Source organism: Streptomyces sp. x-80 (assembly GCF_046549095.1).
Classification (GTDB): Bacteria; Actinomycetota; Actinomycetes; order Streptomycetales; family Streptomycetaceae; genus Streptomyces; species Streptomyces celluloflavus.
This window is the reverse complement of record NZ_JAJPWM010000009.1, coordinates 1-54,930: the sequence shown is the minus strand read 5'-3', so window position 1 is coordinate 54,930 and position 54,930 is coordinate 1. Positions and strand designations below refer to the sequence as shown.

The window sequence follows — 54,930 nt, the reverse complement described above, 5'->3', positions numbered from 1 at the left end:
GCCGATGGTGAAGGTCTGCCTGGACGTCGCCAAGGTCGCCGCCGAGGAGGGCAAGTCGGTCGAGGTCGTCGATCTGCGTTCGCTCTCGCCGATCGACTTCGACACCGTCCAGGAGTCGGTGGTCAAAACCGGCCGGCTGGTCGTGGTCCACGAGGCCCCGGTCTTCCTCGGTACGGGCGCGGAGCTCGCCGCCCGCATCACGGAGCGCTGCTTCTACCACCTGGAGGCCCCGGTCCTGCGCGTCGGCGGTTTCCACGCCCCGTATCCGCCGTCCCGGCTGGAGGACGAGTACCTCCCGGGGCTGGACCGGGTGCTCGACGCGGTCGACCGCGCGCTGGCGTACTGAGGGTTGAGGAGAACCATGACCATGACTGCGAGTACTGCGAACGACCAGCGCTTCCGAGAGTTCAGGATGCCCGATGTGGGCGAGGGGCTCACCGAGGCCGAGATCCTCAAGTGGTACGTCCAACCGGGCGACACCGTCACCGACGGCCAGGTCGTCTGCGAGGTCGAGACCGCCAAGGCCGCCGTCGAACTGCCCATTCCCTACGACGGGGTGGTGCACGAGCTGAACTTCGGCGAGGGCGTCACCGTCGATGTCGGGACCGTCATCATCTCGGTGGACACCGACCCCGGTGCCGGGCCCGTGGCGCCCGCCGCGGCCCCCGCGGCCGAGGCGCCGACCGCGCCCGCCGCCCCCGAAGCGGACGAGGAGCCGCAGGGCCGCCAGGCCGTCCTCGTCGGCTACGGCGCCGCGCCGTCCTCGACCAAGCGCCGCCCGCGCAAGCAGCAGCCGGGCGTACCGGCCCAGCCGGCCGCGCTCCAGGCGGAGCTGAACGGGCACGCGGCTCCGGCCGTGGCCCCCGCCCCCGCCCCCGCGGCCCCGGTGGCGGCCCCCGCGCCCGCTCCGGCCCCGGCTCCCGTGGCGTCCGCCCCGGCCGCCGGCCGGCCGCTGGCCAAGCCGCCGGTGCGCAAGCTCGCCAAGGACCTCGGCATCGACCTGGCGACGGTGACCCCGACCGGCCCCGAGGGGATCATCACCCGCGAGGACGTGTACGCGGCCGCCGCCCCGGCGCCGGCCCCGGCCGCCGCCGCCCCGGCCGCCGTCACCGAGGCGCCCGCCCCGGCCGTCGCCGCCGCCGACCGGGAGCGCCGGGTGCCGGTCAAGGGCGTACGGAAGGCCACCGCGCAGGCGATGGTGGCCAGCGCCTTCACCGCGCCGCACGTCACGGAGTTCATCACCGTCGATGTGACCCGCACGATGAAGCTCGTCCAGGAGCTGAAGCAGGACCCGGACATGGCCGGTCTGCGCGTCAATCCGCTCCTGCTGGTCGCCAAGGCGTTCCTGATCGCGATCAGGCGTCACCCGGACGTCAACGCGGCCTGGGACGAGGCGAACCAGGAGATCGTCTACAAGGACTACATCAACCTCGGGATCGCGGCGGCCACCCCGCGCGGCCTGATCGTCCCGAACATCAAGGACGCGGGCACCAAGACGCTTCCCCAGCTCGCCACGGAACTGGCCGAGCTGGTGTCCACCGCCCGCGAGGGCAAGACCTCACCGGCGGCGATGTCCGGCGGCACGGTCACCATCACCAACGTCGGCGTCTTCGGCGTCGACACCGGCACCCCCATCCTCAACCCGGGGGAGTCCGCGATCCTCGCCTTCGGCGCGGTCAAGCTCCAGCCGTGGGTGCACAAGGGCAAGGTGAAGGCGCGCCAGGTCACCACCCTCGCGCTCTCCTTCGACCACCGCCTGATCGACGGCGAACTGGGCTCCAGGCTCCTCGCGGACATCGCGGCGGTGCTGGAACAGCCCCGGCGGCTGATCACCTGGGGGTGATCCGGTACGGCTGATCACCCGAGGCTGAACAACAGCGAAGGGCCGCCCCGTCGTCGCGGTTGACGGGGCGGCCCTTGCGCGTTGCCGTGGTCAGGCGGCTGTGCTGCCGACCATGAGGATCTTGATCGCGATGGTCCCGTCGTCGATCTCATAGGTGGCCCGGTAGGCACCGATGCGAAGTCGCCGCAGGCCGGTACCGCCGAGCTTGCTGCTGGCGGTCGGTTCAGGGTCGTCGGCGAGCGCGTTGATCGCCTTGACCAGCGGTTTTACCGCTTCGCCATCGCGAGCCCTGAGCCGTTTGAGCCCCTCGGCGGCGGCCCGCTCCCAGATGATGGTGTAGTTCAAGAGACCGCCGTCCCCATGACAATGGCGTCGATCTGGCCTTGAGTGGACTTGGGGCCGCCCGCGGCGCGTGCGTACAGGGATACGGCCACGTCGGCGAAGTCGATCGCCGTCTCGCGGTCCTGCGCGTCCGCTGCCGAGTCCGCCAGCGCCTGTGTCCACCAGTGATTGAGGAAGGCTTCGAAGCTGCCGGAGTCGGCCAGTGTGCCCAGCTCCGCGTAGAACGCGGCACGGTGGTCGAGGCGGAGTGCCGCGCCGATGGCTTCGATCGCGCGCGGGATGTCCCGGCCCGCGAACCCGGTGGCTTCCCGAGCCTCTGCCACTGCGCGCTGCCACTCGGCTGTCATGGTCGTCCCCTTTCGCCGTCCTGCCACGGTAACGCTCCCGGCGCCCTCGGGTTCCGGGCACGGAGCCGGTCCCGGGCCTCGGCCACGGGTTCGCGGGTTACGCATCCGCGCTCCTCGAAGTATCCAGCTCCGCCCACACCGTCTTGCCGACGATCCGGTCCGCGACACCCCAGCGCGTCGCGAGCGCGCCGACGATGTGCAGGCCGCGGCCGGACTCGGCGTGGTGGCCGGGGTCGCTCCGGGGCAGCGGCCGGCGTTCGCCTTTCGGGTCGCTGACCGCGATCCGCAGACAGCCGCCCGCCGGGCCGCCGCGGAGGAACAGCTCCACGCGGAACAGCCGATCGCGCAGGCACCCGTGCCGCACCGCGTTGGTGATCAGCTCGCTGGCCAGCAGCGCGGTATCACCGGCCGCCTCCGGATGCCCCCACTCGGCGACGAGCCGCGCCACCCGGCGTCTGGCGCGGGTGACGTTCGCGGGGTGCGGGGTGTAGTTGACGACGTCGTAGCGGTCGCCAGGCTCTCCGGCCTCCACAGCCATGGACGCGCACCTCCTAAGTGCGGTCGTGGTGCCCGTACGGTGCGCGCTCGGTGATGACGGTGGCGATGCCGCGTCCGCGCAGGGCGGGGCGGTGCACTTCCGTCAACTGGCGCCGCTGTGCGAGCGGTTGATTGCAGAACGTAGTGAGCCATCTTGTGTGGGTGCAAGTTGTTCGGAGACAATTGGCTCCAGCGGGTGAACCGTGTCGACCGGGTGGCACCAGGGGGCGAGACTGAGCCCGTGAAAGAATCGGCTCAGCTCGGTAATCGGGCGTCAACTGTCCTGGGTCGCAGGCTCGGTGGGGAGCTACTGCGCCTGCGCGATGCGTCGGGCAAGACCCAGCATCAGGCTGGCCAGGCGATCAGCGCGACCAACTCGAAGATCGTCAAAATGGAGCGCGGCTGGGTGCCCATGCGGGACCCGGATATCCGGGTGCTGTGTGAGCTTTACGGCTTGGACGACCCGAAAGCCGTCGGTCAGCTGCTCAGCCTGGCGCGTCTCGACCGGGAGCGCCGCAAGGCGAAGGGCTGGTGGAACCAGTATCCGAAGCTCTTCTCGCTCGTCGAGTATGTGGCGCTCGAAGACGTGGCCACCAGCATCAGGACCTGGCAACTCGCCATCATTCCAGGTCTGTTGCAGACTCCGGACTACGCCCGGTCGCTGGCTGTGGGAAATGGTGTCTGGGAGGACCTGGCGGAGATTGAACCGTTCGTTGATTCACGGATGGAGCGGAAGCGTCGGCTGGCCGGCGAAACGCCGTTGCAACTGTGGGCCGTGCTCCATGAGGGCGTGCTCCGCCAGTTGGTCGGTGGACGTGCGGTCATGAGGGGCCAGCTCGAACACCTCCTGGAGGTGGCGCGGCAGCCCAATGTGCGGATTCAGGTGGTCCCATACCTGGCGGGTGCGCATCCTGGAATGACCAGCGCTTTTACCATCGTGTCGTTCGCCGAACCTGGCGCGATGGACGTGGTGCACATGGACACCACCTCGACTACCGTCTGGCTCGAAAGTGAGACTGACGCCGCACACCACAGGGGCACCTTCGACCGCATCACGCGTATGGGGCTCGCGCAGCGCAGCTCAATCAGCCTGATAGACGGTATCCGCAAGGAGTTGTAGGGCCTGTGGCCGAGTTTGTCTTCGTCAAGTCCAGTTACAGCGGCGGCAACGCGGGCCAGGAATGCGTCGAGGTCGCCGTGAACATACCCGGCGTCATCGCCGTCCGGGACTCCAAAGACCCGGGCGGTCCGGTGCTGCGGTTCGAGCCCGCGCAATGGGCCGCGTTTCGACGGGTGCTGACGGTTGCAGGTGCTGCCCTTCCACGTAGGCGCACACCCATGTCTGACCGGTCCGTTCAACATCGTCTCGTTCGCCGAGGTCGAGGCCGCTGACGTCGTGTACATGGACACGGTCGGTGGGACCGTGTGGGTGGAGAGTGCGGAGGAGAGCGCGCAGCACAGTACGCGCTTCGATCGCATAGCCAAGGTCAGCCTGGCGGCCAGCGATTCCGCCATCCTCGTGGACAGCATTCGGAAGGGCCTGTGACGTGTTCGAGTTCCGGAAGTCCAGTCACAGCGCCGAGGGGATGGACTGTGTCGAGGTCGCCGTGAACATACCCGGCGTCATCGCTGTCCGGGACTCCAAAGATTCGGACGGCCCGATACTCAGATTCGCCCCCGCGCAATGGGCCGCGTTTCGGCGGGTGTTGACGCTCAGTCGAGGATGAGGTCCACGGCGCGGCTGAAGTGGGCCAGGGGGCCGGTCGGGGTGTAGGGGTCGGGGTTCGTGGCGCCGCGGGTGAGTGCGGCGCCTGCCCAGACGGCGGCGACGATCAGTGCTGCCACGACGGTGTTCCGGGTGCGGCGTCCGGCGTTCGTCCTGGGCTGCATGGCTCTCTCCCCCTTGAGTGGCGGAGCCTCCCCGGCTCCGTATCTCCATTCAGTCATGAGGTCCGGGCCGATCCGTACGCGTCAGGTACGGTCTCTCGGCGGATTTCCGTCCGCCTTTGGTCGTACCCGGCGTACTTCTTACGGCAGAGGAGGGCCGGCAAAGGGGGGCCGACAGACGGGGGCCGGTAGGCGGGGCGGAAAGCCGTTTGCCCTTGTCGGGGGCGCTGTTTACGGTCGGTGAAATGAGCACCGACACCATCATCCGGCGTTACCGGCCGACCGACGCAGATGCCGTGACCGACCTGTGGTCCAGGGCCTCCAAGCAGGCGCACCCCTTCATAGTGGGGGAAGGGGAGGGCGAGCGGGCCCAGGTGCTGCGCGAGGTGTACCTCGTCCAGGCCGAGAACTGGGTCGCCGAGCGCAACGGCACCGTCATCGGGCTGCTCGGCCTGCTGCCGGGGGACGGAGCCGGGCCGGCGGAGATCGGCGGGCTCTTCGTGGCGCCGGAGGCCCAGGGCAACGGCGCCGGACGGGCTCTGCTGGAGCACGCCGCGGCGCTGCGCGGTGCGCTGACCTTGGAGGTCTTCGCCGGTAACGAGCGGTCCCGCCGCTTCTACGCGCGGGCGGGCTTCACCGAGTCCGGCCGGGGGACGGACGAGGAGACGGGGCACGAGGTGGTCACCATGGAGCGCGCGGCGCCGCTGAAGTCGGTGTCCTGGCTCCATCTGCGCGACGGGCTGCTGCTGAGCGTGCGGACGGCGGGGAACGACACGTTCTACCTGCCGGGCGGGAAGTACGAGCCGGGTGAGACCGCGGCCGAGGCGCTGGCCCGGGAGCTCGCCGAGGAGGTGGGCGTGGTGGTGGCCGCGGACGAGCTGACCGTCGCCTTCGACGTCCACGATGTCGCGCACGGCAGGGGCGGCCGACGGTTGCACATGACCTGTTTCACGGGCGGACCCGAGACGTTCGAGCCGGTGCCGGGCCGGGAGATCGCCGAGTTCGCGTGGCTGGGGCCGGACGATACGGACCGGTGCGCCCCGGCGTTCCGCCAGGTCGTGGCGCGGCTGGTGGCCGACGGCCGGATGGCGGGCTGAGCGAACGGCCGGGGAGCCCGGCGGGACGGTCGGCCGTCGGGCTCCCCGGCCGGGGTAAAAGGCGCCTTACCAGCACAAACACCTCCGCCGGTGTCCGTATCGCGGACACGGGATTCGTATGCATATCTGTTGTATCTATCCTGTGTGCATGGCATCCGCAGCTCCGTCCGCGACCACCGTCCCCGCCCGGCGATCCGGTTCCGCCGACTCATCCGCCGACCGGTCCACGGACCGGGCCGCCAAGCCGCCCGCCAGACCGGCCGTGAAGCAGCCGCCCGCCGCCGAGCGGGTCTACACGCACATCAAGGACGCCGTCCTGGAGCGCCGCTACGAGGGCGGGATGCTGCTCACCGAAGGGGAGCTGGCCGAGGCCGTGGGCGTCTCGCGGACGCCGGTGCGCGAGGCGCTGCTGCGGCTGGAGGTCGAGGGGCTGATCAGGCTCTACCCGAAGAAGGGCGCCCTGGTGCTGCCGGTCTCCGCGCAGGAGATCGCCGATGTCGTGGAGACCCGGCTGCTGGTCGAGAAGCATGCGGCGGCCAAGGCGGTACCCGCGCCACCGGCGCTGCTCAGCGAGCTGGGCGAGCTGCTCGCGACGATGAAGGAGCAGGTCGCGGCCGGCGATCTGGCCGCCGTCTCGGCCACCGACCGCGCCTTCCACGCCGCCATCGTGCGCAGTGCGGGCAACCAGATCCTGGACCGGCTCTACGAGCAGCTGCGGGACCGGCAGCTGCGGATGGGCGTCGCGGTGATGCACGCGCACCCCGACCGGATCGCCAAGAACATCGCCGAGCACGGCGAGATCCTGGACGCCCTGCGGGCCGGCGACCCGGAGGCGGCCACCGACGCCGTGCACCGGCACGTCAGCTGGGTCCGCAGTCTCGCGCAGGGGGACGCCCGATGAGCGGCAGTACCGGCGCCGGGGGCGGTGCCGCACGGCTGCTGCCCTCGGACCCGCCCGGCGGCGGCCGGGCGATAGCCGTCTGGGGCATCGGCGTCGCGGTCTACTTCGTCGCGATCACCTACCGTACGAGCCTGGGCGTGGCTGGTCTGGACGCCGCCGACCGCTTCCACATCAACGCCTCGGCGCTCTCCACCTTCTCCATACTCCAGCTGCTGGTCTACGCGGGCATGCAGATACCCGTCGGCCTGATGGTCGACCGGCTCGGCGCCAAGAAGGTACTGACCTTCGGCGTCGTGCTCTACACCGTCGGCCAGTTCGGCTTCGCGCTCTCCGAGTCGTACGGTCTGGCGCTCGGTTCGCGCGCGCTGCTCGGCTGCGGTGACGCGATGACCTTCATCAGCGTGCTGCGGCTGGGCTCCCGGTGGTTTCCGGCCCGCCGCGGCCCGCTGATCGCCCAGATCGCCGCGCTCGTCGGGATGGCGGGCAATCTGATCTCCACGCTCGTCCTCGCCCGGCTGCTGCACAGCTTCGGCTGGACCCAGACCTTCGCCGTCAGCGCGGTCGGCGGCGTCGTCGTCCTCATCGTGCTGCTGCTCTTCCTCACGGACCACCCCGAGGGCCACGAACCGCCGCCCGCGCCCGCCGAGCACTCCGGCGCCACGTTCATCCGCCGCCAGATCACGGACGCCTGGCGCGAGCCCGGCACCCGGCTGGGCATGTGGGTGCACTTCACCACCCAGTTCCCCGCGATGGTCTTCCTGCTGCTGTGGGGCCTGCCGTTCCTCGTCGAGGCGCAGGGGCTGTCCCGCGCCACCGCCGGTGAACTGCTCACCCTGGTCGTGCTCGCCAACATGGCCGTCGGCCTGGTCTACGGCCAGATCATCGCCCGGCACCACGCGGCCCGTACACCGCTGGCGCTGGGCACCGTCGCCGTCACCGCCGTGCTGTGGGCCCTCACCCTGGTCTGGCCGGGCGACCACGCGCCCATGGCACTGCTGATCGTGCTCTGCGTGGTGCTGGGCGCCTGCGGCCCCGCCTCGATGATCGGCTTCGACTTCGCCCGGCCGGCCAACCCGCCGGAGCGCCAGGGCACCGCCTCCGGCATCGTCAACATGGGCGGCTTCACCGCCTCGATGACGACCCTGCTCGCGGTCGGCGTCCTGCTGGACGCGACCGGCAACAACTACCGGATCGCCTTCGCCTCGGTCTTCGTCCTGGAGGCCCTCGGCGTCTCGCAGATCCTGCGGTTGCGGCGGCGCGCGGTGCGGCGGGAGCGGGAACGGCTAGTCGTGAGCCGGGTGGAGGCCGTCCACGTCCCCGCCTGAGGCGTCCGGGCGGTGGTGCCCGTCCGTGGCACGGGGTGAGGGGTTCCCGTCCGGGGCCGGGGTATTCGGGTGGCGCGCGGCGGAGCCGTTCTCCGGGGCGTCCGCGTCGCCCGGGGCGGCCTCGGCCGGTGTGCTCCCGCCTGGCGATTCCCCGTCGGACGTGGCGGTGTCCGGTGCGGGCGCGTCCGACGGGCTCTCCTCCGACGGACTCTCATCCGGCAGGGTCCCTTCCGGCAGGGTCCCTTCCGGCAGGGCCGCGCCGGTCCGGTCGCGCTCCGGCGGGGCGAGCCGCTCCCGCAGCCGGCCGTGCCGGAACTGGTAGACCGAACCGGCCTGCCGCAGTACGCCCCGCTGGTGCGCCTCCTCGCAGAACGTCATCAGCCGCCAGGGCAGCCGGCCGCGCAGGGCGAGCAGACAGCGGGTCAGCTCGTACTGCGCCCAGGCCGACCGGGCGAGAATCCACAGGACGGCCGTCACCCCGGCGAGGACGAGCAGCGCGAGCACGGGGGGTGTGACGTCGATGAAGACACGCAGCGCGGAATAGGCGAGCAGACAGCCGGCCACGGTGATCAGTGTGGCGCTGACCGCCCGTCTTCGGGCGCCGGTGAGAACGGTGCGGGGGGACGCGGCCTTGTCCTGTCGCGGCGGTGCGGACAGCAGTCCGTAGCCGAAGACGACGACGGCGAGGACGGCGGCGGTGATCAGCAGCGCGGGTGTCCGGGCGGCGACAGGGGCGGGGGAGAGCGGCCGGTACTCGGGCAGTTCCGACCGCTTGACCTCGACCATCTTGTACTGGTCGGTGGCGTTGTTGCTGCTCGGGTCGTCCAGGACCAGCTGGTAGCAGTGGCCGTCGACCACCACATGGCAGGTCGATGCGTTCAGGTTCACGAGATTGATCCCGAGGACCGCCAGGGAGACCAGGCCGAGCAGCAGCCCGACGACCGCCAGCGCCGCCAGCAGATTGCGGCCGAGCTTCGTGAGATACCGGCGGGCCTGTCTCAGCCGCCCGCGCTCCTGCTCGATCGCCTGCCACACCGGCGTCATCAGGTACTCATCGGTGACCGGGAAGACGAACAGGAAGCCGACGACGACGGCAGCCACCCCCAGCCCCACATACAGCCACGGCCCGAGGGTCTCCGGTACGGCGCGCCACGCGAAGAGGAGGGCCGCCGCGTACCAGACCGTACCCGCCACGGTGCCGAAGAACCCGGAGTGCCGGCCGAGCATGCTCTCCGGAAGGCGCCACCAGGCCAGGTCGTCGCCGTCGGCGCGGCGTGCCAGCTCCGTCAGCCACCGCCGCGCGGAATCCGCCGGCCAGCGGTGCGCCGGTCGGTCGCGGCTCTCCGGGTCCGTGGACGGTGCGGGTTCGTCCTTGAAGGCCGCGGGCACCACGCCGTCCAGCAGATGCCCCTCCACGTGCGTGGCATCCGGGAAGGCGTCGGGGTCGAGCAGGGGGTCGAGCGCGGCGCCGGTGCGGGCGTACTGGGCCCGGAGCAGGGTGACCATCAGCGGGCTGCTCACCACCGCTTCCATCCCGGGGCGTTGGGCCAGCTCCGCCAGGGCCGGGCCCCACCGGTCGGGGTGCTCCCCGTTGTCGGCCTTGCGCAGGAAGTCGGTGACGGCGGACAGCGACACCGGCTGGGCCTCCACCACCACGGCCCGCGTCACACCGGAGCCCCGGGCGGCCACGTCCCGGAACTCTCGGGTGCGGCAGGTCAGGATGACCGGGTCCCCGCTGTCGAAGGCGCTGTCGATCTCCGGGAGAGCGGTCGCGCGGTGGTCCGCGCCGATTTCGTCCAGACCGTCCAGTACGGGCAACACCCGCCCCGCGTCGACCAGTTGCCGCGCCGTCACCTCGCCGGTGAGGACGGAGCCGTAGTCCTCGCCGATCCGCCGTATCGTCCAGTCCCGGAGCTTCTCCTGCTTCGGATACCAGGAAGCGAGCGGGAGCAGCACCGGGACCGCTGCGGGCTGCGGCTCGTTCGCCATCGCCAGCACGAGCCGGATCGCCAGCGTCGTCTTGCCGGAGCCCGGTTCGCCCAGGAGCACCATCCGCCGGTGCTCCGACGCCCGGAAGGCGGCGACCAGCCGGTCGAGCGGGTCGGCGGCGGGGTCTGTTTCACGTGAAACCGCGGCGGCAGGGTCTGTTTCACGTGAAACCGGTAACGCCGCACCGGTCGTCCAGCCGACGGGCAGCGGGTCCGGCAGATGCAGTCCGCGTTTGCGGGTCTCTTCGCGCCACTGGCCGTACACCACGTCCGCCAGGGCGGTGGCCGCACGGTCGATCGGCGAGGGTTCCGAGGCCAGGGAGTACGAGACGTCGCCGACGATGGATCCGGCCTGGATGACGGGCCCCTGGTGACCGTTCGAGATGTGGTTCCCGACCGAGCCGATCGTCGGGCCGTTGCCGTCCCGGGGTGTGCCGTCCTTCGCGTTCATGGCCCCCTCCATGACCAACGTTGACCGAGTGCCCCTCGTCAGACGCCGGGCCCGCCCTGCCGGTTCCCGCCGCGGAGCCCGTTCCCGGACCGGCCTCGGGGCCTCCGCTACGGCGTGACCGCGAGCTGGTCCAGGATCGCCGCGGCCAGCTCCGGGTCGCCGTCGACCTTGACGCGTTCGGCGACGGCGGCCGGACGGACCCGGCCGCAGGCCAGCTGGACGAAGGTGTCCCAGTCCAGCGCGAACGTCACGGTCGGGCCAAGCGAGACACTGCCGTCGACCGTGGCCCTGCCCTCCGCGTTGGTCCGGACCGTGCGCAGGAACTCCATCGGCCCGCTGACATCGAAGACCACGGCCGAGTCGGCGGGCGCCTTCGCCCTCTTGGCGACGACAACGGGCAGCGCGTTCACCAGCAGATCGCGCGTCACATACGCGCCGGGGGAGTCGAGGTTGCCGGGCTTGCCGAGCACCCGGCGCAGGTCCTGCTCATGCACCCAGACGTCGAACGCCCGCTGCCGCAAGACGAACTCCAGCGTGCGGTTCTCGCCGAGCGGGCTGCGCATCTCGGCATCCGGCTTGCGGGTCTCGTTGCGCAGCTGCCGGGAGCGGCGGATGACGGTGTATTCGAGCTCGCTGACCATCTCCAGCGCGGTGTGGTGCCGGCGGACATCCACCTGCACCTCCATGCGGCGGGCGAACTCGCTGCGGACGTGGTAGAGGTCGCGCGGCAGCGTGTGGATCGGCCGCGGGTCGCCCAGCATCTCGCACTCCACGCCGATGATGTGCGAGACGACATCGCGCACGGACCACCCAGGGAGGTCCGTCGCCACGCTCCACTCGCTTTCGACGAGCGGCTTCACCAGCTCGACTATGGCCTCTATGGAATGCGTCCAGGCGTCGATGGAGGGCTGGAGGCTGGGATGGACGGTCACGTGACCCCTCGGACTGTTCGTACGCGGGCTGCTGTCTGTGCAGTCAAGTTACGCTGCGCACGGGCACCCCGGCAGTGCTTTCGGGGCACCATCGTAGGCCGATGTTCGACTGCGGACGGGTCCGGAAGCGCGGTCGGTGATATCGTGCGCGCCCCTTTACCCCGGATTTGCCGCGGCCTTGACGGAGCCGGGCGACGATCGCCGCTCCCGGCCGCCCTGCCCGCGCCCCCGGCCGCGCCCTCCTCCGCGCTCCGTCTTGCCCTCTGGGCCCTCTCGGCCCTCCCGCGTCCGGTCCGCTCAGCCCGTCCCGCCGTTCAGCCGTCCCCGCGCTCCCGCTCCGCCAGCCGGATCACACACACCGCGATGGCGATCAGCAGCGGCGGATCCGCGTCCTCCCGTACGACATTGACCGCATAGGTGTCGCGCAGGGTCAGCCAGCGCCGCGAGATGTCGGCGAGCAGCTCACCGTCGTACTCGACCGCGAACTCGCGGTCCAGGATCTTCCCGCTGACATCCAGTTCCGTACCGTCCACCATCTCGACGCGGTAGTGATGGCGCAGCAGCGAGAGCCGCTTGCGCCGGACCGTGGCCAGCGGCCGGTCGTCCCGCTCGATGGTCATCGCATCGCGCAGGCTGAGCATCTTCTTCCGGATGACGATCAGCACCCGCCGCTGAAGGTCCTTCAGCTCGAAGGTCTCGCGCAGCCGCAGCGCCTTCCCGTCCACCAGGAAAACGTGGCGGCCGTGTTCGTCCTCGATCCAGTAGTCGTCACCGATGCCGAAGATCCGGTCGCGTACGAGATATTTCATGGGTCACGTGTTCCCCGCCGCCCCGGTGGAATGCGCGGGCACCGGGGTGACGTTGAATATCCACATGGCTTCACGTGCGCGCGTCAGGGCCCCCGAGCTGGTCGGCAAGGGCGGCTGGCTGAACACCGGCGGTAACGATCTGACCCTCTCCGACCTGCGGGGACGCATCGTCGTTCTCGATTTCTGGACCTTCTGCTGTGTGAACTGCCTGCACGTCCTGGACGAGCTGCGGGAGCTGGAGGAGCGGCACCGCGACACCGTCGTGATCATCGGGGTGCACTCGCCCAAGTTCGTGCACGAGGCCGACCACCAGGCGGTCGTGGACGCCGTCGAGCGCTACGGCGTCGAGCACCCGGTGCTGGACGACCCGGAGCTGGTCACCTGGAAGCAGTACGCAGTGCGGGCCTGGCCGACGCTCGTGGTGATCGACCCCGAGGGCTATGTCGTCGCCCAGCACGCAGGTGAGGGACATGCGCACGCCATCGGCACGCTCGTCGAGGAACTGGTGGCCGAGCACACCGCGAAGGGGACGCTGCGGCGTGGCGACGGCCCGTACGTACCGCCGGAGCCGGTCGCCACCGATCTGCGCTTCCCCGGGAAAGCGGTGCGGCTGCCGGCCGGCACGTTCCTGGTCTCGGACACCACCCGGCACCAGCTCGTGGAGCTGGCGGCGGACGGAGAGCGGGTGTTGCGCCGGATCGGGACCGGCGAGCGCGGGCTGGACGCGGACTCCTTCAACGAACCGCAGGGCCTGGCGCTGCTGCCCGGGGGCAAGGTCGCCGTCGCGGACACCGTCAACCACGCGATCCGGGTGTTCGACCCCGCGGACGGCACGCTGGAGACGGTGGCCGGTACCGGCAAGCAGTGGTGGCAGGGCTCGCCCACCTCGGGACCGGCCCGTGAGGTGGCGCTCTCCTCGCCGTGGGATATCGCCTGGTGGCAGGACCGGCTGTGGATCGCGATGGCCGGAGTGCACCAGCTGTGGACGTACGACCCGGCGTCCGGCACGGTCGCGGTCGCGGCCGGTACGACCAACGAGGGGCTGGTGGACGGCCCGGCCGCCGAGGCGTGGTTCGCCCAGCCGTCCGGGCTCGCGGCGGCCGGCGACCGGCTCTGGGTCGCCGACTCCGAGACCAGCGCGGTGCGGTGGGTGGAGCGGGACACGGACCCGGCGGGCGCTGCCGACGGTGGCGGAGAGGGCGGCGGCGGTGGCCATGTCGTCCGTACGGCGGTCGGCACCGGGCTGTTCGACTTCGGGCACCGGGACGGCGCCGCCGGTCAGGCACTGTTGCAGCACCCGCTCGGGGTGACCGCGCTGCCCGACGGCTCGGTGGCGATCGCCGATACGTACAACCACGCGCTGCGCCGCTTCGACCCGGCGACCGGCGAGGTGACGACGCTGGCCACCGATCTGCGGGAGCCCTCGGCCGCGGTGCTCGTCGACGACGACATCGTGGTGGTGGAGTCGGCGCGGCACCGGCTGACCCGGCTGCGGCTGCCCGAGGAGGCCGTCCGCGTCGAGTCGGTGGCGCACCGCACGCAGCGCGCGGCCACCGAGGTCGCCCACGGTGCGCTGCGGCTGGACGTGGTCTTCCAGGCCCCCGCCGGGCAGAAGCTCGACACCCGGTACGGTCCCTCGACGCGGCTGCTGATCAGCGCGACGCCGCCGGAGCTGCTGGCCGACGGCGCGGGCGCGGGCACCGACCTCGCACGGGATCTGGTGCTCGCGGACGGGGTGACCGAGGGCGTACTGCATGTCTCCGCGATGGCCGCGTCCTGCGACGACGATCCGGCCGTCGAGTACCCCGCCTGCCATGTGCACCAGCAGGACTGGGGCGTCCCGGTCCGGATCGTCGAGGGCGGCGTGGCGCGGCTGGGGCTCGTTCTGGCGGGGCTGGACGCCGAGTAGGCGAGCGGGGCCCCGCCGACGAGCCGGGCCCCACCGCCGGTCCGGCTCGCCGAACCGGACGTCAGCTCGCCGAACCGGACTTCAGCTCGGCCTTGGTGAGGCTGACCTGCCAGTCGGTGACCTTCGCCGCCGGGCCGACGGAGACCGGGCCGCCCGGGAAGTCGACCCGCGCCGGGCCTCGGTGCGCCCCGCGCAGGCCGTTGCCGGGGAACTCGACGGTGGCGAAGGTCTGCTTGGTCCCCTGGGTGGCCGCGGTGGTGGTGGGGATGCTCGCCCAGGCGTGGCCGCGCGGGCGGAGCGCGACCGAGTGCCCCAGCATCGACGGCCCGCCCTCCAGGAAGCCGAGCGGCTCCTTGGCGGCGCCGAAACGCAGCGCCGGAGCGTCGTAGAGCTTGCAGGGGGCGCCGGAGCGGTTGGTGAACTCCACCACCACGTGCGACGGCGACGGCTTGTGGAAGAACCGCAGGCTGTCGGCGGTGGGAATGCACGTACCGGCCGCCCTGGACGCGGCGCCCGCACCCGCCCCCACACCCGCGCCGCCACCGATGCCCCCGCGCCTCTCGCTCTTGGGCGACGAAGCGGCCGAGGACGCCGCGGACGACGACGTCGGCTTCTTCGACTTCGACCTCGACTTCTTGGCGTTGCCGGAGCAGCCCGTCAGCGCGAGTGTGCCGGAGAGCCCGATCGTCAGTGCGACGTAGGCGGCGGAGCGGCGGCGGGTGCGGCGTGCGGTCATCGGTGGTTCCCCCGTGGAGTGGTGGCGATCAGCTGCGATCGGGCAGGTGCGGATCGGTGGCGACGCGCATCGGCGACCCGTGGGCGGGTTTCCGCGGTGGTGCCTCTGAACGTGCCGCTGTACGTGCCTCCGTAGGCCCGTAGGTGACAGGGCACCGACACGATATCGATGGCCGTCCGTGGCGTTGGGGCCGGTTCGATCCGTACCGAGGGCCGGGGCGCGGCGGCCGCTCCGGCCTTCCTGCGCGTAGCCAGCCCTCTCGTACGCACCGGCATCCCGCCACGCACGGCGAAGGGCGCCCGCCGGGGGAAAGCGGGCGCCCTGGTTCAGGGGGTGCGGGGTGGGTGATGCGGATCGCCGGGCGGTGGTCTACCACGCGATGGCGTCGGCCGGGTCGGCCTGCCAGTAGGTCACCCACGCGCTGTCGTCGAGGTACGCCGAGCCGCCGGGCAGCGCCACGTCCGCCGAGCCGCCGATGCTGCCCTTCCCGTCGCGGCCGGGGAGGCTGACGGAGAGCGAGGTCATCTTGTTGCCGTTGCGGCCCGCGCCGTCGGCGGAGGAGGTCATCACGGCGGCGTAGCCGGACTCGCCGGGGGCGAGGGTGACCACGGCCTGCGGCCTGGTGGCGGGGAGGTTGGGCACCGGGGACTGGGCTTCGTCGAACCGCAGGTAGGGGGCCTCGTAGAGGTCGCAGACCGCACCGGAGGTGTTGGTGGCCGTCAGCAGCAGGTGGTTGACCGGCCGGGTGAGCGGCTGCACCACGAAGCGGATCTTCGCGGCGTCGCAGGCGGTGTGCCGGGTGCCGGAACCCGCGTCGACGGGGTCGGTGTGCCGGATGATGCCGCCCGTCCTGGCGGCGTTGCCGCCGTTGCCCACCGACATCTTCTCCGCCGCGACGGCGGCGTGTGCGCCCTGCTCCGCGGCGCCCCGGCCGGCGGCACCGCCGTTGTTCCGCGCTCCCGGCGCCCCGCCCTGGTACGCGTCACGGCCGGGGGCGTCCTGGCCCGTGTCGCCGCCGGGGGCCGCGGCGTCCTGCGACGCCGGGTTGAACGGCTTGGCGGCGGCGGTCTTGAGCGCGTCTTCCTGGCTGCCGCAGGCGGTGAGGGAGAGCGCGGCGACGGCGGTCAGTCCGGCGGCGGCGATCCGCAGCGTACGGCGGCGGGCGGTACGGGCGGTGGCGCGGTCTCTGGTGGTGCTGTCGCCGCTGGCGTTACGGGCGGTGGCGTCGGTGCTCGGCATATCCGGTCTCCCCCGGTAGGTGGCGTCCTGCGGTCCGCCCGGTGGTCGTCCGGGCAGCTGTCCTGCGGTCTGCCTCGCGGTGGCCCGCGAGGTGTGCTGCTGTCAGTCCCGCGGGTCTGCTGCTACCTGTCCCGCGGAGTGTTCCGCTGTGTCCTGCTGAGTGTCGTACGGCATTTCGTGCTGCGTGTCCTGCGTTCTGTCCACAAGACTGCCGCCCGCCGCTGCCGTATCACTAACGCCCGCCTAACGCCCGCTTTGCCGCCGGGTGCGTGGCCGGTCCCGCACCGCCCACCGACCGCCCACCGACTCCGGCTCACCGCCCGGCCACCGCTCTACCGCCCCGCATCACCGCCTGTGTCCCGCCGTCCACCCGGCTGACCAGGCCGGCCCGGCTCGCCCTGCCCGTCCCGTGCGAACAGCTGGGTGAGCGTGCTGATCGTGTAGACATCGGTGGCTTCCTCGTCCACCAGATGCATTTCGGCGAGCCGGTCGAGGCCGTCCTGGGTGCGCTCCGGGTCGTACCCGGCGAGCGCCGCCGCCACGGACGCGTTGAGGTGCCCGTCCGCGCTGGTGGCCAGCGCGGAGAGCAGCCGCGCATCGTCCGCCGACAGCCGGGCCACGGACATCCGCAGCGCCGCCGCGATCCCGGTGTCCTCCGCCGACAGCAGCGCGAGCCGCCGCCGTTCGTCGCGCAGCGCCGCGGCCAGCCGGGCCAGCCGCCAGCGCGGCCGGGCGGTCAGCTGGGCGGCGGCGGCCCGCAGCGCCAGCGGCAGCCCGTCGCAGAGCGCGACGAGTTCCTGCGCGGCGGCCGGATCCTCGGCGACCCGGTCGGCGCCCAGCATCGCGCCGAGCAGCGCCGCCCCCTCCTCGTAGCCGAGGACCTGGAGGCCGACCGGCAGGGCGCAGTCGGTGGCCACCAGGCCGTCCAGCCGGCTGCGGCTGGTGACGACCGTGGCGCAGTGCGGGCCGCCGGGCAGCAGCGGCCGGACCTGCGCGGAACTGCGGGCGTTGTCCAGGACGACCAGCAGCCGGCGGTCGGCGACCAGCGACCGGAACAGTGCCGAGGCGGCCTGCGCCGAGGTGGGCACCCGCTCCGGCGGGGTGCCGAGCGCGAGCAGGAAGTCCCGCAGGATCTCGGCGGGCTGCGCCTCGTCGCCCTCGCCGAAGCCGCGCAGATCGGCGAAGAGCTGGCCGTCCGGGAAGGCCGCGGCGTACAGATGCGCCCACTGCACGGCGCAGGCGGTCTTGCCGACCCCGGCCGGTCCGGCGACCACCGCGAGCGGGCTCTCGCCGGTCGACTGGGTCGTCAGCGCCGCGGTCAGCGCGGCGAGTTGGTGTTCCCGGCCGAGGAAACGGGCGGGCGGTCTGGGCAGCAGCCGCGGCGCCGGGGCGGGGGGTCGGGAGCCGCCCCGCGCGCCGGTGGCGCCGGCTGATCGGGCTGACCCCTCCGTCCCCTCCGTCCCGTCCGCCGCGCGCGAGGCGTGCGGACCGCCCTGTGCGGGCACCCGGCCGTCGCCGGACGGCGCGTCGGCACCCGCCCCGTGCGCCCCGCCACCGGTGCCCCGCCCGGACGTGGTGGACCGCCCGCGCGCCGCCTCCGCCCGCAGAATCTCCTCGTACGCACCGCTCAGCCGCTCGCCCGGATCGACGCCCAGCTCCTCGTTGAGCAGCCGGCGGGTGCGGTGGAACCACTCCAGCGCGTCGGACTGCCGCCCGGTCCGGAACAGCGCCCGCATCAGCGCGGCGATCAGCCCTTCCCGCAACGGGTGGTTGACCGCGGCGGAGTACAGGATGGCCGCGGACTGCTCGTGCTCGCCCAGCGCGCCGTGCGCCCGCGCCAGCGCCTCGACGGCCGTCAGCCGGCGCTCCTCCAGCGCGTGTGCGGCGGCGGCGAACGCCGGGCTGGTGACCGTGCCGGTCAGCGCGGGCCCGCGCCACAGGCTCAGCGCCTCGCGCAGCAGCGGTACCGCGTCGGCCGGCGCGGCCTCGGGCCGGGCCAGCGCGACCAGTTCACCGAACCGGTGGGCGTCGATCAGCTCCTCGGGCAGCCGCAGCAGATAGGCCGAGCCGTGGGTGGTCAGCTCGACACCGTGCGCGTTCGCGCCGCCCTCGGCGAGCGTCGCGCGCAGCCGCGAGACATGGCCCTGGACGACCGTACGGGCGTGTTCGGGGGGTTCGTCCTCCCACAGGAAGTCGATCAACTGGTCCAGTGGGACGGTGGTGTTGGGCTGCAACAGCAGCAGCGCCAGCACACTGCGTCGTTTGGCGGGCCCGAGCGACAGCTCCCCGGAGCCGGTCGTCACGGCGATCGGGCCCAGCAGTGAGAATTCCAACTCAGCACTCCAGGAAGGCCGTCAGGGCGTTCGCCAGCAGATACGGGTCCTCGGCACCGCACAGCTCGCGCGCCGAATGCATGGACAGGATCGCGACACCGATGTCAATCGTGGCGATGCCGTGCCGGGCGGCGGTGATCGGGCCGATCGTCGTTCCGCACGGCATCGAGTTGTGGGAGACGAACGACTGCCAGGGGACGCCGGCCCGCTCACAGGCCGCCGCGAACACGGCCCGCCCGCTGCCGTCGGTGGCGTACCGCTGGTTGACGTTCACCTTGAGGATCGGGCCCCCGTTGGGCATCGGGTGGTGCCCCGGTTCGTGCCGCTCGCCGTAGTTGGGGTGGACGGCGTGGCCGGTGTCCGACGACAGGCAGATGGTGCCCGCGAAGGCCCGCGCCCGGTCCTCGTACGAGCCGCCGCGCGCGAAGACCGAACGTTCCAGCACCGTGCCGAGCAGCGGGCCGTCCGCGCCGGTGTCCGACTGGCTGCCGTTCTCCTCGTGGTCGAAGGCGGCCAGCACCGGAATGGATGTCAGGGCGCTCCCGGCGGCGGCCGCCGCGGTGAGCGCGGCGGTACCGGCGTGTACGGAGAGCAGGTTGTCCATCCGGGGGCCGGCGACCAGCTCGCGGTCGCGGCCCAGATAGGCGGGTGCCTCGACGCTGTGCACCATCAGGTCCCAGCCCTGGATGTCGCCGGCCGCGACGCCGGTCTCCGCCGCCACGAACGCGATCAGATCGCCCTCCGCGACCTCGCCCAGCCCCCAGATCGGCGTCATGTGCTGCTGCTTGTCGAGCTTCAGCCCGTCGGTGTTCACGGCCCGGTCGAGATGGATCGCCAGCTGCGGTACGCGCAGCAGCGGCCGGTCGATGTTCACCAGCCGGTTGCTGCCGTCCCGCAGCGTCACCCGCCCGCTGAGGCCCAGATCGCGGTCGAGCCAGGTGTTGAGCAGCGTGCCGCCGTATACCTCGACGGCGATCTGCCGCCAGCCCCGCGCACCGGTGTCCGGAATCGGCTTGACGCGCAGATTCGGCGAGTCGGTGTGCGCCCCCACGATCCGGTACGGGGTGGTGGCGGTGGCGCCCTCGGGGACGTACCACGCGATGATCGCGCCGCCCCGCAGCACGTACTTCCCGCCGCTCTCGCCGTCCCACGCGTCGGTCTCCGCCACCTGCCGGAAGCCGGCCTTCTCCAGCCGCTGCGCCGCGTTCGCCACCGCGTGGTAGGGGGACGGGCTGGCGGCGAGAAAGGACATCAGGTCGTCGGTGTGGCCGCGATCGAAGCGGGCGGAGTTGCTCATGGATTCAGCATAAGGAGGGACAGCCCGCATTCCCCGCGCCCGTAGGGCGTGACGCCGCTCCCTTCCGGCCACGATGGCTGCATGAACCACCCAATTTGCTGCCGAAGGGCAGGATTCCGGTTCCGCAGAGGGCGGGAGACGGTGCCTCACCTGGCACAGCGGCATCATTCCGGCACCAGCGCCCCGTTGAGGCCGGGCACGGTGGTGCCCGCCTCCCGGGGGGAAAGAGAGGCGGGCACCGGCAGTCTGAACGGTGATTCTGAGAGATCGCTAAGAACGTCCGGGCCGTCGGGAAGGCCCTGGGGCGGAAAGGGCCTGGGGCGGAAAGGGCCTGGGGCCCCGTCGGCCCCAGGACCGCCCCGGGACGCCCGGAGCGGTCCCAGGACGTCCCGGGAATGCGGCTGTGCTTTCGACGTTCTCGTCGTTCCTCGTCGTTCTCGTCGTTTTAGACGGTTGCGCCGCACTCGCCGCTTTCGCCGCCTTCGCTCAGAACGCGGCCTCGTCGAGCTCCATCAGGGACTGGTCGACGGACTCGGCCAGCCCGCGCTGGACGGAGACGTCCGGCAGGACGTTGTGGGCGAAGAACTTCGCCGCCGCGATCTTGCCCTGGTAGAAGCTCTTGTCCTTGGCCGAGGCCGCGGGCAGCTTCTCCTGGGCGACGGCCGCACCCTTGAGGAGGAGGTAGCCGATGACGACGTCACCGGAGGCGAGCAGCAGGCGGGTGGTGTTGAGGCCGACCTTGTAGATGGACTTGACGTCCTTCTCGGTGGCCGCGAGGTCGGTCAGCATCGCGCCGACGATCGCCTCCAGGGCGGCGGCGGCCGTGGCCAGCTCGCCGCGGGCCTGCTCCAGCTCCGCGCCGCCGGCGGCCTCGGCGAGGAACTTCTTGATCTCCTCGGAGAGGGCCGTGAGCGCCTGGCCCTGGTCGCGGACGATCTTCCGGAAGAAGAAGTCCTGGCCCTGGATCGCGGTGGTGCCCTCATAGAGGGTGTCGATCTTGGAGTCCCGGATGTACTGCTCGATCGGGTACTCCTGGAGGTACCCGGAGCCGCCGAAGGTCTGGAGCGACTGCGCCAGCTGCTCGTACGACTTCTCCGAGCCGTAGCCCTTGACGATCGGCAGCAGCAGGTCGTTCAGCCGGGTCGCGGCGCTCGCGTCCTCGCCGGCCGCCTCCTGCGCGAGGATCGTGTCCTGGACCGACGCGGTGTACAGCACCAGGGCGCGCATGCCCTCGGCGTACGCCTTCTGCGTCATCAGCGAGCGGCGTACGTCGGGGTGGTGGGTGATGGTGACGCGCGGCGCGGTCTTGTCGGTGAAGGCCGCCAGGTCCGGGCCCTGCACCCGCTCCTTGGCGTACTCCAGGGCGTTGAGGTAGCCGGTCGACAGGGTGGCGATGGCCTTCGTGCCGACCATCATCCGGGCGAACTCGATGATCTTGAACATCTGGCGGATGCCGTCGTGCTTCTCGCCCAGCAGCCAGCCCTTGGCCGGGTGGTTCGCGCCGAACGTCATCTCGCAGGTGTTGGACGCCTTCAGGCCCATCTTGTGCTCGACGTTGGTGGCGTAGGCGCCGTTGCGCTCGCCCAGCTCGCCGGTCTCCCAGTCGAAGTCGTACTTCGGCACGACGAAGAGGGAGAGGCCCTTGGTGCCCGGACCGGCACCCTCGGGGCGGGCGAGGACGAAGTGCACGATGTTCTCGGACATGTCGTGCTCACCGGAGGTGATGAAGCGCTTGACGCCCTCGATGTGCCAGGAGCCGTCCTCCTGCTGCACGGCCTTGGTGCGGCCGGCGCCGACGTCCGAACCGGCGTCCGGCTCGGTCAGGACCATGGTGGAGCCCCACTGCCGGTCCACCATCAGCTGCGCGATGCGGCGCTGCTCCTCGGTGCCCTCGTCGTGGAGGACGCCGGCGAAGGCGGGGCCGGAGGCGTACATCCAGATCGCCGGGTTGGCACCCAGGATCGTCTCGGCGAAGCCCCACAGCAGCGAGCGCGGCGCGGTGGTGCCGCCCAGCTCCTCCGGGATGCCCAGGCGCCACCACTCGGCGTCCATGTACGCCTGGTAGCTCTTCTTGAAGGTGTCCGGAACCGGCGCGGTGTGGGTGTCCGGGTCGAAGACCGGCGGGTTCCGGTCGGTGTCGGCGAAGGAGTCGGCCAGCTCGTTCTCCGAGAGACGGGCGATCTCGGAGAGCACGCTCTTGGCGGTGTCGACATCCATCTCCGCGAACGGTCCGGTGCCGTACACGCTGTCGCGGCCGAGGACCTCGAAGAGATTGAACTCGATGTCGCGGAGATTCGACTTGTAGTGCCCCATGGGTACGGCTCCGTAAAGGCTCGGGAGGCTGGGACCTCAAAACGCAATACCAGCAAGTAGCTATCGATAATGCTACCCACGGGTAATAAGGCGCAACCCCCAATCGTCCATCTGTGACGAGCGTCCCTCGCGGGCGGGGTGCCCGAGGCCGTACGGACCGGCGCCCGGGTTCGCGCAGGGGCGGATGCCCCGGCTTTGCGGACAGGCGGGTGGCGCCCCCGCCGACTCAGTACGCTGGGCGCATGTACGGCTACGACCAGAACGCGGGCGTTGGGCAGCAGTACGGTGCGCCGCAGCCCCCGCCGCAGCAACCGGCCCCCGGGGGCTACGGCGAGCAGCCGCTGTATCCCGAGCCGTCCCCGCCCTCCCTCGCCGACGCGGTGCGCGCCTTCACGACCGGTTCGATGTCGGCCGAGGACTTCCAGGGCATCTTCTCGACGTCCAAGGTCTACTGCCCGCGCGGTGAGAACCCCGGCTTCCTGGCGCTGCACAACACCCAGCAGCCGGTGATCCCGATGTTCACCTCGCTCAAGGAGCTGAGGCGGTACGCGGGCAAGGAGTCCAAGTACTTCGTGATCACCGGCGCCGAGGTGCTCGACCTGCTGCCGACCGGCTACGGCTTCGTCCTCGACATGGAGGGCGACCACCGGATGGTCTTCGACGCGAAGGCCGTGGAGCAGATGGTCGACTTCGCGATGCGCCGGATGTACGGCTGACGGACGCCCCCGGCGGGCCGGTACGGACCGGCCCGCCCTCCTCCTGACCTGGTGCGACGCACCTTGGACGGGCTCGGCGCCGCCCTTCTCGACTCCGTGGCGGCGGGCCCGGGAATTCCGCACGCGTTGCCAGTTGTTCACCCTTCAACTAAATTGAAGGCGAACGACCGAGGAGGCCGTCATGCCCGCTGTGACCGTAGAGAACCCGCTGACCCTGCCGCGCGTCGCGGCACCCGAAAGGGCCCGTCCCCGTCCCGTACTGGCCGTCGCCACCGCCCCGAGCGGCTTCGAGGGTGAGGGATTCCCCGTACGCCGGGCGTTCGCCGGCATCGACTACAAGCACCTCGACCCGTTCATCATGATGGATCAGATGGGCGAGGTGGAGTACGCGCCGGGCGAGCCCAAGGGCACCCCCTGGCACCCGCACCGCGGCTTCGAGACCGTCACCTACATCATCGACGGGATCTTCGACCACCAGGACTCCAACGGCGGCGGCGGCACCATCACCAACGGCGACACCCAGTGGATGACGGCGGGCTCCGGTCTGCTGCACATCGAGGCGCCGCCGGAGTCGCTGGTGATGTCCGGCGGTCTCTTCCACGGTCTCCAGCTGTGGGTGAACCTGCCGGCCAGGGACAAGATGATGGCCCCGCGCTACCAGGACATCCGCAGCGGTTCCGTCCAACTGCTCACCTCGCCCGACGGCGGCGCGCTGCTGCGCGTCATCGCCGGTGGGCTGGACGGCCACGAGGGCCCCGGCATCACGTACACGCCGATCACGATGGTCCACGCGACCATCGCGCCGGGCGCGGAGGTCACCCTGCCCTGGCGGGAGGACTTCAACGGCCTGGCGTACGTGCTGGCCGGGCGGGGCTCCGTCGGTGCGGACCGCCGTCCGATCCAGCTGGGGCAGACGGCGGTCTTCGGCGCCGGCTCCTCGCTGACCGTGCGCGCGGACGAGAAGCAGGACTCCCACACGCCGGACCTGGAGGTCGTTCTCCTGGGCGGACAGCCGATCCGCGAGCCGATGGCCCACTACGGCCCGTTCGTCATGAACACCAGGGTGGAGCTTCAGCAGGCGTTCGATGACTTCCAGAAGGGGCGGCTCGGGACGATCCCCGCGGTGCACGGGATGTCCGAGGGCGGGCTGTAAGGCTCGCTGAAGCCATCGATGCGGACGAGTCCAGCCCGACAGGGGCGGGGCTCGTCCGCTCTCGCCGTCGTCGTCTTCGTCTCCTGGTGCCGGGCCAGGTCGGTGACCTGCGGGAATCTTCCCTGCGGGACGCTGACCCGGTCTTTTGCCGAGGGCCGGCGAGGGGGCGCGACGGTCGTGACCGGGTGTCCTGCGGACTGCGTGCGGACTGTGTGCGCACTGCTCCGCTGTCAGCGGGACGGGCGCGCCCCGGTGTCCGGATGGGCGGGCCCCAGCGTGGTGGGGTGGATCCCCAGGGCTGAAGTGAGGGCCATCGCTACTGCCGCAGGATGCTCATGATTTCGCTTGCCTTGGCAACTGCGGCCCGGGGCCCGTACGCCACCATTGCGGCCAGCACGGCGGCAGTACCGGCCAGGACGGCATCGACACCCGCTGGAAGCCTCAACAGCACCCCAAGGCACAGTGCCCCCGAGGCGGCGACGACCACAGCCACCAGCCGAAGTCCTTCTCGATTGGCCACCGGGGTGGTGCCGCGCAGGTTCTGCTCGGGGAGGAGGGTGGTGACCCTTCCCGCAGCGAAGGTGTTTCCGATCTTCGCCAGAAGTGCGGCCAGGCTGCGGAGCGCTCCATCGCCCTTGGCGTCGACTTCCGCCTCGGCCAGTTGAAGCTTGGCCACGACAAGGACAGCGTGGTCCTTTGCGTTCCGCTGCCGTGGAGACCCGCGGCCGACGCTGTTCGTGATCCGGTGGACGCGCAGAAGCGAGCGCCGAACTGTGGAGCAGGTGTCGTCCAGATGCCGGAGGGCCTGGGGCCTGTCACTCGTCTCTGAGCGTGTCACGGCATCACATGCCTCGATGGCAGCCATGATCGAGAGCATCAACCTGTATCCCGCTATGGTCTTGTTGCGCCGGGCTGCCCACATCAGGAGGGGCAGGGTCACGGCAGCGAGCATGAGCGCTGATGGTTGCAGGCTCGGCTGCACCTGCCGCGTCTCGATCGTTTTGATCACTGCCATCAGGAGGTCCCCGGTACCGAGACCAACCAGGAAGGTCAGTAGCCAGTAGCGAAGCTTGACGCTTCCGGCAGTCTTCCGACCTGCCTCACGGAAGGATTGAATCGGCAGGTCTGCCAGGCCAAGACGCCGGAGGGCCTCGATGGTTGGCGCCATATCCCTTTCCGCAACTCTGGCGTTCCAGGCCGCCCACCGTACCTGCAACGGCTGGATCCGGCGGGCGATCCACGCGAGGAAGCGGTAGACCGACACCACAATCGCGGCCAGGAGTACACCGCCGACCACCGACCGCTGAATCGCCGCTGCGCGTTCCCAGTCAATGGTCATGAGGAGATCCTGGCGCAGAGGGCTGACAAGCGAGGCGGATTGCTCTGGACAGTGCGGATTGCTGTGGACAGTAGGGCAGTTGGTCCGTGCTTGTTGTCACGCGGTGCCTGACAGCGGCGGCGCTCGCCTACTTCCAGCCGTCAAGTGAGACCTGCAGCCCGCCGCTGAGGTACCGGTGGAGGGCGCTTGAGGTGGTGTCCACGAAGTCCTCGGGGAGGGCGTCGGCGTCGACCCAGCGGACCTGTGCGTGCTTGCGCGGTTCACGGTTCTCGGGTTCGCCTGACCATTCGTGGGCGCTGAAGACGACGGTGAGGAAGCCGTTGGGGGCCTCCACGCCCCAAGCCCCGTGGATGATGTGGGCGACTCTGAGGGACTCGGGCTTCACCGTGAGGCCGGTCTCCTCGTAGAGCTCGCGTACCGCAGTCTCGGTGATGGGCTCGCCGGGTTCGCTCTTGCCGACGGGAAGGTCCCACATGCCCTGGGCGAACTTGGCGTTCTCGCTGCGTTGGAGGAGAACGACGCGCTTGGTGGCCTTGTCGTGGACGATGACGGCGGCGACCAGCAGGGTCATCGATTCGAGCGCCGGTTTGAGGGCTTGGGAGCGGTCATCGGTCTGCTGGGCCACGGTGTTCCCTTCGTCGGGCGGGTTGTCGGGCATGTTAGGCGAGGGCCTCGCGGGCGCGTCGGGCGAGATCGGAGGCGCCGGGCACCTTGCGCCGCTGGTAGACCGCGAGCGTGGACCGGATCGAGGTGATCGCCTTGCGGGTGCGGTCGGAGGTCATGCCCTCCATGAGGACCAGGGCCCGGGTCCAGGCGGCGACCGCCTCGTCGGCGCGGGCCTGGGCGGCGAGGCTGTCGCCGAGGTCGGCGTGGGTGAGGGCGTGGACGCGCTTGTACTTCTTGGGGTCCCAGCGGGTGAGGGCGTCCCGGTGCTGTTGCTCGGTGCCGATGTGGTCGGCGAGGTCGGTCAGGGTGCGGGCGGTGTGGCTGGCCACGGTGCCGGCGGCGGGGCCACTGACGCGGGAGTAGCTGGGCTGGGGGTTGTCGTCGCGCAGGAGGGCGTTTTCGGCGGCGAGCAGGGCGCGTGCGGCCAGGGGGTGCTCGTTCACAGCGGCGTAGGCGCGGGCGTGGGTGATGTGGAGGAGGGCCGCGGTCTGGCCGTCGACGTGGCCGAGACCTGTACGTAGGGCGCCTTCGACGAGGTCGACGCAGTGGTGGGGCTGCTTGAGGCTGAGGGCCTGGTGGGCGAGGGCGCGCATCATCCAGGCGGCGTGGCCGTGGGGGTCGGCTTCACAGGCGAGCTGGTAGCCGACCTGGTAGTAGCGCTGGGCGGCCCCCTCCTGGCCGAGGTCGTGGTGCTTCCACCCAGCCAGGTAGGCGAGCTCGGCGACCGCGCCGAACGCTGCCTGACGTAAGGCTTCGCTGGGAAACCGGCCGCGGAGCATGGGGGCTGCGGTATCGGCGAGGTAGGCGGTGACGGTAGTCAGTCCGTGGCCGCCGCCGAGGCGTTCGTCGGCGGCGCTGAAGGCCGCGGTGATCTGCCGTACGACGTCCGCGTCCGCCACCCCGATCATGGACGTGCCGGTGCGGGCGCGGAGCATGCGGGCGGTGGCCTCGTGGTCGTAGCCGAGCGGCATGGCGACGCCGGCGGTGGTGAAGGCCGCGATGGCGAGGAAGCGGCGGCGCTCGACGTCGGCGCGGCCCAGGCCGGTGACCGCGAGGACGGGGTCGGATTCCGCCGGCTCTTCGGCATCACCGGCATGGAGACCGATCTCGGTCTGGGTGATCGTGCGCCCCGCTCGGCGGGACAGCGCCTCGGCCAGGTACTGGCCCACCCGGCCCGATGGGGTGCGGGTGCCGTTCACCCAGTGCGAGACGGCCGACTTGTTGGTCTGGAGGATCTCGCCGTTCTCGGCGGCGATGCGCCGCACGTCCCGGGCGAGGGCCTCGTAGGTGCAGCCGACCGCGTCGATGACGTCGCGCAGACGGGAGTTGGGGTCTCTCTGCGCCGCCACGACCGCCTCCGCTCCGGAGCTGTAAACCGCGTATACCGCTTCAACTGCCTCCCACCGTACCCACTGAGCGTGACCACCGGTTCACTAATCAGCAGCCGCCCGGAACGGCGTGACCGTGATCCAGGCTCCCCCTTGGTCCGGGCGGCACCCCGAAGTTCCGTACGCCCACACCGGGTCCGGGCATTCCTGTGCCCGAATCCGACCGAACTGAGACGGAGACACGGTGACCACCATCGACACCACGGCCATCACGGTCGAGCTGCCCGAGGCGTTCGACCCGCGCTGGAGCCGCCTGCCCGGCATCCAGGCCGACGGCCGGCGCATCACGATCGACCCGGCCGAGTACTTCTTCCGCTTCGAGTCCCACACCTGGCTCGTCGCCGACTGGGAGCTGGTCAAGTCCCAGCTCCTCGGTGTGGACGAGACGACCGAGAGCGCGGTCGAGCAGCTCGCGCTCGACTTCATCAAGAACCACGGTGAGTCGACCTCCGACGCGGCCCGGGTCCTGGCCACCGCGTACGAGGTGTACGCGTACCTCTTCCGCGAGGAGCACCTGGCCGGCCTCGGACTTCCGCAGATCACCGCCGAGCACCTGAGGATGCTCCGCGAGGCGGCCACGCTCATGGCACTCAACAAGGTCGAGCTGGACGGGCGCATCTCCAACATCGGCCCGTGCTGGTTCTTCCCCGCCGCCACCTCCGTCGTCTTCGACCTGGACGACGAGACGGGCGGGATGCTCGACGAGGTCTACCACGGCGGCTGGTTCAACGAGCACCGCCGGATCGAGTCCATCAAGGCGCACGCCGCGCTCGGTGGCCGGCTCGTGCACGGCTGCCAGTCCGTGCCGGACCAGTCGGGCGGCGTCGTCGCGCCCTACGGTGCCTCGATGGCGAACTTCCGTGACGACCTCGCCGCGTTCAAGGCGGGCTGGACCGAGCAGGTCTACGCCCACCGCGTGAACCCCGCCGGGTAACTCACCACCCGATCAGGCTCCGGGGCGAGCCGGCATCTCTCGCCCGCCCCGGACGCCGCCATCTCCCCGGAGCCCTCCCGTGACCACGAACCCCAGCGCCGAACTCCTCGACAACCTGCTCACCGCGACCGGCCAGACCAGCGCCGTACGGGAGGAGGTACGCGTGTGGTCCATGTCCGGCGTCGAGCGTGTGACCTTCCCCGACAGCTCCACGGCCATCTTCAAGTACGCCAAGAAGCCCTTCGACAGCGAGGACCAGGCCCTCCGCCTTGCCCACACCCTCGGCGTACCCGTCCCCCAGGTCCACGCCTCCGCCGTCCTGGACGGCTGGCTCGGCATGCTCATGGAGGACCTCGGACCGTCCGTCCGCGAGGCCGACGACCTCGACGGCGTCGCTGCGGCTGTGATCCTGCACGGAACCCGTACGGCTCCGCCCCTGCCCGTCCTCGACCAGGACCGGCTGCGGACACTGCCGGCCAGGGCGCTGGAGCATCTCGAACGGCTGCGCAAGGTCGACCGGTGGCAGGACGCCGACGACGTCGAGGACACGCTCGACCGGATCGCCCAGGCCGCCGAGGCCCGCTCGGCCGGAGCGACGCTGGCGCCCTTCGGCTGGGTGCACTCCGAGTTCCACCCCACCAGCCTCCACATCGGCGAGCGCGGCTGGCGACTGCTCGACTTCGCCCGCGCCTTCACCGGCCCCGGCCTGCTCGACCTCGCAAGCTGGCACGGCACCATCGAGCCCCCGCACCCTGTGCGCCTTCGCGTCTTCCTGGAGCAGTACGTCACCGCCGGCGGCACCGCCGACGCCCTCGCCCCGCGTGGCGGGCTCACCGCCGAGAACTGGGCCCTGGGCTGGCACCGCATGTGGGCCGTCGAGTGGTTCATGGAGCAGTCCATCCGCTGGATCGACGACCCGGCCACCGACCCCGCGTACATCAAGGCTGTCCGCCGCCACCTCACTGACGTCCTCCACCTCCTGGAGATCTGACGTGCTTGCCCAGGCTTCACCGTGGCACGTCCACGCCGTCCAGCGCACCGCCGTCGGACTCGCCGAACCCCTCGCCGTACCTGCCCGGATGGAGTGGACCACCCGACCCGGCCAAGGGCCCGGCGCCGACGTCCTCGGCCCCGGCCTGCGCGGCAAGCGACTCCTGGAACTCGGCTGCGGCCCCGGCCACAACGCCGCCCACCTCGCCACCCGCCACGGCGCCCACGCCACCGGCGTCGACCTGGTCGGCCTCCAGGTCCGCCGCGCCCGCTCCCACTACGGGCGGCTGAACAACCTCACCTTCGTCGCCGGCCACGCCCTGCACTACCTGAAAACCTCTGACGAGCCGTTCGACGCGATCTACTCCGTCTTCGGCGCAGTAGGGCTCGTCGCCCCTGAGCTCCTGCTGCCGGCCATCGCCCAGCGCCTCGCGCCCGGCCGGGTGCTCGCCTATTCCGTCCCGCACCCGCAGCGCGGCGGCCGAAGCCCCTCCGGAGACGACCGGCCCCGCCGCGACTTCGTCACCCTCCCCGACCGAACCCGACTCCCCATCGCCCGCTGGGAGTTCTCCATCGACCGCTGGGAGAAGCACCTCAGCGACGCGGGCTGCTGGCTCACCTCGGCCCAGGAGTTCCACGATCCCCGCGTGGGTCACTGGCCCACCACCCTGCTGATCCGCGCTTGCAGGCTCTGACAGTCACTCGTCCCGGCTTCCCCTGGAGGAACCGATGCGCCCGCCCTATCTGCTCCTCGACGTCGACGGTGTCCTCGTACCCTTCCCCGGCGTGGACGGCTCGACCCCGGCCACCCACGCCCGCCATGACGTCGTCCCCACCGGTCGCAGCGCCGACACCGCGGTCACCATCTGGCTCGATCCCGCCCACGGCCTCATGCTCATGGACGCGATCCGTACGGGTCTGGTCACCCCCGTCTGGTGCACCAGCTGGCGGCAGGACGCCGCCACTCTGATCGGGCCGCTCCTCGACCTCCCCACCTGGCCGTACGTCGACCTCCCCCGTCCGCAGATCACCACCAGCCACCCCAACGGCTACCTGTGGAAGCGCGACCACGTCGACGCCTGGCTGGGCGACGCCCCCGCCGTGTGGATCGACGACGACTTCACCGGCCTCGACCACGACTGGGCCGCAGAGCGCACCACCTGTGGCGCGGCGACCCTCCTGATCCAGCCTGACCCCCGTGCCGGGCTCCGGGCTGAACACCTGGCCGAGGCCCGAGCGTGGGCCAGGCGATTGCTCGCTGTGCGGACTGCTGCACGGGCCACTCCGAGCGAAACCGAAGCGGTCTGATGCGAATCGGGGCCAAAGGCGTCGATGCCCTCACCACGAGACGTGGCGAGGGCATCGTGCGGCATCAGCCGGTGCCGACTGTGTTCTTCGGGCCTCATGGCCCCTGGTGTAGCCGGAGGGTGCAGCATGGCGGGCACGGACGAGGCGCCGCTGGCGGTACTTCGACTGCGAGCCGCTTGCGCTCGCTTGTTCGGTTGAGCGGTGATGCGCCGGTTGAGGTCCTCGGCGGGGCGCGCGGCATCGTCGAGTTCCCGCTCGGCGCCCACCGTGGCCAGGAGGAGCCGGGGCTTGTGGCCGGCGGTCTCGGCGCGGGCGGGGCCGTTGCCGGAGGGGCCCACGCAGGGGCGGCGAAGATGCTATCGGCGTGGACGGGAAGGGCTGCGCGAAGGTCCTGCTCGAACCGGCCGGTGGTTGTGGCGCGTGGAGCGCGGCGGGTGAGGTCCGCCAAGACCGGTTCGGCGGCTTGCTGGTAGCCCGCCTGGAGGTGGCGGAAAGCTTCCTCAACTGCTGCCGCCTGCTGCGCGTGGCCACGTTGTTCGTGCCACTTGGCGGCGGCGCGGGCCAGGTGCAGGGTCGCGAAGAACACGGCTATGGCGAGCCCGTCCGGCTCGCTGGAGGCATAGGCGAGTTCCTCGGCAGCCTGTCGCAGCGCGGTGGCGGCCTGGTGGTCGGCTCGGATCATTGAGCGGCGGGTCCGGTTGAACGCCCCGGTGCGCGCCGTCCCGGCCCGCGCCGAAGTCCGTGGCACGCGCCCCGCGCGAGGCGGTCCCGCCCGCCGGGCCCGCCCCGCGTCATCACCGCGTCGTCCCCGTGCCCCGTCGATGCGGGTCGCCGCGTGGCGTCGCGTGGTGGACTGTTCGGGTGCGAAATGACTCGGGTCAAGGCCGTCCGCTGCTTCCGACCGCCGCGCGGCGTGCCGCGGCCTGGTGTGGGGTGGTGTTGCTGTTCGCGGCCGTGGTGGCCGTCGGGGTGCTGCTGTGCGTGGAGCTGAGCGCGGCGGTCACGCCCGTACTGCTGGCGCTGCTGGGCAGTGCGCTGCTCGGGCCGATGTACCGGCGGCTGGTGGCGATGAAGCTCAACCGTTCGCTGGCGGCGGGGCTGACCTCTGCCGTGCTGCTGATCGCGGTCGGCGGTGCCGGTTATGTGCTGGTCAGCGTGCTGGTCGACACCGGCGACGAGATCCTCGGCTCGCTCAAGGACGCCGCCCGTGATCTCTCCCAGCACTTCAGCACCGTCGGCACCTCACTGAACGACCTCGCCACCAACGCCAAGCAGCTGATCGCGAAGTTCGGCGGCACCGCGGCCTCCGGGCTGCTGGCCGGGGTCGGTGTCGTCGCCCAGATCATCACCGCCGGGGTGCTCGCCCTGCTGCTGACGTTCTTCTTCCTGCGCGACTCGGACAAGGCCGTGCGCGCGCTGCACGACTGGGCGCCCGGTGACTCGGCCCCCAAGCTGGAGCGGATGGCCCGCCGCGGCTTCCAGGCCATCGAGGGCTTCATGCGCGGCACCACCCTCATCGCGCTGATCGACGCCACCTGCATCACCATCGGCATGCTGATCCTGGGCGCGCCCGGTGCGGTCGGCCTGGGCGCCCTGGTCTTCGTCGGCGCCTACATCCCCTACCTCGGCGCGTTCATCTCCGGCACGGTGGCGATCCTGGTGGTCTTCGCGGACCAGGGCATCGGGAAGGCGCTGTGGGCGCTCGGCATCGTGGTGGCCGTGCAGGTGCTGGAGGGCCACATCCTCCAGCCGATGATCCAGAGCCGCACGGTCCAGATGCATCCGGCGACGGTGATGCTGGCGATCACCGCGGGCGCGAGCATCGCCGGCATCATCGGCATGCTGCTCTCCGTCCCGCTGACCGCGGCGATCTCCGGTGTGCTGCACGAACTACGGCTGCATTACGCCGCGGATTCGGACTCGGGGACGGACTCGGGGACGGACTCGGGGACGGACTCGGAGGCGAGCTCGGGGGCGGACTCCGCGCCGTCGGGGCCCGGGGACGCCGGGCCCGCGGCCTCGTCCGCGTCCTCGTAGAGCTCGAACCAGGTCGATTTGCCGTCGCCGCGCGGGTCCACGCCCCAGGCGTCGGCCAGGAGGTCCATCAGGACCAGGCCGCGCCCCGAGGAGGCCAGTTCGCCGGGGCTGCGGCGGTGCGGGAGTTCGTCGCTGCCGTCGGCGACGTCGACGCGGATCCGCCGGCCGCCCGCCGCACCGGAGATCTCGGCGATCAGCAGCGCGTCCCCGTCGGTGTGCATCAGGACGTTGGTGACCATCTCGGAGACCATCAGCACCGCCGAGTCCACCTGGTCGGGGTCGGCCCAGTCGTGCAGCAGGTCCCGTATCTGGCGGCGCGCCTCGGCTATCCGCTCCGGTTCGGCCTGCGCGATGTTCAGCACCGTGCGCCGTACGGGCCGCGGCGCCAGCCGGCCGCCGGTGCCCACTCCGCAGCTGCCGCCCGCGCGGCTCAGCAGCAGGACGGCGATGTCGTCCTCGCGGCGGTCGACCAGCGGCCCGGTGGTGTGGTGCGAGAACGGGCCGTGCACGGCCTGGACCAGGGCGTCGGCGAGTCTGTCGAGGCTCTCGCCGTCGTGCCCGCCGTCGTGCGCCTCGACGATGCCGCGCAGCCGCGCCCAGCCGGTCTCCAGATCGTGGCCGCCGGTCTCGATCAGCCCGTCGGTGCAGACCAGCATCGTCTCGCCGGGCTCCAGGACCAGCCGGGTGGTGGGGTAGTCGGAGTCCGGGTCGATGCCCAGCGGCAGCCCGCCCGCGGTCGGCCGGACCAGCATCGTGCCGTCCGTCATCCGGATCGCCGGGTCCGGGTGGCCGGCCCGCGCGATGTCCAGCAGCCCGGTCGCCGGGTCCACCTCGATGTACAGGCAGGTCGCGAAGCGCTGGTCCTCGCGCTGGCCGCGGGTCTCGGTGTCGTTGATCCCGGCCAGGAAGCGGGAGGCGCGGGAGAGCACCGCGTCGGGGTGGTGGCCCTCGGCGGCGTAGGCGCGCAGCGCGATCCGCAGCTGCCCCATCAGGCCCGCGGCCCGTACGTCGTGCCCCTGGACGTCGCCGATGACCAGCGCGATCCGGCCGGACGGCAGCGGGATCATGTCGTACCAGTCGCCGCCGACCTCCAGGCCGCCGCCGGTCGGCACGTAGCGGGCGGCGACCGACATTCCCGGGATGTCCGGCTGCACCGTCGGCAGCATGCTGCGCTGCAAGGCGACGGCCAGTTCCTGCTGCGACTCCTGCACGCCCGCGCGGGCCAGCGCCTGGGCCAGCATCCGGGCGACGGTGGTCAGCACCGAGCGTTCGTCGGGGGTGAAGGTGACCGGCTGGACGAAGGCGGCCATCCAGGCGCCGATCGTCCGGCCCGCGTTGACCAGCGGCAGAAACGCCCAGGACGTACGGCGGAAACCGTTGGCCAGGGGCCAGCTGCCGGGGTAGCGGCGGCGGTAGTCGTCGGGGGTGGGGAGGTAGATGGCCCGGCCGGTGCGGACGACCTCGGCGGCCGGATACTCGGCGGCCAGCGGCATGTCGAGGAAGGGCCGTTCATCGCCCGGCCGGTGGCCGTGGTGGCCGATGACCGAGATCCGGTCGCCCTCGATGCCGAAGACGGCCAGCCCGTCCGGCATGAAGCCGGGCATGGACAGCCCGGCCGCGACCCGCAGCACCTCGGCGGTGGACCGCGCCTCGGCCAGCGCCCGGCCCGCGTCCAGCAGGAACGCCTCGCGCGAGCGGCGCCAGTCGCCGGTGATGGGGGTGTGCGCGGCGGAGGTCCCCGGCTGCGGTTCGGGCACCTCCTGGAGGGTGCCGACCAGCTCGTAGCCGCCGTCGTCGGCCGACCGGGGGCGGGAGCGCGAGCGGACGATGCGCAGCACCCTGCCGTGCTCGTCCACGATCCGCAGCCGGGCCTCGGCGAGCGTCCCCTCGGCGACCGCGAGGTTGATGACGCCGGTGATCTCGGCGAAGTCGACGGGGTGGAAACGGGAGCGCACGGCGGCCTCGCTGAGAACCGTCGGCCGCGCGGGCAGGCCGAGCAGCCGGGCCGCCTCGGCGTCGAGGGTCACCCGTCCCGATGCGTTGTCCCAGCGCCACAGGCCGGTCGCGATGGCAGCCAGAAGATCCTTGGTGCGCATCTGCCTCACTTTATGTGGGTCTGCTGGGTCCCGGCCGATGCGGGTCCGACGGGCGCCGGCGGACGAGGCGGCGGCGACCGTCCTCCCGGCCGCCGTCCGGTCCCCGGCCCCCGTCCGCACCCCGGGGCCGATCCCGGCCGGTCCTGATGCGTATATGTCAATGAGGAGCCGGGAGCCGGGGCGGTAACCTGGAGCGGTTATGTCAATCCTGGGGTGGCCCTCCGAGTGAGCGTTTCGGGGGCCGATCGGGTGGTCGGGCGGGTGGTCGGGCGGTGGTCACGCCCCCGCTCCCCGCAGCTGCCGACAACTCCCCATCCCGACTCGCGACGACTTGGATGAGCGATGCACCGGTACCGGTCCCATAACTGCGGCGAGCTCCGAGCCGCGGACGTCGACACGGACGTCCGCCTCAGCGGCTGGCTGCACAATCGTCGTGACCTGGGCGGCATCCTCTTCATCGATCTGCGCGACCACTACGGTCTCGTGCAGCTCGTCGCCCGGCCCGGCACCCCCGCCAACGAGGCGCTCGGCTCGCTGACCAAGGAGACCGTCGTCCGGATCGACGGCAAGGTCAGCGCGCGCGGCGCGGACAACGTCAACCCCGACCTGCCGACCGGTGAGATCGAGATCGAGGTCACCGCGGTCGAGGTGCTGGGCGCCGCCGAGCAGATCCCCTTCACGATCAACGCGGAGGACGGGGTCAACGAGGAGCGGCGCCTGGAGTACCGCTTCCTGGACCTGCGCCGCGAGCGCATGCACCGCAACATCATGCTGCGCACCGCCGTCATCTCCGCCATCCGCCACAAGATGGTGGCGCTCGGCTTCAACGAGATGGCGACCCCGATCCTGTCGGCGACCTCCCCCGAGGGCGCCCGCGACTTCCTGGTCCCCTCCCGTCTGCACGCCGGCAAGTTCTACGCGCTGCCGCAGGCCCCGCAGCAGTTCAAGCAGCTGCTGATGGTCGCCGGGTTCGACCGGTACTTCCAGATCGCGCCCTGCTTCCGCGACGAGGACGCCCGCGCGGACCGCTCGCCGGGCGAGTTCTACCAGCTCGACGTCGAGATGAGCTTCGTCGAGCAGGAGGACGTCTTCCAGCCGGTCGAGCAGCTGATGACCGAGCTCTTCACCGAGTTCGGCAACGACCGCACGGTCACCTCGCCGTTCGCCCGCATCCCGTTCCGCGAGTCGATGCTCAAGTACGGCTCGGACAAGCCGGACCTGCGCGCCGAGCTGGAGCTGGTGGACGTCTCCGGCGTCTTCGCGGACTCCGGCTTCAAGGCGTTCGCCGGGAAGCACGTCCGCGCCCTGGCCGTGCCGGACACCGCCGACCAGCCGCGGAAGTTCTTCGACCAGCTGGGCGACTTCGCCGTCCAGCAGGGTGCGAAGGGCCTGGCCTGGGTGCGCGTCGGCGAGGAGCTGGCGCTGAGCGGACCGATCGCCAAGTTCCTCACCGAGGACGACGTCAAGGCGCTGGTCGCGGCCCTGGACCTCAAGCCCGGCCACGCCGTGTTCTTCGGCGCCGGTGAGTTCGACGAGGTCTCCAAGATCATGGGTGCGGTCCGGGTCGAGGCCGCCAAGCGGGCCGGACACTTCGTCGAGGACGAGTTCCGCTTCTGCTGGATCGTCGACTTCCCGATGTTCGAGAAGGACGAGGACACCGGCAAGATCGAGTTCTCGCACAACCCGTTCTCCATGCCGCAGGGCGGTCTGGAGGCGCTGGAGACCAAGGACCCGCTGGACATCCTGGCCTGGCAGTACGACATCGTCTGCAACGGCACCGAGCTGTCCTCCGGCGCGATCCGCAACCACGAGCCCGAGGTCATGTACAAGGCGTTCGGGATCGCCGGTTACGACAAGGACACCGTCGAGGCCGAGTTCGGCGGCATGCTCCGCGCCTTCAAGTTCGGCGCCCCGCCGCACGGCGGCATCGCCCCCGGCATCGACCGCATCGTCATGCTGCTGGCCGACGAGCCCAACATCCGCGAGACCATCGCCTTCCCGCTCAACGGCAACGCCCAGGACCTGCTGATGGGCGCCCCGAGCGAGGTCGAGGAGGCGCGGCTCAAGGAGCTGCACCTGACGATCCGCAAGCCGCAGGTGAAGTAGCGGACGCAGCTCGCGCAGCGCGACGCGAAGCGGCGGTCCGACCGCCGCCCGACGGGCCCGGAACCGGTGACGGTTCCGGGCCCGTCCGGCGTGTGCGGCCCGCCCCGCGACCGGCACCCCTCCCGGCCCGGCAACCGATCGCCGCCTGCCGCGTTCCCTGGTCGGGGGACACACCGCGCGGACGACGGGACGTGGCACGCGGCCGGGATCGCGGATCACCGGGCGTGGCACGCGGGCGGCACACGGCACGCACGACGGCGTGGGAGCGGGGCGGGGACACGGCTATGGGACACGACGGGACCGGGACGGGACCGGGACGGGCTTCGCGGAGTTCGTCGCGGCCCGCGGTCCCCGGATGCTGCGGGTCGCCTGGCTGCTGACCGGCGACTCCCCTCTCGCCGAGGACCTGTTGCAGTCGGCGCTCGCCAAGCTCTGGCCCAGGTGGCCGCGGATCGCCGCCGACAACCCCGAGGCGTATCCGCGCAAGACGCCAGTGCCGTGACCGGCAAGCTTTGCCCCGTCGGGCCGTCCAGCACGCACGCTCGCCGCGTTGGCCTGCCGGCCGCCCTGCGATCGCACGCACCGGACGACGCTCCTCACGGGGCAGACATCGCCGGTCACGGCACCGGTCACCACGCACGCGTCCTGGTGGCGGCGGCGCTTGCCCTGCCTGCCGCCCGGAGAGCACTACCCGTTCACGGCGACGCGGTAGCCCGCGGGCAGCCATGACCGGAGGCAGGTTTCACCGGGGCTGCGATCACGCCTCGCTCTGGAGGCTCGCGGCCGGTGCCGGGTGGGCTTCCTCGGCGCTGCGCCGGGTGGTGGTGCTCTGGCGGGTGCGGTGCCGGGTGAGGGGGCCAGGGCGGCGAGGGTGATGCCGCAGCCGGTGATGATCCACCAGGCGGGGCGGCTCGCGTGGTCGAACGTGGTGGTGGCGTAGCTGGTGGCGGGGAGGGTGGCGCCGATGACGGCGACGCCGAGGGCGCTGCCGATCTGGCGGCCGGTGGTGGTGATGGCTGCGTCCGGGCGGCGGGGGTGCGGGGCGCGGGATTCGGGCACCTTGCCGGTCGGAGCCGGCGCGAGGATGCCGACGGGCAGGTTGATCAGGAAGATCCAGCGCCATCCGGCGGTGTCGACCAGCAGGCCGCCGAGCAGGGGGCCGAGGGCCATGGTGATGCCCTGGACCGCGCTCCGGACACCGATGGCACGGGCGCGTTCGCGTCGGTCGGTGAAGACGGTGGTGAGGACGGCCATCGCGACGGGGGTGAGCATGCCGCCGCCGACGGCCTGGAGTGCGCGGAAGGCGATCAGCCAGCCGACGGTGGGGCGAGGGAGCGCAGCAGGGAGGCGGTGGTGAACAGGGCGAGCCCGGCGCGGAAGACGCGGCGGCGGCCTGTGCGGTCACCGGCCGAACCGGCGAGCGGCAGCAGGGCGGAGAGGACGACGAGGCGGGCGTCGACGGTCCACTGGAGCTGGGCCGTGGAGGTGCCGAAGTCGCGCTGGACGGCGGGAAGCGCGGTCGGTGTTCAGGGCGGTGTCGCGAGGCTGACGAGGAACAGGGCTGAGCAGCATACGGCGAGGACCAGCAGCCGCTGCCCCGGGGACAGCTCGGACACGGCACATCACCTTGGGGGAGGTACGGGGTGGGACGGGAGCGAGCGGGGCCGCCGCCACCGGGAAGGGGCGATGGCGGAAGCCCGGTCGCGCCGGGTACCGGCGGTGGGTTCAGGTGGCGGTTTCCGGCCTGGTTTCCGGCCTGGTTTCCGGCGCTGGGTTCAGGCGGTGGGGGCGCCGGCGACGCGGCGCTCGCCGCCGTTGTTCTCCTGCCAGAACCGGTAGACGTCGACGGCGTCCGCGCGCTCCTCGTGGCGCATGGGGAGCCGGCGGTCCTGCCAGGGCTTGGCGAACTCCTCGTAGAAGGTGTTCAGTTCGAAGTACTTGCGGTCGTCGACGTAGTGGGGCTCGTAGGCGTCGCGGGTGGTGAGGAAGACGACCTCGTCCGGGGAGCAGTAGTACAGCGAGCCCAGGCACATCGGGCAGGGGTGGGCGAGCACGTAGATGGTGGTGCCGGTCAGGTGCTCGGTGCCCAGCTTCGTGCAGGCATCGCGGATGGCGAGGATCTCCGCGTGGGCGGTGGGGTCGCCGGTCTGGGCGACCTTGTTCGGGCTCTCGGCGAGGATCTCACCGTCCTTGGCGATGACGGTCGCGAACGGGCGGCCGCCCTCGGCGACGTTCTGGCGGGCGATGTCGATGGTGCGCTGGACGAAGTCCACGGGGGTCCTCCGGAAGGGGAAGGGGTGTGCGGCGGTGGGCGCCGCCTCGCGGGGCGGGGCGGGCCGGAGGGGGTAACTCCCGGCCCGCCCCGTCGTGTTGCCCGGTCAGAAGGGCTTGGTCGGCAGGTACTTGCCGTTGAGGGTGATGACGGCGCGCTCGCCGCCCTCGGGGTCGGCTTCCTTCTTCACGTCGAGCTTGAAGTTGATCGCGGAGATGATGCCGTCCCCGAACTCCTCGTGGACCAGCGCCTTCAGCGTGGTGCCGTAGACCTGGAGCATCTCGTAGAAGCGGTACATCGTCGGGTCCGTCGGGATCCGGTTCGGCATCGAGCCACGGACCGGGATCGTCTGGAGCAGTATCGCCGCGTCATCGTCCAGCCCCAGCAGCTCGGCGACCGCCTTCGCGGACTCCTCCGGCAGCGGGTGCTGGCCGAGAACGGCAGCGGTGGTGAAGGCCACCGACAGGCCGGATGCCTCGGCTATCTGCTTCCAGGACAGGTTCTTGCGGATCTTCGCCTCGACAGCGGCGTCGGCCAGGGTCTGGCGGGCGGTGGGGTCGGACTGGGCGTGCACCATGATCGGTACGTCCTTCTTTCGCAGGTGAGTTGAGGGGGTGTGGGGTGTCAGGCCGCGAGCGCGGGGCCGGCGGCGGTCAGGTTCTCGACGTTGCCGGTGGCGATGTCGAAGACCCAGCCGTGCAGGGTGACCTTCCGCTCCGCCAGGGCGCGGGCGACCGAGGGGTGGGTGGCCAGGTTCGCCAGCTGCGCGAGCACGTTCTGCCGCACCAGGGCGGGGACGTCCCCGGCGGCGGTGGTGCGGGCCTGGGCGGCGTCCGCGTGCCGCAGCCAGGTGGCGACCGCCGGGGCGCCGCTGAGGTCGTGGCCTTCTGCCAGGGCGGTCATCGCACCGCAGGCGGAGTGGCCGCAGACGACGATGTCCTGCACGCCCAGTGCGGCGACGGCGTACTCGATGCTCGCCGCCACCCCGTCGGCTCCGGGGGTATGGGCGGGCACCAGGTTGCCGGCGGTGCGGATGACGAACAGGTCACCCGGCTCGGTGCCGGTGATCAGCTCCGGGACGACGCGGGCGTCGGAGCAGCTGATGAACAGGGTGTGCGGGGTGTGGTGGGTGGCCAGGTGGGCGAAGAGCTCCGCCTTGGCCGGGAAGACGTCCCGCTGGAAACGGGCGACGCCTTGGGTGAGGTCCTGCATGATCACTCCCTTCGGTGGTGATCGGCCCCTGTGGGCTGGTGAGATCCACCATGCATGACCTGCGCCTATAGAGTCCAAGAGTTGTTAACCATGGAAGCTAGTGGTCGCATCTATAGTTGCTTCATGGCCGCTCTCGAACTGCGTCACCTGCGCTACCTGCTCGCCGTCGCCGAACAGGGCAACTTCACCCGCGCCGCCGAAGACCTGCACATCTCCCAGCCCACGCTCTCCCAGCAGATCAGACAGCTCGAACGCACCCTCGGTGTGCAGTTGCTGGACCGCACCGGCCGCACGGTACGGCTCACCGACGCGGGCGCCGTCTACACCGACCACGCCCGGCGCGCGCTGCGCGACCTGGCCGCCGCCGAACGCGCCGTCCACGACGTCCAGGACCTCTCCCGCGGCCATCTGCGCCTGGGCGTCACCCCCACCTTCACCGCCTACCTCGTCGGCCCGCTCACCGCCGAGCTCCACACCCGCCACCCCGGCATCAGCCTGACCCTGGCCGAGACGACCCAGGACCGCATCGAAGCGGCCCTGCTGGCCGACGACCTCGACCTCGGCATCGCCTTCGCCGGCCCCCACCCGCCCGGCATCACCGCCACCGCGCTGTTCACCGAAACCCTCAGCCTCGTCACCGCCACCCAGCACACCCCGGCAACGCCACCGCCCCTACCGGTCCACGCCCTGGAAGACCGGCAACTGGCGTTGCTCACCGGCGACTTCGCCACCCGCGGCCATATCGACGCCTACTTCGCCGGCCACCGCATCGCCCCCGGCATCACGGTCGAGGCCAACTCCATTCAGGCCCTCACCGAAATCGTCCGACGCACCCCGCTGGCCACCGTCCTGCCCGACGCCATCACCCACGACCACCCCCACCTCACCCCCCTCCCCCTCGACCCACCCCTGCCCACCCGCACCGTCACCCTCCTGCACCGGCAAGGCGCCTACCGCAGTGCCGCCACCCGCGCCTTCACCCGGCTCACCCACGACCTCGTCCGCACCCGCGGCTACACCCCGCCCCCGTGCCAGGTCCCCTCCGGAAACGGTTCGGCCGAATCACTTCCGGGCCGGTGATCCGATCACCGGGCAGACCGGGCCGCGCGCGGCACCAGCCCGCGCGCGGCGGATGGCCCGCTGTGCTACGCCTTGGCCGTCACGGACGGGGCGGCCCGGCGGGGTACCGGGAGTGCGGCCCGGAACATCAGCGCTATCAGCGCTATCAGCGCTATCAGGGCTATCAGGACTGTCGGGACTGTCGGGACTGTCAGAGCTATCAGGGCTTTCCCTTGGAGACGAAGAGGTCGATGGCGGTGTCCGGGGAGACCACGGTGCCGGGCCGGGGCTCCGTGCTGATCACCGCGCCGGCCGGGGTGCGCCAGTCGGTGAAGTCGTGGACGGTCCCGACCCGCAACCCGGCTTTCGCGAGGGCCTTCTCGGCCGCTGCCCGGGGCAGGCCGAGGAGCGCGGGGACGGTGGCCCGGCCCGGCCCGGCGGTGGTGTCGGGGGCGCGGGAGGGGCTGCCGTGGTGGCTGTCTCCGGCGGCGGGCGTGGTGGTGGTGCCGGGGGCGGCCGCCGGGATCCGGTCGGCCGGCCGGTCCGCGGAGTGCAGGGCGAAGGCGGTGCCCGCCGTGAGGGCGATGGCCGCCGCCGACGCCGCGGCCGCGAGGAGGCCGCGCCGGCGGCGGGTGCGGCGCAGGATGGCGGTGCCGTCGAGTACGGGGGCCGGTGCGTCGTTCGCGAAGTGGTCCATGGCCTGCATCAGGGCCTTTCCGAAGTCGGGGCCGGGGCCGGGCCCGGGGGCGGAGCTGTGGTTACCGGGGTGGCCGAGGCGACCGGAGTGGCGGGGGTCGCCGAGGTGGCCGTCGGGCGGGAGCGGGGTCATCACGCACCTTCCAACTGGGGCAGCGGGGCGGGGCGTCCGTCGTCCGGCGCGGGCGGTGGCGGTTCGTACCGGGGTACCGCGGTACGCAGTTTGGCCAGTCCGCGGGCGAGTTGTGAGCGCACGGCACCGGGGGAGATGCGGAGGATCTCGGCGATCTGCCGATCGCCCATGTCGTGGAGGTAGTGCAGCACCACGACGGTGCGCATCCCGATCGGCAGGGCGTGCAGGGCCTGCACGAGTTCGTCGCGGAGTTCCACGGCCCGGTACGGGTCACGGGGATCGGCGTGGTCCGCGAGATCCGTACGCTCACCGGACCGGCGGAGCCTGCGCCACCGGTCGTTGGCGAGGTTCACCACGATCCGGCGTACGTAGGCTTCCGGCGAGTCCGCGACGGCGACGCGGTTCCAGTGCCGGCACGCCTTCTCCAGCGCCTCTTGCAGCAGATCCTCCGCCGCCTCCTGACTTCCGGTCAGCACATAGGCGGTCCGGAACAGCGCCGTGGACCGCTGCTCGACGAACTCGACGAATTCGATGCGCCGGGTGTCCCCGCCGCGCCTGCGTATCCTCACCAGCCGCCCGCCGATGCGCTCATGCTCTCCTCCTCGACCCGCTGCTCCTGCACCCATGACGGAGCCCTGCCGTGCCTTGCTGCACGGGGGCGTCGGAAGTGATGCGGATCACTCGAACCGGAGGTCCGGCAGTTCGCCGGCCCGCTGGTTCGCCGGTCCGGCAGTTCGGCCCGGCCTGGACCGGCCGATGAGCGGCACCGCCCGACGCGCCCCGCTGGGAACCCGAGCAGCGGGGCCATGGGGGTGTCGGTGCGGTGCGCGAAGTCGGCGTGGTTCAGCTCGCGCGCGCCAGTTCCAGCAGCTCCGGAACGCCCTCGGCCGAGGCATGCCGGGTGAAGGCGGGGACGAGGTCACGCACCAGGGCGACACAGCGAGGGGCACCGATGCGGTTCGCCATGGTCAGCGCCTCGGATGCCGCCGCGGCGGCCTGGTCGATGTCGCCGGAGCGCAGAAAGGCGCCGGCTTCGTAGGTGCGGAAGACCGCCCGCGTCTTCGTCCGGGCGTGCGGCAGCAGGCCGGTGCCTTCCTGAATGAGCTGGTGCGCCTTCCGGGGATCGCCGAGGTCCAGCTGGCAGCGACCGCTGTCGACCGCCAGGTCCGACGGAGACATCCAGGCGCACCATGGCGGAGACGGGTCGCCGGCGGCGGCGCCGAGTTCCCGCTCGGCGGCGGCGAGGGAGCGGTTGCAGATGGCTGATTCGCCGAGCGCCGCGTGGGCCCGCGCCTTGCGCAGATGCAGCAGCGCCCGCGCTGTGGGGTGCGTGACGCGAGTGAGGGCGTGCTCCAGGATCTCCACCGCCGTCCGCGGATCGCGGAGCCAGGTGGCCTGGTAGGCGAGATCCGACAGCACTCCGGCGCCGAGGTCGCGGTCACCGCTGGCGTGGGCGCTGTGCAGGGCCCCGTGCCAGAAGCGTGCGGCGGAGGCGTACCGGCCGTGGTCGAAGCGGTACCAGCCGACCGTCTGCGACAGGCTCGCGGCCAGTGCGTGCAGCCTCCTGCCCATCCCCGAGGTGTAGCGGCCGTCGGCGATCAGATCGGTCACGGTGGTGAGGTGGGCGTCCAGGAGCCGGGCGGCGTGCTGGCGCTGCTCCGTGGCCAGGGCCGTGAGCCTGACGCTATGGTCCTCCAGCATGTCCACCAGGTTCGCGTCGACGCGGCTGCCGCCCCGGGTGTCGGCCATGGCGGACGGTTCGGATACGGCCCACTGGAGGGCGATACCGGTGAGCGAGGCCCCGGTGTAGCCGAGGAAGGCTCGGCGGTCGATGGACAATTTGAGGGCCTCTCGCAGTGCGGGGACGGTGCTCCCGGGGCCGAGGGACAGCGGGCTGTCGTATCCGGGAACCCAGTGCGGCCAGCCGAGGGCGCGCACGATGGCGGGGTCGGTGTCGAAGACTTCGGCGAGGAGGTCCTGAGAGTCGTCGTCGGGGGTGGCACGGCCGTTCTCCCATTTCGAGATGCGTTGCTTGACGGCTCCCGAGCGCAGCCCCCGACGCTCCGCCGTCCTCCGGATCTTCCGGGCCAGATCGGTCTGCGACCATCCGCGCATGCTCCGGGCGTAGGCGAGGGGATGGCGGATTTGGTTCTCCACGGGTGTATCCCATCATCGGGCCGGGTGGGAAGAGTACCGCCGCGACGGCCGGGATTACCTCGGAGCTACGGCCAACTCCTGTGCGAATAAGTGCGGTTCAGCTCTACTCGGTGAAGCTGGAGCGCAGGGGGCGCCGGCGGAGGAGAGGGCGATGACCGGAACCGAGTTCGCCGGCGAGCACAAGGCCGCTGCCGGGTACCTTGATGCGGCAGCCAACGGGCACGGCGAGGAGAAAGCGTTCCTCGTCGATTGGGCATTGCAGCGGGTGCGAGCTCAGTGCCCCCGAGTGGTGGAGATCGGTCCCGGCGGGGGCTCGGCCGTCAGCTTTCTCGCCTCTCGGCTGGCCTCGGACCAGGAGCGCCACAAGAACATCAGCCTCACCCTTGTCGAAGCGCCGGGAGTGGCGTCAGCATCGCTGAAACAGGCGATGGCGGAGTTCAGCAAGGTGGGCAGTTGCGAATTCGTCAGCGGATTCGCTCAGGACATCGGGACCATCGTCAGCGAGCCCGCTGATGTGATCAGTGCGTCCGCGCTGCTGCACGAGGTGTACTCGTACAGTGGCGGGTACGGTGGTCTGCAATCATTGATCAGGTCGCTCCCCGGTGTTCTGAAACCCGAGGGGCTGTTCGCCTACCGCGATGTCTACGCGGTAGAGGGGTTTTCCCTCCACGAACGCTCCGTGCAGACCTACGACTCAAAACCGTGGATCCAGTTTCTTCGCATGTTCCTCCCGCCGTATCTCCGGGAGGGGACGCATCCGTATCACGGCCCGGCTGACGAGATTCTGGCCCGGCAGGGTTCACGGATCGTGCCGGTGGAGAATCTCGACGAGGAGACGTGCGCATTCGTCACCGCTCCGGTGGGTCTCTTCCGGGAGGTGCAGCGGCACTACCTCACTTTCCGGGACCATATATGGAGGTCGGGCGTGCTGGGATTCAGGCCCGTTCTTGACGGTCAACTGTCCTCGGACTGGATCGACGCCAAGTCCGGGCACAAGCGCGTGCACTACAGCCTCACGGGGGCGGACTGGCTGCCCGCGTCGCAGAAGAAGATGCTGCTCATGCTGAGCGAGCGATACGCGGACCACTACGCGGTGGACGGTGACATCTTTGACGAATTCACCGATATAGCGCTGTCGACGTTCCTCGGTCTGGCGGAGGAGGGGCCATCGGAATGTGCGGATGTCCGGGATCACTGGACCGTTCGAGAAGGACGGGAAACGTACGTCTATCTGACGGCCGATGAGCTGCTCACCGCATTTGCCGTCAGCTCGGTCGAGGCGTCTCAGGACGGGGGGACCGTGCTGATGCCCATCCGTGTATCCGATGTTCTCCAGCGGGACCGGGGCTACTACAACCGGTACCTCAGGAAGAAGCTTCCGAATCCTCTCCAAGACGCCAAACAGCTGGTGCTGTTCTCGAACATACCCCGCACGGATTCATACTCCCTGGAGTCGGCGATGAATTCCCTCCAGCGGTGGTGCAGCAAGGCCGGCCTTGCCCGCGTGTACTCGGCATTGAACGGAGGAGGACGGTATGGCGAATGACGTTACGGAGATCGAGCGGAAGCGGGCCTTGCCGGACGACGGCAGTGCGGCGAAGTCGCTGCTCACGTCGCTCGGATATGTGGGAGCGGGGCCGACGACCGAGGTCGACGTGTACTACACCCGGCCCGATGTGGACTATCTGGAGACCGTGGAATGCCTGCGGGTCCGCCGTCGGGACGGCTTCGCGGAGATCACCTACAAGCCCGCGTCCGACGCCCGGACGCACAGCGCTGCTGATGTGGTCGCCAAACGGGAGACGAACGTCGTGCTCAGCGGCCCGGGGCAGGCGGGCGGTGCGGAACGCCTGCTGGCGGCCATCGGCATGCAACGCCTGGTCAGGGTCGAAAAGGTACGTGCGCTGTTCCGCCATCCGGACCTGCCGGGGGTCGCGGTCAGCGTCGACACGGTCTCCGGGGTGGGCACCTTCATCGAGACCGAGGTGAACCGGACGGAACCCGACGGCGCAGTCGCGCTCATCGAGCGGATCGAACGGCAGCTCGGAGTCGCGGACTGTCCGCCGGTCTCCCTCCCCTACCGGGATCTCGTGCGCCAGGCCATGGCTGCGGGGTAGGCCGCGCGGACGTACCCCGCGCTTCGAGGGTGCTGAGGTGCGAAAGGGAGCGCAAGGTGGAAGGCATCAGTGCGCAGGAGGGAACGAGCGCAGGAGGCGAGGAGAGCAGGCGGGAGAACCGGTGAGCAGGAGGACAGGCGAGCGGGAGACCCGCCAAGCGGGAGCCCCGGCAAGCAGGAGAACGGACCGACAGGCGAGCACCTCGCGGAGAGGAGAGCCGGATGACACCGGACCGGCAAGGGGCGAAGGCGTACCGGCCCGCTGGGGCCGGCGGCTTCGAAGGGCCCCGGCACCGTCCCCTGGGGGCGGTGCGGCACGCCGCCCGCGTCACCCGTACGGGAGGTGCCGCGGCGCGTATCGGGCTCGAACGGGGCGGCGGCGCGCGGTTGCGGCGGCTGGCGGGGGCGGCCGAGGACCGGATCCGCCAGCGGCTGCGGCCGACGCGCGCCCGGATGCGCGCGCTCGTCGCCCGCCCCGGCGGCCAACTGGTCTGGCAGGACGTCCCCGTACCCCCGCCGCCGGGCCCGGACGGGGCGCTGGTGCACCCCATCGCCGTGGCCACCTGCGACGTGGACCGCCCGCTCGCCCTGGGAACCGTGCCCTTCCCGCTGCCGCTGCACTTCGGGCACGAGTGCGTCGCCGAGGTCCTTGAGGTCGGCGAGGCGGTGACGACCGTCCGGCCCGGTCAGCGCGTCGTCGTCCCCTTCCAGATCAGTTGCGGCGCCTGCTCGGCGTGCCGCGCCGGTCGCACCGCCAACTGCCTGGGGACGCCGCCGCTTTCGATGTACGGTTTCGGGCTGGCGGCCGGTCACTGGGGCGGCGCCTACAGCGACCAGCTCGCCGTACCGTACGCGGACGCCATGCTCGTGCCCCTGCCCGACGCGCTCGATCCGGCCGCCGCCGCGTCCGTGGCCGACACCGTCTGCGACGGCTACCGGCACGTCGCCCCGCACCTGCCCGCGCTGCTGGAGCGCGACCCCGGTACGCGGGTGACCGTCGTCGGCGCGATCGACCCGGACTCCGCCTTCAGCGCGAGCTGCCCGCTGTACGCCGCGCTCACCGCCAGGGCCCTCGGCGCCCGGCACATCGTCTTCGCCGACAGCCGCCCGGCCGTCCGCGCCCAGGCCGACGCCCTCGGACTGGAGGCCGTACGGCCCAACGCGCTGCGTTCCAGGCCGAGTTCACCCCTGGTCGTGGACGTCAGCGCCGATGCGCGCGGGCTGGCCCTGTGCCTGTCCCGGACCGCCCCCGACGGTGTGTGCAGCAGCGCCGGCAGCTTCGCCGGCACGGCCCGTATCCCCCAGCTCCAGATGTATGGCCACAACGCCACCCTGCACGTCGGCCGCACCCACGCCCGCGCCCTGATCCCCGGCGTCCTCGCCCTGATGGCCGACGGGCGGCTGCGCCCCCAGGACGTCATCACCGGCCTGTCCGCCCTGGACGACGCGCCCCGCACCCTGGGCCGGCACATCCGGGGGGATGCGACGAAGACCGTACTGACGGCCTGAGAGGCGAGCGGGCGAGCGGGCGAGCGGGCGAGTTGCCCGGCGTAGGGGCCGGGCGCCCTGACCGCAGGGCGGGCGGCAGCTCCCGGGCGCGCATCGGCAGCTCCCCGGGCGTGCATCGGCGGCCACCGGACCCGACCGGACCAGCCCGGACCCGACTGAACCTGACCGGACCAGCCCGGACCCGCCCCGCCCCGCCCCGCCCCCGAGACGTACGTCAGGGCCGGTTCAGGTAGGTGAGGACGGCGAGGACGCGACGGTTGCTGCTGTCGTCATCGGTGATGCCGAGTTTGCCGAAGAGGGAGGTGGTGTACTTGCTGATGGCGCTCTCACTGAGGAAGAGCCGTCGGCCGATGGCCTGGTTGGACAGCCCTTCGGCCATCAGGCCGAGCACGGAGTGTTCGCGTTCGGTGAGTTGATCCAGTCGTCGGTCCGAGGACCCGCCGGCCAGCAGTTTGGCGATGACGGCCGGGTCCATGGCGGTCCCGCCACCGGCGACGCGTTCCAGCGCGTCGATGAACTGATCGGCGTCGAAGACGCTCTCCTTGAGGAGATAGCCGATGCCCCCGGCGCCGTCGGCCAGGAGCTCGCGGGCATAGAGCTGTTCGACGTGCTGAGAGAGGATCAGGACCGGCAGTCCGGGCAGTTCACGGCGGGCGGCAAGAGCGGCCCGCAGGCCCTCGTCCGACTGGGTCGGCGGCATCCGGACGTCGATGAGGGAGACATCCGGCCGCCACGTCAGCAGCGCGTCGCGCGTCTCGGGTCCGGTGGTCGCCGTCGCCACCACCTGGTGTCCGTACGCCTTGAGGAGGCGGAGCATCCCGTCGCGCAGGAGGTAGAGGTCTTCGGCTACAACGATGCGCATGGCACCGCCATCGTCACACGGGTCGGACCGCCCGCCGGGCTGGTGATCTCCAGGGTGCCGTCGAACGCCGCGAGGCGGCGGCGCAGCCCCGCGAGTCCACCGCCGGCTCGTACACCGGCCCCGCCCCGGCCGTCGTCCTCGACCTCGACGACTAGGCAGGTGCCGGTATCGGCGCCCGTACCGGTGCCGTCCCGGGTGAGGGAGATCCGCGCCCGGGTCGCCTGGGCGTGCTTGACCGCGTTGGTGACCAGTTCGGCGATTCCGAAGTACACGGCGGACTCGATCGGCGGGTCCAGGCGCAGCCGGACGTCGGCACTGACGGCCACGTCGAGCGGGCTGTCCAGGGCGAGAGCGCGGACGGCATCGACGATCCCGCGTTCGCTCAGCACCGGCGGGTTGATTCCCCGGACCAGTTCGCGGAGTTCGGTCAGTGAGGTGGCGGCGCCGGTCCGCGCCTCCCGCATCAGCGCCTTGGCCTGGTCGGGGTCGGTCTCCAGCAGCTTCTCCGCGGTCGTCAGGGAGAGCCCGAGCGAGACCAGACGGGCCTGCGCCCCGTCGTGCAGATCCCGCTCGATCCGGCGGATCTCGGCGGCCTGCGCGACCGTCGTGTCCGCGCGCTGGGCGGTCAGCTCGTCCACCCGGTCCGCCAGCGCCATCGCGGGCGACGGGCGCAGGAAGCGGACGGCCACCGGCACCACGGGCCGCCAGGCGTACGGGGCCCCGGCGACGGCCACGACCAGGCCGAGCGCCCCGACGACGCGGGCGACGGGCCCCGGCCGGCCGAGCCCGAGGACCGCCGCGGCCACCCCGGTCGGCGGGAGGGCCGCGACCAGGCCCGCGGTGAACGGCACGATCCCCGTGAACCGCAGGTCGCGCCAGTTGGCGGGGTCCTGCCACCGGATCCGCCACCTCTGGTCGAGGAGGGCGTCGCGGCTGGTGCGTTCGTAGCCGAAGCCGTTCCACCAGTACCCGGTGGACATCCGCGTCACCGGCCCGGCCTGCCGGTATCCGGCGGGCACGACGGTGGCGGTCCACCGCGCGACCAGGCGGCGGACCATCCGGCAGACCGGGCGGGACAGGACCGGCGTACCCACGCTCACCAGCGTGAACGGCCCCACCCATGACCACGGGTTGCCCGCTCCCCACCAGATCCCCAGCGCCACGGCGGCGGCCCACACGGCCGGGACCAGCATGCTGACCACCATCACCACACAAGCGCGCACGAACCCCACGCAGGCACTCGCCCCCCACGACACCACCTGTCGCATGACCCTTCCTCCCCCTTCGTCCTTCCGGCCGTGGCACCCGCGCCGCCGACGGGGTGCCGATCAGGCCCGTCCGGCCCGGTGCTTTTCTCACTGTGCACCGCGCGCAGCCCGATGCCCCCGGGACCGGCTCCGGAGTAGGTCTGGCCCCACCCGCCCGTACGTCCAGACGCATACCGCGCCGCCCCCGCGCTCCCTAGCGTCGGCACTACGTCGACCGGCACCACGTCGACCGACACCACGAGGGAAGAAAGAGACAGGGAGCAGGAGACATGGAGATCGCCGGCCACACCACGCCCGAGGCCGGGCCCGCCCACCTCAACCACCCACGCAGCCAACGGGCCTTCGGCAGGACGAAGACGCTCGTAGCGGTCTACGGCGCGCTCGCCGCCGCAGTCCTCGTCACGGTCGTCATCTGCGCGCTCACCGGACAGCCGGTGACGTCGTTCATGTGGGGCCGGTCGGCCGGGGTGCTCGTGAGCGCCGCGGTGACCTACTGGCTGACCGTCCTGGCCGCACGGGGAGCGCGATGGGCATATCTCCGGGTGCGGATCATCTCGGTCGTCATGCCGGTCGCGATCATCGCCGTCGACCTGATCCCCGGTATCTGCCCGCCGTGGTTCGCCCTGATGCAGGCCACCTGCGCCCTCGCCATCGCCGCGAGCGCGTTCGTCGTCAACGGCTCCGGGCTGCGCGCGGCCTTCCCCGCATCGCGCTGACCTCTCGGTTTCGTCCGGGGTGCCCGCGCTTGGCTTCGGGCACCTCAAACGGCGGCGTTTGTCCGTCCGTTCGTGTTCGCCGTCGTTCGATCGAGGCGTGTGACAGCGAACCCAGTCGTTCAGGCTTCCTTGTCAGCGAGCTTGATCGCTCTTCGACCCGATGCCTTTGATTCCGGCCGGAGTTCCGTCCGGGGCGAACGAGTGGTGGAAGGTGAAGGCGTGCGGTGCGGAGCCGTGGTCGTGGAGGTGCTCCAGCCTGGAAACCCCGTCCTGCCAGGTGGGTATCACGCCGTCGGAGACCCACCAGAACACGTAATTCGGGTGTCCTCTCCTCTCGAACCAGTCGTAACGCCTGTTCAGCGCCGCACGGTGCGGACCGGTGTAGATGGCGTCGAAGGCAGGGCGCAGGTCGGTCCAGAGTGAGAGGGTCGCGGCCAGGGCGGTGGTCTCCACCGTACGGCCCTTGTCGTACCAGGTCGGTACGGCGAACTCTCCCCATGCACCCCAGTCCGCCTCGAAGAGCATGCCCCGGTCACCGTCTGCCGCTTCAGCATGCGCGAGGTATCCGGGGTGCTGACTGATCTTCCGGTAGACGACCTCACCAATGTCGTAGAACTCGCGCGTGAGAGGTGCGGGATCGACGAGAGGTGACTTCAGGACGCCGAATGTGTACAGAGCAAGATGGGGCATGCGTCTCTCCCTGGTCGGGGGTGCCTGGTGTGGACCCGGTTCGGTGGCTTACGCATGGGGACGAGGATTCGTGGCGCGTGACCAACTCGTCCCGTCGCGGGCGGCTCGGCCTGAAGGAACTCCTGTGCGACCGTGGGTGGCCGCCGAACGCCAGGTGAAGGTAGCTGCCTCTGCGGGCCATGTCGAAGTTGCGGTTTACCTGTCCAAGTGGCCTCTTGCACAGGTCCTTGCGGGAGCTGGGCGGTGGCGCTGCCTGCCGTCGTGGAAGTCCGCATCGGCCCAGCAACTGCGGAGGAGCAGCATCGACGGCCCCGCTCAAGCAGGTGTGCCGGGGCGACGCCGGCGGCGTCGACCGGGTTGGACGACGCGGGCTTGCGATCGTCTGCGACAACTTCTCCCCGCACCTGACGACCAAACGGTGCCAGCGCGTCGGCGACTGGGCTGCGGCGAACAACGTCGAGATCGCCTACACCCCGACCAACAGCTCCTGGCTGAACCGGATCGAAGCTCAGTTCACCGCCCTGCGCCACTTCACCCTCGACGGCACCGACCACGCCGGCCACAAGGAGCAGGGCAGCATGATCCGCCGCTACATCATCTGGCGAAATCGCCATGCCGACGACCGGCGCCTGTGCGCCGTCGTCGACAGGGCAAATGTTGCCTGATCCGGCATTAGCTGCGGAGGGTGGTGACCGCCTCGTCGAAGAGATGCTCGGGGTCGTCCGTCCCGCCGGAGCGGTACCACGCGTCGACGGCCGCGTCGAGGCAGGCCAGCGCGGCGGCGATGAACGCCTTGGCCCTGGGGTCGGCGTCCGGGGATGCGGGCAGGCCCAAGCGGCGCTGTATCTCAGGGGCGAGCAGTTCCTGCCAGCGCAGGTGTTTCTCCAGGTGCCGGGAGCGCAGTGAGGGCGCCTCGTGGTGGAGGCCGGCGCGGGTGAGTTGCTCCGCTGGACTGCCCCCGGCCTGACGAAGGACCAGGAAGGCTTCTCGGATGGCTTCCCAGGCCGACTCGCCATCGGGCCGGTCCTCCAGCGCGGCTCGCAGTGATTCGCCCAGCGCGTCCATGTCGCCCAGGACGAGGTCCTCCTTGCTTCCGAAGTAGTGGAAGAAGGAGCGGCGGGAGATGCCGACCGCGGTGGTGATCTGGTCGATCGTCGTCGCCTCGTAGCCGTTCTCCGCGAAGAGTCGGATGGCGGTGGTGGCGATCTCCGCGCGTGCCGCGCGGCGTGCACGCTCCCGGAGTGTGAGGGGGTCGGCCATGCACCCAGTCTACAGTTATGCACTCAATGCTGAACATTGCACTGAATGCAAAGATCTGCCTACAGTGCAACTATGACTCCGATCGACTTCTCCGGTCAGACCACGATCGTCACGGGTGCCAGCTCCGGCATCGGCGCCGCTTTCGCCCGCGAACTCACCCGCCGCGGCTCCGACGTCGTCCTCGTCGCACGGCGGCGCGACCGCTTGGAGGCACTCGCCTCCGAACTGCAGGCGCGGCACGGTGCACACGCCCTCGCGATCCCCCTTGATCTGAGCGAGCCGGGCGCGGGCCGACGGCTGGCCGCCGATCTGACTCAACGGGGCATCACCGTCGACGGCCTGGTGAACAACGCTGGTTTCGGCACCGACGGCGCCTTTCACCGCGAGGACCCCGACCGCCTCACCGACGAGATCAACGTGGATGTCGCCAACCTCGTCGACCTCACCCGTGCGTTCATCGAGCCGCTCCGGACCTCCGGCCGGGGCATCCTCGTCAACCTCGCGAGCATGGCGGCCTACACGCCCATCCCCGAGATGGCGGTCTACGCCGCCTGCAAGGCGTTCGTCCTCAGCTTCACCGAGGCGCTCTGGTACGAGTCGCGCGGCACCGGCCTGCGCGTGCTCTCCCTCGCCCCGGGCCTCACCCGCACCGAGTTCTTCGACGCTCTCGGCGGTGGGACCTATCGGGGCCGCTACCAGACCCCCGAGCAGGTGGTCGCGACCGCGATGCGCGCACTCGACCGCGGCCGCCGGCCCAGTGTGCAGTCGGGCCACCTGAACGCGTTCACGGCGAGAGTGCCGCGCATCTTTACCCGCCGACGCGCCGTCCTGCTCAGTGGAATGATCTCAGCGCGATCGTCCGGGTCCGTAACCGCGGCTGCCTGAGCCGTCGTGGTGGTGCGATGACCACGCCGGCCACAAGGAGCAGGGCAGCATGATCCGCCGCTACATCATCTGGCGAAATCGCCATGCCGACAACCGGCGCCTGTGCGCCGTCGTCAACAGGGCAAACGTTGCCTGCCACGGCACTAGTGTGATGCGCCAGAAATTCTGAGGATTAGTTACTACCCTGTTGGCATGTCGCATCCGGGGCCTTCTGCTGTGGAGATCACGCTGTCCGAGGCCGAGCGTGCCGAGTTGGTGCGCCGGACGGGATTGCCGAACCGGCGCTCGGCCGAGAAGGCCCGCATCATCCTGGCGTGTGCTGAGGGTATGTCAAACGCTGGTGTCGCACGGGTCGTCGGTGTCCAGGCCAAGACGGTGGGCAAGTGGCGTCGGGCTTTCGCCGCAGAGCGGATGGCCGGGCTTGAGGACGCCGGCTGGATCGGCCGGCCGAAGGCCGACCTGGTCCTGGACGATGCTGAGCGCAGGCAGTTGACACAGTGGGCTCGGCGGGCGAAGACCGCCCAGTTCCTCGCGTTGCGGGCCAGGATCGTGCTGCGCTGCGCGGAGGGTGGGACGAACCAGCAGGCCGCGGCCGACCTCGGCATCGACAGATCGACCGTGGACCGCTGGCGGGCCCGGTTCATCGCCAAGCGCCTCGACGGTCTGCATGACGAGCCCCGCTCGGGCCGGCCGCCCTCGATCCTTCTCGACCGGGTCGAGGAGGTCATCGTGGCCACCCTGGAGTCGACCGCGGGCAGGGACACGCACTGGTCACGGGCTTCGATGGCCCAGCACACCGGCCTGTCGAAGTCGACCATCGGCCGGATCTGGAAGAGGTTCGACCTCAAGCCCCACCTGCAGGACTCCTTCAAACTCTCCACCGACCCGCAGTTCGTCGCCAAGGTCGTCGACGTCGTCGGCCTGTACCACCACCCGCCCGAGAAGGCGATTGTGCTGTGCGTGGACGAGAAGTCCCAAATCCAGGCGCTGGACCGCTCACAGCCGGTGCTGCCGATGATGCCGGGCATGCCCGAACGCCGGACCCACGACTACTACCGGCACGGCATCACCAGCCT

At 71.2% G+C, this 54,930-nt stretch carries 51 protein-coding genes and 5 pseudogenes (1 of these 56 only partly in view); 27 read left to right on the top strand and 29 right to left on the bottom strand.

Annotation, left to right across the window (positions count from 1 at the left end):
* On the top strand, positions 1–346 hold the 3' portion of the coding sequence (locus ACLJWH_RS19580) for an alpha-ketoacid dehydrogenase subunit beta (protein ID WP_411143015.1). 638 nt of this gene lie to the left of the window's left edge; the window shows 346 of its 984 coding nt (coding positions 639–984); the start codon falls outside the window, past its left edge; its stop codon occupies positions 344–346.
* A gap of 15 nt (positions 347–361) precedes the next feature.
* Positions 362–1,843, top strand: a complete 1,482-nt coding sequence (locus ACLJWH_RS19575) for a dihydrolipoamide acetyltransferase family protein (protein WP_411143014.1) — start codon at positions 362–364, stop codon at positions 1,841–1,843.
* 90 nt (positions 1,844–1,933) lie between these two features.
* Here the strand turns inward: ACLJWH_RS19575 and ACLJWH_RS19570 are convergent, their stop codons facing one another.
* The 3 genes from ACLJWH_RS19570 to ACLJWH_RS19560 all read right to left on the bottom strand — a co-directional run bounded on the left by ACLJWH_RS19570 (position 1,934) and on the right by ACLJWH_RS19560 (position 3,070).
* Positions 1,934–2,188: a type II toxin-antitoxin system RelE family toxin gene (locus ACLJWH_RS19570; RefSeq protein WP_052857351.1), complete on the bottom strand. Its 255-nt coding sequence runs from the start codon at positions 2,186–2,188 to the stop codon at positions 1,934–1,936.
* Positions 2,185–2,532, bottom strand: a complete 348-nt coding sequence (locus ACLJWH_RS19565) for a hypothetical protein (protein ID WP_411143013.1) — start codon at positions 2,530–2,532, stop codon at positions 2,185–2,187. The genes ACLJWH_RS19570 and ACLJWH_RS19565 overlap by 4 nt, the downstream gene beginning before the upstream one ends.
* Positions 2,533–2,629: 97 nt before the next feature.
* A complete protein-coding gene (locus tag ACLJWH_RS19560; RefSeq protein WP_411143012.1) occupies positions 2,630–3,070 on the bottom strand; it encodes an ATP-binding protein in 441 nt (146 codons plus the stop codon).
* 240 nt (positions 3,071–3,310) lie between these two features.
* On the opposite strand from ACLJWH_RS19560, the gene ACLJWH_RS19555 reads away from it, so the two are divergent.
* Genes ACLJWH_RS19555 through ACLJWH_RS19540 form a run of 4 tightly spaced genes read left to right on the top strand, consistent with a single transcriptional unit; the run spans position 3,311 to position 4,796 of the window.
* Complete coding sequence (locus tag ACLJWH_RS19555) at positions 3,311–4,189, top strand: helix-turn-helix domain-containing protein (RefSeq protein ID WP_411143011.1); 879 nt, start codon at positions 3,311–3,313, stop codon at positions 4,187–4,189.
* A 5-nt stretch (positions 4,190–4,194) separates the two neighbouring features.
* Positions 4,195–4,461 (top strand): DUF397 domain-containing protein, encoded by a 267-nt coding sequence (locus tag ACLJWH_RS19550; RefSeq protein WP_411143010.1) that lies wholly within the window; start codon positions 4,195–4,197, stop codon positions 4,459–4,461.
* Entirely contained in the window at positions 4,379–4,615 is a 237-nt protein-coding gene (locus ACLJWH_RS19545; protein ID WP_411143009.1) for a Scr1 family TA system antitoxin-like transcriptional regulator, read from the top strand. Before ACLJWH_RS19550 ends, ACLJWH_RS19545 begins: the two co-directional genes overlap by 83 nt.
* Position 4,616: 1 nt before the next feature.
* A complete protein-coding gene (locus tag ACLJWH_RS19540; protein WP_411143008.1) occupies positions 4,617–4,796 on the top strand; it encodes a DUF397 domain-containing protein in 180 nt (59 codons plus the stop codon).
* Here the strand turns inward: ACLJWH_RS19540 and ACLJWH_RS19535 are convergent.
* Positions 4,783–4,959 (bottom strand): hypothetical protein, encoded by a 177-nt coding sequence (locus ACLJWH_RS19535; RefSeq protein ID WP_411143007.1) that lies wholly within the window; start codon positions 4,957–4,959, stop codon positions 4,783–4,785. The genes ACLJWH_RS19540 and ACLJWH_RS19535 overlap by 14 nt on opposite strands.
* 242 nt (positions 4,960–5,201) lie before the next feature.
* Between ACLJWH_RS19535 and ACLJWH_RS19530 the strand changes: the two genes are divergently transcribed.
* The 3 genes from ACLJWH_RS19530 (at position 5,202) to ACLJWH_RS19520 (ending at position 8,279) form a co-directional block, all read left to right on the top strand.
* A complete protein-coding gene (locus ACLJWH_RS19530; protein WP_411143006.1) occupies positions 5,202–6,053 on the top strand; it encodes a GNAT family N-acetyltransferase in 852 nt (283 codons plus the stop codon).
* A 148-nt stretch (positions 6,054–6,201) separates the two neighbouring features.
* A complete protein-coding gene (locus ACLJWH_RS19525; RefSeq protein ID WP_411143005.1) occupies positions 6,202–6,954 on the top strand; it encodes a GntR family transcriptional regulator in 753 nt (250 codons plus the stop codon).
* Entirely contained in the window at positions 6,951–8,279 is a 1,329-nt protein-coding gene (locus ACLJWH_RS19520; RefSeq protein ID WP_411143004.1) for an MFS transporter, read from the top strand. The genes ACLJWH_RS19525 and ACLJWH_RS19520 overlap by 4 nt, the downstream gene beginning before the upstream one ends.
* On the opposite strand, the gene ACLJWH_RS19515 is transcribed toward ACLJWH_RS19520, so the two are convergent.
* From ACLJWH_RS19515 to ACLJWH_RS19505, 3 genes are all read right to left on the bottom strand, one after another.
* Positions 8,238–10,718 carry an NACHT domain-containing protein gene (locus ACLJWH_RS19515; RefSeq protein ID WP_411143003.1) on the bottom strand — a complete coding sequence of 827 codons (2,481 nt, stop codon included), beginning with the start codon at positions 10,716–10,718 and terminating at the stop codon, positions 8,238–8,240. The genes ACLJWH_RS19520 and ACLJWH_RS19515 overlap by 42 nt on opposite strands.
* A gap of 107 nt (positions 10,719–10,825) precedes the next feature.
* Entirely contained in the window at positions 10,826–11,650 is an 825-nt protein-coding gene (locus ACLJWH_RS19510) for a maleylpyruvate isomerase family mycothiol-dependent enzyme (RefSeq protein WP_411143002.1), read from the bottom strand.
* Positions 11,651–11,964: 314 nt separating this feature from the next.
* Positions 11,965–12,459 (bottom strand): LURP-one-related/scramblase family protein, encoded by a 495-nt coding sequence (locus tag ACLJWH_RS19505; protein ID WP_411143001.1) that lies wholly within the window; start codon positions 12,457–12,459, stop codon positions 11,965–11,967.
* Between the two features lie 64 nt (positions 12,460–12,523).
* On the opposite strand from ACLJWH_RS19505, the gene ACLJWH_RS19500 reads away from it, so the two are divergent.
* Entirely contained in the window at positions 12,524–14,368 is a 1,845-nt protein-coding gene (locus ACLJWH_RS19500) for an NHL domain-containing thioredoxin family protein (protein ID WP_411143000.1), read from the top strand.
* Between the two features lie 61 nt (positions 14,369–14,429).
* Here the strand turns inward: ACLJWH_RS19500 and ACLJWH_RS19495 are convergent, their stop codons facing one another.
* The 5 genes from ACLJWH_RS19495 to ACLJWH_RS19475 form a co-directional block, all read right to left on the bottom strand.
* Positions 14,430–15,104 carry a DUF4232 domain-containing protein gene (locus ACLJWH_RS19495; protein WP_411142999.1) on the bottom strand — a complete coding sequence of 225 codons (675 nt, stop codon included), beginning with the start codon at positions 15,102–15,104 and terminating at the stop codon, positions 14,430–14,432.
* 369 nt (positions 15,105–15,473) lie between these two features.
* Positions 15,474–16,343 carry a DUF4232 domain-containing protein gene (locus ACLJWH_RS19490; RefSeq protein ID WP_411142998.1) on the bottom strand — a complete coding sequence of 290 codons (870 nt, stop codon included), beginning with the start codon at positions 16,341–16,343 and terminating at the stop codon, positions 15,474–15,476.
* Between the two features lie 332 nt (positions 16,344–16,675).
* On the bottom strand, positions 16,676–18,676 hold the full coding sequence (locus ACLJWH_RS19485) for a BTAD domain-containing putative transcriptional regulator (protein ID WP_411142997.1): 2,001 nt from the start codon (positions 18,674–18,676) through the stop codon (positions 16,676–16,678).
* A 1-nt stretch (position 18,677) separates the two neighbouring features.
* Positions 18,678–19,973: a M18 family aminopeptidase gene (locus tag ACLJWH_RS19480; RefSeq protein WP_411142996.1), complete on the bottom strand. Its 1,296-nt coding sequence runs from the start codon at positions 19,971–19,973 to the stop codon at positions 18,678–18,680.
* A gap of 486 nt (positions 19,974–20,459) precedes the next feature.
* Positions 20,460–22,286, bottom strand: coding sequence for an acyl-CoA dehydrogenase (locus tag ACLJWH_RS19475; RefSeq protein WP_411142995.1), 1,827 nt, complete (start codon positions 22,284–22,286; stop codon positions 20,460–20,462).
* A gap of 242 nt (positions 22,287–22,528) precedes the next feature.
* Between ACLJWH_RS19475 and ACLJWH_RS19470 the strand changes: the two genes are divergently transcribed.
* Entirely contained in the window at positions 22,529–23,002 is a 474-nt protein-coding gene (locus ACLJWH_RS19470; RefSeq protein ID WP_052857366.1) for an SseB family protein, read from the top strand.
* Between the two features lie 181 nt (positions 23,003–23,183).
* Entirely contained in the window at positions 23,184–24,155 is a 972-nt protein-coding gene (locus tag ACLJWH_RS19465; RefSeq protein WP_411142994.1) for a pirin family protein, read from the top strand.
* A gap of 316 nt (positions 24,156–24,471) precedes the next feature.
* Here ACLJWH_RS19465 and ACLJWH_RS19460 read toward each other — a convergent pair whose 3' ends face one another.
* From ACLJWH_RS19460 to ACLJWH_RS19450, 3 genes are all read right to left on the bottom strand, one after another.
* Positions 24,472–25,494, bottom strand: coding sequence for a hypothetical protein (locus ACLJWH_RS19460; RefSeq protein ID WP_411142993.1), 1,023 nt, complete (start codon positions 25,492–25,494; stop codon positions 24,472–24,474).
* A gap of 127 nt (positions 25,495–25,621) precedes the next feature.
* On the bottom strand, positions 25,622–26,152 hold the full coding sequence (locus tag ACLJWH_RS19455; RefSeq protein ID WP_411142992.1) for an NUDIX domain-containing protein: 531 nt from the start codon (positions 26,150–26,152) through the stop codon (positions 25,622–25,624).
* 1 nt (position 26,153) lies between these two features.
* Positions 26,154–27,509 (bottom strand): tetratricopeptide repeat protein, encoded by a 1,356-nt coding sequence (locus ACLJWH_RS19450; RefSeq protein ID WP_411142991.1) that lies wholly within the window; start codon positions 27,507–27,509, stop codon positions 26,154–26,156.
* A gap of 223 nt (positions 27,510–27,732) precedes the next feature.
* Between ACLJWH_RS19450 and ACLJWH_RS19445 the strand changes: the two genes are divergently transcribed.
* The 4 genes from ACLJWH_RS19445 to ACLJWH_RS19430 all read left to right on the top strand — a co-directional run bounded on the left by ACLJWH_RS19445 (position 27,733) and on the right by ACLJWH_RS19430 (position 30,780).
* Positions 27,733–28,482: a hypothetical protein gene (locus tag ACLJWH_RS19445; RefSeq protein WP_411142990.1), complete on the top strand. Its 750-nt coding sequence runs from the start codon at positions 27,733–27,735 to the stop codon at positions 28,480–28,482.
* A 79-nt stretch (positions 28,483–28,561) separates the two neighbouring features.
* Positions 28,562–29,473: a phosphotransferase family protein gene (locus tag ACLJWH_RS19440; protein WP_411142989.1), complete on the top strand. Its 912-nt coding sequence runs from the start codon at positions 28,562–28,564 to the stop codon at positions 29,471–29,473.
* Position 29,474: 1 nt separating this feature from the next.
* Positions 29,475–30,167: a class I SAM-dependent methyltransferase gene (locus ACLJWH_RS19435; protein ID WP_411142988.1), complete on the top strand. Its 693-nt coding sequence runs from the start codon at positions 29,475–29,477 to the stop codon at positions 30,165–30,167.
* A 34-nt stretch (positions 30,168–30,201) separates the two neighbouring features.
* A complete protein-coding gene (locus tag ACLJWH_RS19430; protein WP_411142987.1) occupies positions 30,202–30,780 on the top strand; it encodes an HAD domain-containing protein in 579 nt (192 codons plus the stop codon).
* 68 nt (positions 30,781–30,848) lie between these two features.
* On the opposite strand, the pseudogene ACLJWH_RS19425 reads toward ACLJWH_RS19430, so the two are convergent.
* Positions 30,849–31,492, bottom strand: a pseudogene (locus ACLJWH_RS19425) (mobilization protein); the annotation flags it as partial.
* Positions 31,493–31,641: 149 nt separating this feature from the next.
* Between ACLJWH_RS19425 and ACLJWH_RS19420 the strand changes: the two are divergent.
* Positions 31,642–32,718: pseudogene (locus ACLJWH_RS19420) on the top strand (AI-2E family transporter); the annotation flags it as partial.
* Here ACLJWH_RS19420 and ACLJWH_RS19415 read toward each other — a convergent pair.
* The gene (locus tag ACLJWH_RS19415; RefSeq protein WP_411142986.1) at positions 32,682–34,913 is read right to left on the bottom strand and encodes a SpoIIE family protein phosphatase; all 2,232 of its coding nucleotides are present in this window, start codon (positions 34,911–34,913) and stop codon (positions 32,682–32,684) included. The pseudogene ACLJWH_RS19420 and the gene ACLJWH_RS19415 overlap by 37 nt on opposite strands.
* Positions 34,914–35,255: 342 nt before the next feature.
* Between ACLJWH_RS19415 and aspS the strand changes: the two genes are divergently transcribed.
* Both aspS and ACLJWH_RS19405 read left to right on the top strand, forming a co-directional pair.
* Entirely contained in the window at positions 35,256–37,019 is a 1,764-nt protein-coding gene (aspS, locus tag ACLJWH_RS19410; protein WP_411142985.1) for an aspartate--tRNA ligase, read from the top strand.
* A 259-nt stretch (positions 37,020–37,278) separates the two neighbouring features.
* Positions 37,279–37,515, top strand: a pseudogene (locus ACLJWH_RS19405) (SigE family RNA polymerase sigma factor); the annotation flags it as partial.
* Positions 37,516–37,706: 191 nt separating this feature from the next.
* Here ACLJWH_RS19405 and ACLJWH_RS19400 read toward each other — a convergent pair.
* The 5 genes and pseudogenes from ACLJWH_RS19400 to ACLJWH_RS19380 all read right to left on the bottom strand — a co-directional run bounded on the left by ACLJWH_RS19400 (position 37,707) and on the right by ACLJWH_RS19380 (position 40,503).
* Entirely contained in the window at positions 37,707–38,291 is a 585-nt protein-coding gene (locus ACLJWH_RS19400) for an MFS transporter (RefSeq protein ID WP_411142984.1), read from the bottom strand.
* Between the two features lie 35 nt (positions 38,292–38,326).
* Positions 38,327–38,479: pseudogene (locus ACLJWH_RS19395) on the bottom strand (MFS transporter); the annotation flags it as partial.
* Between the two features lie 315 nt (positions 38,480–38,794).
* Positions 38,795–39,292, bottom strand: a complete 498-nt coding sequence (locus ACLJWH_RS19390) for a nucleoside deaminase (protein WP_411142983.1) — start codon at positions 39,290–39,292, stop codon at positions 38,795–38,797.
* 105 nt (positions 39,293–39,397) lie between these two features.
* The gene (cynS, locus tag ACLJWH_RS19385; protein ID WP_411142982.1) at positions 39,398–39,868 is read right to left on the bottom strand and encodes a cyanase; all 471 of its coding nucleotides are present in this window, start codon (positions 39,866–39,868) and stop codon (positions 39,398–39,400) included.
* 47 nt (positions 39,869–39,915) lie between these two features.
* A complete protein-coding gene (locus tag ACLJWH_RS19380) occupies positions 39,916–40,503 on the bottom strand; it encodes a carbonic anhydrase (RefSeq protein WP_411142981.1) in 588 nt (195 codons plus the stop codon).
* Between the two features lie 123 nt (positions 40,504–40,626).
* On the opposite strand from ACLJWH_RS19380, the gene cynR reads away from it, so the two are divergent.
* Positions 40,627–41,583, top strand: a complete 957-nt coding sequence (cynR, locus tag ACLJWH_RS19375) for a transcriptional regulator CynR (RefSeq protein WP_411142980.1) — start codon at positions 40,627–40,629, stop codon at positions 41,581–41,583.
* 199 nt (positions 41,584–41,782) lie between these two features.
* Here the strand turns inward: cynR and ACLJWH_RS19370 are convergent, their stop codons facing one another.
* The 3 genes from ACLJWH_RS19370 to ACLJWH_RS19360 form a co-directional block, all read right to left on the bottom strand.
* On the bottom strand, positions 41,783–42,391 hold the full coding sequence (locus ACLJWH_RS19370) for a PASTA domain-containing protein (RefSeq protein WP_411142979.1): 609 nt from the start codon (positions 42,389–42,391) through the stop codon (positions 41,783–41,785).
* Positions 42,391–42,960, bottom strand: coding sequence for a SigE family RNA polymerase sigma factor (locus ACLJWH_RS19365; RefSeq protein ID WP_411142978.1), 570 nt, complete (start codon positions 42,958–42,960; stop codon positions 42,391–42,393). Before ACLJWH_RS19365 ends, ACLJWH_RS19370 begins: the two co-directional genes overlap by 1 nt.
* Before the next feature lie 274 nt (positions 42,961–43,234).
* Positions 43,235–44,548, bottom strand: coding sequence for a helix-turn-helix transcriptional regulator (locus ACLJWH_RS19360; RefSeq protein ID WP_411142977.1), 1,314 nt, complete (start codon positions 44,546–44,548; stop codon positions 43,235–43,237).
* Between the two features lie 151 nt (positions 44,549–44,699).
* Here ACLJWH_RS19360 and ACLJWH_RS19355 point away from each other — a divergent pair, with 151 nt between their 5' ends.
* From ACLJWH_RS19355 to ACLJWH_RS19345, 3 genes are all read left to right on the top strand, one after another.
* Positions 44,700–46,094, top strand: coding sequence for a hypothetical protein (locus tag ACLJWH_RS19355; RefSeq protein WP_411142976.1), 1,395 nt, complete (start codon positions 44,700–44,702; stop codon positions 46,092–46,094).
* Positions 46,084–46,665 (top strand): class IV adenylate cyclase, encoded by a 582-nt coding sequence (locus tag ACLJWH_RS19350; protein ID WP_411142975.1) that lies wholly within the window; start codon positions 46,084–46,086, stop codon positions 46,663–46,665. The genes ACLJWH_RS19355 and ACLJWH_RS19350 overlap by 11 nt, the downstream gene beginning before the upstream one ends.
* Positions 46,666–46,886: 221 nt before the next feature.
* Complete coding sequence (locus tag ACLJWH_RS19345) at positions 46,887–48,173, top strand: alcohol dehydrogenase catalytic domain-containing protein (protein ID WP_411142974.1); 1,287 nt, start codon at positions 46,887–46,889, stop codon at positions 48,171–48,173.
* 214 nt (positions 48,174–48,387) lie between these two features.
* Here ACLJWH_RS19345 and ACLJWH_RS19340 read toward each other — a convergent pair whose 3' ends face one another.
* Both ACLJWH_RS19340 and ACLJWH_RS19335 read right to left on the bottom strand, forming a co-directional pair.
* Complete coding sequence (locus ACLJWH_RS19340) at positions 48,388–49,035, bottom strand: response regulator transcription factor (RefSeq protein ID WP_411142973.1); 648 nt, start codon at positions 49,033–49,035, stop codon at positions 48,388–48,390.
* Positions 49,020–50,303: a sensor histidine kinase gene (locus ACLJWH_RS19335; protein WP_411142972.1), complete on the bottom strand. Its 1,284-nt coding sequence runs from the start codon at positions 50,301–50,303 to the stop codon at positions 49,020–49,022. The genes ACLJWH_RS19340 and ACLJWH_RS19335 overlap by 16 nt, the downstream gene beginning before the upstream one ends.
* A gap of 269 nt (positions 50,304–50,572) precedes the next feature.
* Between ACLJWH_RS19335 and ACLJWH_RS19330 the strand changes: the two genes are divergently transcribed.
* Entirely contained in the window at positions 50,573–51,019 is a 447-nt protein-coding gene (locus tag ACLJWH_RS19330) for a hypothetical protein (protein ID WP_411142971.1), read from the top strand.
* Between the two features lie 132 nt (positions 51,020–51,151).
* Here the strand turns inward: ACLJWH_RS19330 and ACLJWH_RS19325 are convergent, their stop codons facing one another.
* Positions 51,152–51,709: a DUF3291 domain-containing protein gene (locus tag ACLJWH_RS19325; RefSeq protein WP_411142970.1), complete on the bottom strand. Its 558-nt coding sequence runs from the start codon at positions 51,707–51,709 to the stop codon at positions 51,152–51,154.
* Between the two features lie 371 nt (positions 51,710–52,080).
* Between ACLJWH_RS19325 and ACLJWH_RS19320 the strand changes: the two are divergent.
* Positions 52,081–52,374, top strand: a pseudogene (locus ACLJWH_RS19320) (IS630 family transposase); the annotation flags it as partial.
* A gap of 7 nt (positions 52,375–52,381) precedes the next feature.
* Here the strand turns inward: ACLJWH_RS19320 and ACLJWH_RS19315 are convergent.
* Positions 52,382–52,969, bottom strand: a complete 588-nt coding sequence (locus ACLJWH_RS19315; protein ID WP_411142969.1) for a TetR/AcrR family transcriptional regulator — start codon at positions 52,967–52,969, stop codon at positions 52,382–52,384.
* A gap of 72 nt (positions 52,970–53,041) precedes the next feature.
* Between ACLJWH_RS19315 and ACLJWH_RS19310 the strand changes: the two genes are divergently transcribed.
* Positions 53,042–53,854 (top strand): SDR family NAD(P)-dependent oxidoreductase, encoded by an 813-nt coding sequence (locus ACLJWH_RS19310; protein ID WP_411142968.1) that lies wholly within the window; start codon positions 53,042–53,044, stop codon positions 53,852–53,854.
* Positions 53,855–54,070: 216 nt separating this feature from the next.
* Positions 54,071–54,930, top strand: an 860-nt coding sequence (locus tag ACLJWH_RS19305) for an IS630 family transposase (RefSeq protein WP_411143262.1), incomplete at its 3' end; no start/stop codon positions are given.

Excerpts from the sequence above, each read along its gene's own strand:
- ACLJWH_RS19350 (WP_411142975.1), top strand. The coding sequence starts at position 46,084 with ATGGCGAATGACGTTACGGAGATCGAGCGGAAGCGGGCCTTGCCGGAC.
- ACLJWH_RS19475 (WP_411142995.1), bottom strand. The coding sequence starts at position 22,286 with ATGGGGCACTACAAGTCGAATCTCCGCGACATCGAGTTCAATCTCTTC.
- ACLJWH_RS19355 (WP_411142976.1), top strand. The coding sequence starts at position 44,700 with ATGACCGGAACCGAGTTCGCCGGCGAGCACAAGGCCGCTGCCGGGTAC.
- ACLJWH_RS19565 (WP_411143013.1), bottom strand. The coding sequence starts at position 2,532 with ATGACAGCCGAGTGGCAGCGCGCAGTGGCAGAGGCTCGGGAAGCCACC.
- ACLJWH_RS19495 (WP_411142999.1), bottom strand. The coding sequence starts at position 15,104 with ATGACCGCACGCCGCACCCGCCGCCGCTCCGCCGCCTACGTCGCACTG.
- ACLJWH_RS19470 (WP_052857366.1), top strand. The coding sequence starts at position 22,529 with ATGTACGGCTACGACCAGAACGCGGGCGTTGGGCAGCAGTACGGTGCG.
- ACLJWH_RS19335 (WP_411142972.1), bottom strand. The coding sequence starts at position 50,303 with ATGCGACAGGTGGTGTCGTGGGGGGCGAGTGCCTGCGTGGGGTTCGTG.
- ACLJWH_RS19340 (WP_411142973.1), bottom strand. The coding sequence starts at position 49,035 with ATGCGCATCGTTGTAGCCGAAGACCTCTACCTCCTGCGCGACGGGATG.
- ACLJWH_RS19415 (WP_411142986.1), bottom strand. The coding sequence starts at position 34,913 with ATGCGCACCAAGGATCTTCTGGCTGCCATCGCGACCGGCCTGTGGCGC.
- ACLJWH_RS19455 (WP_411142992.1), bottom strand. The coding sequence starts at position 26,152 with ATGCCCGACAACCCGCCCGACGAAGGGAACACCGTGGCCCAGCAGACC.
- cynS (WP_411142982.1), bottom strand. The coding sequence starts at position 39,868 with ATGGTGCACGCCCAGTCCGACCCCACCGCCCGCCAGACCCTGGCCGAC.
- ACLJWH_RS19560 (WP_411143012.1), bottom strand. The coding sequence starts at position 3,070 with ATGGCTGTGGAGGCCGGAGAGCCTGGCGACCGCTACGACGTCGTCAAC.
- ACLJWH_RS19480 (WP_411142996.1), bottom strand. The coding sequence starts at position 19,973 with ATGAGCAACTCCGCCCGCTTCGATCGCGGCCACACCGACGACCTGATG.
- ACLJWH_RS19430 (WP_411142987.1), top strand. The coding sequence starts at position 30,202 with ATGCGCCCGCCCTATCTGCTCCTCGACGTCGACGGTGTCCTCGTACCC.
- ACLJWH_RS19460 (WP_411142993.1), bottom strand. The coding sequence starts at position 25,494 with ATGACCATTGACTGGGAACGCGCAGCGGCGATTCAGCGGTCGGTGGTC.
- ACLJWH_RS19520 (WP_411143004.1), top strand. The coding sequence starts at position 6,951 with ATGAGCGGCAGTACCGGCGCCGGGGGCGGTGCCGCACGGCTGCTGCCC.
- cynR (WP_411142980.1), top strand. The coding sequence starts at position 40,627 with ATGGCCGCTCTCGAACTGCGTCACCTGCGCTACCTGCTCGCCGTCGCC.
- ACLJWH_RS19530 (WP_411143006.1), top strand. The coding sequence starts at position 5,202 with ATGAGCACCGACACCATCATCCGGCGTTACCGGCCGACCGACGCAGAT.
- ACLJWH_RS19525 (WP_411143005.1), top strand. The coding sequence starts at position 6,202 with ATGGCATCCGCAGCTCCGTCCGCGACCACCGTCCCCGCCCGGCGATCC.
- ACLJWH_RS19575 (WP_411143014.1), top strand. The coding sequence starts at position 362 with ATGACCATGACTGCGAGTACTGCGAACGACCAGCGCTTCCGAGAGTTC.
- ACLJWH_RS19490 (WP_411142998.1), bottom strand. The coding sequence starts at position 16,343 with ATGCCGAGCACCGACGCCACCGCCCGTAACGCCAGCGGCGACAGCACC.
- ACLJWH_RS19465 (WP_411142994.1), top strand. The coding sequence starts at position 23,184 with ATGCCCGCTGTGACCGTAGAGAACCCGCTGACCCTGCCGCGCGTCGCG.
- ACLJWH_RS19515 (WP_411143003.1), bottom strand. The coding sequence starts at position 10,718 with ATGAACGCGAAGGACGGCACACCCCGGGACGGCAACGGCCCGACGATC.
- ACLJWH_RS19505 (WP_411143001.1), bottom strand. The coding sequence starts at position 12,459 with ATGAAATATCTCGTACGCGACCGGATCTTCGGCATCGGTGACGACTAC.
- aspS (WP_411142985.1), top strand. The coding sequence starts at position 35,256 with ATGCACCGGTACCGGTCCCATAACTGCGGCGAGCTCCGAGCCGCGGAC.
- ACLJWH_RS19310 (WP_411142968.1), top strand. The coding sequence starts at position 53,042 with ATGACTCCGATCGACTTCTCCGGTCAGACCACGATCGTCACGGGTGCC.
- ACLJWH_RS19400 (WP_411142984.1), bottom strand. The coding sequence starts at position 38,291 with ATGCTCACCCCCGTCGCGATGGCCGTCCTCACCACCGTCTTCACCGAC.
- ACLJWH_RS19370 (WP_411142979.1), bottom strand. The coding sequence starts at position 42,391 with ATGACCCCGCTCCCGCCCGACGGCCACCTCGGCGACCCCCGCCACTCC.
- ACLJWH_RS19535 (WP_411143007.1), bottom strand. The coding sequence starts at position 4,959 with ATGCAGCCCAGGACGAACGCCGGACGCCGCACCCGGAACACCGTCGTG.
- ACLJWH_RS19380 (WP_411142981.1), bottom strand. The coding sequence starts at position 40,503 with ATGCAGGACCTCACCCAAGGCGTCGCCCGTTTCCAGCGGGACGTCTTC.
- ACLJWH_RS19330 (WP_411142971.1), top strand. The coding sequence starts at position 50,573 with ATGGAGATCGCCGGCCACACCACGCCCGAGGCCGGGCCCGCCCACCTC.
- ACLJWH_RS19325 (WP_411142970.1), bottom strand. The coding sequence starts at position 51,709 with ATGCCCCATCTTGCTCTGTACACATTCGGCGTCCTGAAGTCACCTCTC.
- ACLJWH_RS19500 (WP_411143000.1), top strand. The coding sequence starts at position 12,524 with ATGGCTTCACGTGCGCGCGTCAGGGCCCCCGAGCTGGTCGGCAAGGGC.
- ACLJWH_RS19345 (WP_411142974.1), top strand. The coding sequence starts at position 46,887 with ATGACACCGGACCGGCAAGGGGCGAAGGCGTACCGGCCCGCTGGGGCC.
- ACLJWH_RS19315 (WP_411142969.1), bottom strand. The coding sequence starts at position 52,969 with ATGGCCGACCCCCTCACACTCCGGGAGCGTGCACGCCGCGCGGCACGC.